Origin of the sequence: Azonexus sp. R2A61 (genome assembly GCF_021401135.1) — a bacterium.
In the GTDB taxonomy this organism is placed as follows: domain Bacteria; phylum Pseudomonadota; class Gammaproteobacteria; order Burkholderiales; family Rhodocyclaceae; genus Azonexus.
The window spans coordinates 341,415-399,085 of record NZ_JACBFO010000001.1; the positions used below are offsets into that span (position 1 = coordinate 341,415).

Annotated in this window: 46 protein-coding genes (2 of these 46 cut by a window edge); 23 read left to right on the forward strand and 23 right to left on the reverse strand. The window is 63.8% G+C overall.

The features are described 5' to 3' along the window. Nucleotides 1–169 carry the 3' end of an HAD family hydrolase gene (locus L0962_RS01685; protein ID WP_234083101.1) on the forward strand. 488 nt of this gene lie to the left of the window's left edge, so 169 of the gene's 657 nt are visible here — the last part of the coding sequence; the start codon falls outside the window, past its left edge; it ends in the stop codon at nt 167–169. Nucleotides 170–179: 10 nt separating this feature from the next. Further along, complete coding sequence (gene murB / locus L0962_RS01690) at nt 180–1,187, forward strand: UDP-N-acetylmuramate dehydrogenase (protein ID WP_234083105.1); 1,008 nt, start codon at nt 180–182, stop codon at nt 1,185–1,187. Between the two features lie 4 nt (nt 1,188–1,191). Here the strand turns inward: murB and L0962_RS01695 are convergent, their stop codons facing one another. Further along, a complete protein-coding gene (locus tag L0962_RS01695) occupies nt 1,192–1,914 on the reverse strand; it encodes an N-acetylmuramoyl-L-alanine amidase (RefSeq protein ID WP_234083108.1) in 723 nt (240 codons plus the stop codon). 65 nt (nt 1,915–1,979) lie between these two features. Here L0962_RS01695 and L0962_RS01700 point away from each other — a divergent pair, with 65 nt between their 5' ends. Further along, complete coding sequence (locus L0962_RS01700) at nt 1,980–2,342, forward strand: cupin domain-containing protein (RefSeq protein ID WP_234083111.1); 363 nt, start codon at nt 1,980–1,982, stop codon at nt 2,340–2,342. A 41-nt stretch (nt 2,343–2,383) separates the two neighbouring features. Further along, nucleotides 2,384–2,953, forward strand: coding sequence for a hypothetical protein (locus tag L0962_RS01705; RefSeq protein ID WP_234083113.1), 570 nt, complete (start codon nt 2,384–2,386; stop codon nt 2,951–2,953). Nucleotides 2,954–3,030: 77 nt separating this feature from the next. Here the strand turns inward: L0962_RS01705 and L0962_RS01710 are convergent, their stop codons facing one another. Beyond that, nucleotides 3,031–3,360 carry a DUF1840 domain-containing protein gene (locus tag L0962_RS01710; RefSeq protein WP_234083115.1) on the reverse strand — a complete coding sequence of 110 codons (330 nt, stop codon included), beginning with the start codon at nt 3,358–3,360 and terminating at the stop codon, nt 3,031–3,033. A 66-nt stretch (nt 3,361–3,426) separates the two neighbouring features. On the opposite strand from L0962_RS01710, the gene L0962_RS01715 reads away from it, so the two are divergent. From L0962_RS01715 to L0962_RS01725, 3 genes are read left to right on the forward strand one after another with little or no spacing between them, the layout of a single operon-like run. Further along, nucleotides 3,427–4,074 (forward strand): class I SAM-dependent methyltransferase, encoded by a 648-nt coding sequence (locus L0962_RS01715; protein ID WP_234083117.1) that lies wholly within the window; start codon nt 3,427–3,429, stop codon nt 4,072–4,074. After that, entirely contained in the window at nt 4,074–4,958 is an 885-nt protein-coding gene (locus L0962_RS01720) for an ROK family protein (RefSeq protein WP_234083119.1), read from the forward strand. The genes L0962_RS01715 and L0962_RS01720 overlap by 1 nt, the downstream gene beginning before the upstream one ends. 42 nt (nt 4,959–5,000) lie before the next feature. Then, entirely contained in the window at nt 5,001–6,209 is a 1,209-nt protein-coding gene (locus L0962_RS01725) for an MFS transporter (protein ID WP_234083121.1), read from the forward strand. A gap of 30 nt (nt 6,210–6,239) precedes the next feature. On the opposite strand, the gene L0962_RS01730 is transcribed toward L0962_RS01725, so the two are convergent. The 9 genes from L0962_RS01730 to rsmB all read right to left on the reverse strand — a co-directional run bounded on the left by L0962_RS01730 (nt 6,240) and on the right by rsmB (nt 18,828). Next, on the reverse strand, nt 6,240–7,190 hold the full coding sequence (locus L0962_RS01730) for a hypothetical protein (protein WP_234083123.1): 951 nt from the start codon (nt 7,188–7,190) through the stop codon (nt 6,240–6,242). 60 nt (nt 7,191–7,250) lie between these two features. Continuing rightward, a complete protein-coding gene (locus L0962_RS01735) occupies nt 7,251–9,233 on the reverse strand; it encodes a primosomal protein N' (protein WP_234083125.1) in 1,983 nt (660 codons plus the stop codon). Between the two features lie 242 nt (nt 9,234–9,475). Beyond that, entirely contained in the window at nt 9,476–10,543 is a 1,068-nt protein-coding gene (hemE, locus tag L0962_RS01740; protein WP_234083127.1) for a uroporphyrinogen decarboxylase, read from the reverse strand. 148 nt (nt 10,544–10,691) lie between these two features. Next, entirely contained in the window at nt 10,692–12,146 is a 1,455-nt protein-coding gene (locus tag L0962_RS01745) for a TrkH family potassium uptake protein (RefSeq protein ID WP_234083128.1), read from the reverse strand. A 10-nt stretch (nt 12,147–12,156) separates the two neighbouring features. Continuing rightward, the gene (trkA, locus tag L0962_RS01750) at nt 12,157–13,590 is read right to left on the reverse strand and encodes a Trk system potassium transporter TrkA (protein ID WP_234083130.1); all 1,434 of its coding nucleotides are present in this window, start codon (nt 13,588–13,590) and stop codon (nt 12,157–12,159) included. Nucleotides 13,591–13,613: 23 nt separating this feature from the next. Beyond that, a complete protein-coding gene (locus L0962_RS01755; protein WP_234083132.1) occupies nt 13,614–14,879 on the reverse strand; it encodes a sigma-54 dependent transcriptional regulator in 1,266 nt (421 codons plus the stop codon). Then, complete coding sequence (locus L0962_RS01760) at nt 14,857–17,010, reverse strand: ATP-binding protein (protein ID WP_367398004.1); 2,154 nt, start codon at nt 17,008–17,010, stop codon at nt 14,857–14,859. The genes L0962_RS01755 and L0962_RS01760 overlap by 23 nt, the downstream gene beginning before the upstream one ends. Then, nucleotides 17,007–17,576 (reverse strand): DUF4390 domain-containing protein, encoded by a 570-nt coding sequence (locus L0962_RS01765; protein ID WP_234083134.1) that lies wholly within the window; start codon nt 17,574–17,576, stop codon nt 17,007–17,009. Before L0962_RS01765 ends, L0962_RS01760 begins: the two co-directional genes overlap by 4 nt. Then, on the reverse strand, nt 17,569–18,828 hold the full coding sequence (rsmB, locus tag L0962_RS01770; protein WP_234083135.1) for a 16S rRNA (cytosine(967)-C(5))-methyltransferase RsmB: 1,260 nt from the start codon (nt 18,826–18,828) through the stop codon (nt 17,569–17,571). The genes L0962_RS01765 and rsmB overlap by 8 nt, the downstream gene beginning before the upstream one ends. Before the next feature lie 44 nt (nt 18,829–18,872). Between rsmB and L0962_RS01775 the strand changes: the two genes are divergently transcribed. Both L0962_RS01775 and speD read left to right on the forward strand, forming a co-directional pair. Continuing rightward, the gene (locus L0962_RS01775) at nt 18,873–19,757 is read left to right on the forward strand and encodes a S1/P1 nuclease (RefSeq protein ID WP_234083137.1); all 885 of its coding nucleotides are present in this window, start codon (nt 18,873–18,875) and stop codon (nt 19,755–19,757) included. Beyond that, the gene (speD, locus tag L0962_RS01780) at nt 19,754–20,134 is read left to right on the forward strand and encodes an adenosylmethionine decarboxylase (protein ID WP_234083140.1); all 381 of its coding nucleotides are present in this window, start codon (nt 19,754–19,756) and stop codon (nt 20,132–20,134) included. Before L0962_RS01775 ends, speD begins: the two co-directional genes overlap by 4 nt. On the opposite strand, the gene fmt is transcribed toward speD, so the two are convergent. Further along, complete coding sequence (gene fmt, locus L0962_RS01785; RefSeq protein ID WP_234083142.1) at nt 20,135–21,058, reverse strand: methionyl-tRNA formyltransferase; 924 nt, start codon at nt 21,056–21,058, stop codon at nt 20,135–20,137. Next, nucleotides 21,055–21,558 carry a peptide deformylase gene (gene def / locus L0962_RS01790; RefSeq protein ID WP_234083144.1) on the reverse strand — a complete coding sequence of 168 codons (504 nt, stop codon included), beginning with the start codon at nt 21,556–21,558 and terminating at the stop codon, nt 21,055–21,057. Before def ends, fmt begins: the two co-directional genes overlap by 4 nt. Nucleotides 21,559–21,699: 141 nt before the next feature. Here def and L0962_RS01795 point away from each other — a divergent pair, with 141 nt between their 5' ends. The 3 genes from L0962_RS01795 to L0962_RS01805 all read left to right on the forward strand — a co-directional run bounded on the left by L0962_RS01795 (nt 21,700) and on the right by L0962_RS01805 (nt 26,402). Further along, entirely contained in the window at nt 21,700–22,728 is a 1,029-nt protein-coding gene (locus L0962_RS01795; RefSeq protein WP_234083146.1) for a LysM peptidoglycan-binding domain-containing protein, read from the forward strand. Continuing rightward, nucleotides 22,725–23,801: a DNA-processing protein DprA gene (dprA, locus tag L0962_RS01800; RefSeq protein WP_234083148.1), complete on the forward strand. Its 1,077-nt coding sequence runs from the start codon at nt 22,725–22,727 to the stop codon at nt 23,799–23,801. Before L0962_RS01795 ends, dprA begins: the two co-directional genes overlap by 4 nt. A gap of 75 nt (nt 23,802–23,876) precedes the next feature. Then, the gene (locus L0962_RS01805) at nt 23,877–26,402 is read left to right on the forward strand and encodes a DNA topoisomerase III (protein WP_234083151.1); all 2,526 of its coding nucleotides are present in this window, start codon (nt 23,877–23,879) and stop codon (nt 26,400–26,402) included. Here the strand turns inward: L0962_RS01805 and L0962_RS01810 are convergent, their stop codons facing one another. The 3 genes from L0962_RS01810 to L0962_RS01820 are packed head-to-tail and all read right to left on the reverse strand — an operon-like array spanning nt 26,403 to nt 30,495. Further along, complete coding sequence (locus L0962_RS01810) at nt 26,403–28,868, reverse strand: transporter substrate-binding domain-containing protein (protein WP_234083153.1); 2,466 nt, start codon at nt 28,866–28,868, stop codon at nt 26,403–26,405. An 8-nt stretch (nt 28,869–28,876) separates the two neighbouring features. Beyond that, entirely contained in the window at nt 28,877–29,791 is a 915-nt protein-coding gene (locus L0962_RS01815; RefSeq protein ID WP_234083155.1) for a hydrogen peroxide-inducible genes activator, read from the reverse strand. Beyond that, a complete protein-coding gene (locus L0962_RS01820; protein WP_234083157.1) occupies nt 29,788–30,495 on the reverse strand; it encodes a 16S rRNA pseudouridine(516) synthase in 708 nt (235 codons plus the stop codon). The genes L0962_RS01815 and L0962_RS01820 overlap by 4 nt, the downstream gene beginning before the upstream one ends. Here L0962_RS01820 and L0962_RS01825 point away from each other — a divergent pair. From L0962_RS01825 to L0962_RS01835, 3 genes are all read left to right on the forward strand, one after another. Beyond that, nucleotides 30,494–30,988 (forward strand): SRPBCC family protein, encoded by a 495-nt coding sequence (locus L0962_RS01825; protein WP_367398005.1) that lies wholly within the window; start codon nt 30,494–30,496, stop codon nt 30,986–30,988. The two genes, L0962_RS01820 and L0962_RS01825, sit on opposite strands and share 2 nt — an antisense overlap. Before the next feature lie 21 nt (nt 30,989–31,009). Next, nucleotides 31,010–33,727 (forward strand): cation-transporting P-type ATPase, encoded by a 2,718-nt coding sequence (locus tag L0962_RS01830; protein ID WP_234083159.1) that lies wholly within the window; start codon nt 31,010–31,012, stop codon nt 33,725–33,727. Nucleotides 33,728–33,821: 94 nt separating this feature from the next. Next, nucleotides 33,822–34,190: an HPF/RaiA family ribosome-associated protein gene (locus tag L0962_RS01835; RefSeq protein ID WP_234083162.1), complete on the forward strand. Its 369-nt coding sequence runs from the start codon at nt 33,822–33,824 to the stop codon at nt 34,188–34,190. 80 nt (nt 34,191–34,270) lie between these two features. On the opposite strand, the gene L0962_RS01840 is transcribed toward L0962_RS01835, so the two are convergent. Further along, nucleotides 34,271–35,893, reverse strand: a complete 1,623-nt coding sequence (locus L0962_RS01840) for an ABC-F family ATPase (protein ID WP_234083165.1) — start codon at nt 35,891–35,893, stop codon at nt 34,271–34,273. 136 nt (nt 35,894–36,029) lie between these two features. Here L0962_RS01840 and gshA point away from each other — a divergent pair, with 136 nt between their 5' ends. The 6 genes from gshA to L0962_RS01870 all read left to right on the forward strand — a co-directional run bounded on the left by gshA (nt 36,030) and on the right by L0962_RS01870 (nt 46,211). Next, nucleotides 36,030–37,337 (forward strand): glutamate--cysteine ligase, encoded by a 1,308-nt coding sequence (gene gshA / locus L0962_RS01845; RefSeq protein WP_234083168.1) that lies wholly within the window; start codon nt 36,030–36,032, stop codon nt 37,335–37,337. 5 nt (nt 37,338–37,342) lie between these two features. Further along, on the forward strand, nt 37,343–38,362 hold the full coding sequence (gshB, locus tag L0962_RS01850; RefSeq protein WP_234083172.1) for a glutathione synthase: 1,020 nt from the start codon (nt 37,343–37,345) through the stop codon (nt 38,360–38,362). Then, entirely contained in the window at nt 38,347–39,387 is a 1,041-nt protein-coding gene (locus L0962_RS01855; RefSeq protein WP_234083186.1) for an FAD:protein FMN transferase, read from the forward strand. The genes gshB and L0962_RS01855 overlap by 16 nt, the downstream gene beginning before the upstream one ends. Nucleotides 39,388–39,524: 137 nt before the next feature. Continuing rightward, nucleotides 39,525–40,985, forward strand: coding sequence for a mechanosensitive ion channel (locus tag L0962_RS01860; RefSeq protein WP_234083190.1), 1,461 nt, complete (start codon nt 39,525–39,527; stop codon nt 40,983–40,985). A 181-nt stretch (nt 40,986–41,166) separates the two neighbouring features. Beyond that, nucleotides 41,167–45,075, forward strand: a complete 3,909-nt coding sequence (locus L0962_RS01865; protein ID WP_234083193.1) for a response regulator — start codon at nt 41,167–41,169, stop codon at nt 45,073–45,075. After that, nucleotides 45,072–46,211, forward strand: a complete 1,140-nt coding sequence (locus L0962_RS01870; RefSeq protein ID WP_234083196.1) for an HD-GYP domain-containing protein — start codon at nt 45,072–45,074, stop codon at nt 46,209–46,211. The genes L0962_RS01865 and L0962_RS01870 overlap by 4 nt, the downstream gene beginning before the upstream one ends. Here L0962_RS01870 and dtd read toward each other — a convergent pair whose 3' ends face one another. Next, nucleotides 46,212–46,664, reverse strand: a complete 453-nt coding sequence (gene dtd, locus L0962_RS01875) for a D-aminoacyl-tRNA deacylase (RefSeq protein WP_234083211.1) — start codon at nt 46,662–46,664, stop codon at nt 46,212–46,214. Between the two features lie 3 nt (nt 46,665–46,667). Beyond that, on the reverse strand, nt 46,668–47,117 hold the full coding sequence (locus L0962_RS01880) for an HIT family protein (protein ID WP_234083214.1): 450 nt from the start codon (nt 47,115–47,117) through the stop codon (nt 46,668–46,670). 161 nt (nt 47,118–47,278) lie between these two features. Between L0962_RS01880 and L0962_RS01885 the strand changes: the two genes are divergently transcribed. Together L0962_RS01885 and L0962_RS01890 are read left to right on the forward strand one after the other, a co-directional pair. After that, nucleotides 47,279–48,889, forward strand: a complete 1,611-nt coding sequence (locus L0962_RS01885) for a methyl-accepting chemotaxis protein (RefSeq protein WP_234083216.1) — start codon at nt 47,279–47,281, stop codon at nt 48,887–48,889. Between the two features lie 111 nt (nt 48,890–49,000). Next, the gene (locus L0962_RS01890; protein WP_234083219.1) at nt 49,001–49,810 is read left to right on the forward strand and encodes a hypothetical protein; all 810 of its coding nucleotides are present in this window, start codon (nt 49,001–49,003) and stop codon (nt 49,808–49,810) included. A gap of 188 nt (nt 49,811–49,998) precedes the next feature. On the opposite strand, the gene L0962_RS01895 is transcribed toward L0962_RS01890, so the two are convergent. From L0962_RS01895 to dnaN, 4 genes are all read right to left on the reverse strand, one after another. Continuing rightward, the gene (locus tag L0962_RS01895) at nt 49,999–52,587 is read right to left on the reverse strand and encodes a DEAD/DEAH box helicase (protein ID WP_234083223.1); all 2,589 of its coding nucleotides are present in this window, start codon (nt 52,585–52,587) and stop codon (nt 49,999–50,001) included. A 3-nt stretch (nt 52,588–52,590) separates the two neighbouring features. After that, complete coding sequence (locus tag L0962_RS01900) at nt 52,591–54,714, reverse strand: DNA methyltransferase (RefSeq protein WP_234083236.1); 2,124 nt, start codon at nt 54,712–54,714, stop codon at nt 52,591–52,593. Between the two features lie 401 nt (nt 54,715–55,115). Next, nucleotides 55,116–57,593, reverse strand: a complete 2,478-nt coding sequence (gyrB, locus tag L0962_RS01905) for a DNA topoisomerase (ATP-hydrolyzing) subunit B (protein WP_234083239.1) — start codon at nt 57,591–57,593, stop codon at nt 55,116–55,118. Between the two features lie 70 nt (nt 57,594–57,663). Beyond that, nucleotides 57,664–57,671: the 3' portion of a DNA polymerase III subunit beta gene (gene dnaN, locus L0962_RS01910; protein WP_234083243.1), read on the reverse strand. It continues 1,099 nt past the right edge of the window; the window shows 8 of its 1,107 coding nt (coding positions 1,100–1,107); the start codon falls outside the window, past its right edge — the gene reads right to left on this strand; it ends in the stop codon at nt 57,664–57,666.

Sequence of the window (57,671 nt, forward strand, 5' to 3'; positions counted from 1 at the left end):
AATCTACATCGGCGACCGCAGCGAGGACGGCGAATCGGCCGACGCCAATGGCCTGCCCTTCATTGCCGTGACCTGGGGCTACGGCAGCCTGAACCGCAGCGAGATGCGCGCCGGCTGGCGTGCGGCAGCAACGCCCGAAGCCCTGGCCGGGCTGCTGCTGGCCGACTGAACGGTTCCCCATGCAACACGATATCGACCTCGCCCCCTTCAACACCCTCGCCCTGCCCGGCAAGGCGGCGCGCTACCGGCGCATCACCGAAGCCGTTCAACTGACCGATCCGGCGCTGGCCAGCGAACCACGCTTCGTCCTCGGCGGCGGCAGCAATCTGGTGCTGACCGGCGACGTGGAACGACTGGTGCTGCACATGGCCATCCCCGGCAGACGCCTGCTGCGCGAAGACGCCGACGCGGTCTATGTCGAAGCCGGTGCCGGCGAAAACTGGCACGACTTCGTGCAATGGACGCTGGCCCAGGGATGGCCCGGCCTGGAAAACCTGTCACTGATCCCCGGCACGGTCGGCGCCGCGCCGGTGCAGAACATCGGCGCCTACGGACTGGAAGTCGGCGAACGTTTATTTGCGGTCAACGCCTGGGATTTCGAAAAAAAGGCGTTTTTTGCGGTCGACCGCGAGAATTGCCGTTTTTCCTACCGTGACAGCCTGTTCAAGCAACAGGGCTGGCATCTCGACGGCCGGGTCGCCATCGCCTCGGTAGTCTTCCGCCTGCCCAGGGCCTGGCAGCCGAACGTCGCCTACGCCGACCTGCAGCAGGAACTCGCCGGCGCCGGCATCGCGGCGCCGACGCCACGCCAGATCGCCGACGCGGTCGTCGCCGTCCGTCGACGCAAGCTGCCCGATCCGGCGCAACTGCCGAACGCCGGCAGTTTTTTCCAGAATCCGCTGGTCGACCGCAACCGCGCCGAGGCGCTCAAGGCCCGCTATCCGGCGTTGCCCAGCTACGCGCAACCCGATGGCCGCGTCAAACTGGCCGCCGGCTGGCTGATCGAACAGGCCGGCTGGAAAGGCAAATCGCTCGGCCCGGTCGGCATGTACGAAAAGCAGGCGCTGGTGCTGGTCAATCGCGGCGGCGCCTGCGGCGTCGATGTCGAACGGACGATGGCCGCGGTGCAGGCAGCGGTTCGCGAGCGCTTTGCGGTCGACCTGGTCGCCGAGCCGGTTTTCCTCTAGCCCCTCACCCGCCGGCCGCGACGCGCGGCGGCACCGACAGGCAGGCGGCCAGCCCGGTGGCCAGCGCATCGGCCATGCGCGCCTGACGTTCCGGGTCGCGCAGTTCCAGTTCCTCGTCGCGGTGCTTGATCACCCCGGCTTCGAACAGCACCGCCGGCAGCGTCGTGCGATACAGCACGACCAGGTTGTCGTAATACCAGACGCCGTTATCGCGATCCGCCGCACGGTGCTTGCGGGCATGCCAGTCGCTGGCCGTGAAACCGGCCCGGCGCAGCATGGCGCCCATCGCCGAAGCGCAGCGCAGGCTGGTTTCCGGGTCCGGATTATTGGCCGACACGAACAGCCCGAAGCCGCGCTTGACCTCCGTATGCGTGCGCTCGACGCCTTCCCAGAGCCACGGCAGCAACCAGCGTTCGTCGATCGAATCGTGGTGGATGGAGAGGAAGAAATCGCTGCCGGCTGCCGCTTTCGGACGCGCCGTCAGGCTGCCGATGGCGCCATCGAAATTGACCCGGCGCACGCGTTCGCCGCGCGTTTCCAGTCGCTCGGCGAGGCGCTGCGCGAAATCGAGGTTGAACAGGAACTCGTCGCGGCCGCGCGCGCTGATCGCGCCGCCGTCCTTCGCCCCGTGGCCGACATCGATGGCGATCAACGGCAGCGGTGGCGGAAATTCGGCCGCCGCCGCGGTCGACCCCAGCAACAGGCAAAAAATCAGGAAAACCGGCATGCGGGGATTATCGCGGCAAATTAAGATACGCGCCCATCCGCCACTGCACTTTTCCGCCCGCCGCCATGCCCGAACTGACCGTCTTCTCCCGCCAGCAGATCGCACCGACCTTCGACCGCCCGCGTCCCGACCGCCTGGTCGAAGGTAATCCGGCACGCACCACCTGGGAACATTTCACCAGCCCGCGCGGCGACCTGTCGGCCGGCATCTGGGCCTGTGAAACGGGGGCCTGGAACATCGCCTTTCCGGCGGGCAAGGACGAGTTCTTCTGCGTCATCGAAGGACGCCTCCGGATCAGCGATCACGATGGCCATGCCGCCGAATTCGGGCCCGGCGACGCAGGCGTGATTCCGGCCGGGTTTACCGGCTGTTTCGCCGTACTGGTGCCGGTGCGCAAGCATTTCGTGGTGGTCGATCGGGGATCCTGAAATTGCGTTATAGTTTTTTGCAGACTCAAGAAAACGCCAACATGAACGACGAGACCAGACTGCCGCGGGGAACCTCCGCCCACATGCCCGACCTGAACTGGAGCCAGGTCCGCGAAACCGTCCTGATGCTCGAACTGGCCGCACTGCAGATCGAAGCGGCGATGAAGGACAGCAACGCCTCGGTCGAGGTGCTGACCCATTCGTTCACCGCCATGGCCGAAACGATGCAGCACATCTCGGCAACCGCCGAAACCCTGCCGGCGCAAGGCGAGGCCGGTCAGGCCCGGCAGCGGCTGCTGGATGCCGCGCAGCAGGTTTCCGGCAACATGCACCAGGCCATCATCGCCTTCCAGTTCTACGACAAGCTGGTCCAGCGCCTGGCCCACGTCGGCCTCAGCCTGGGCGACCTCAGCGATCTGGTCGCCGAACCGCGTCGCCTGTTCAATCCCGCCGAATGGGTCGGCCTGCAGGACAAGATCAAGGCAAAATATTCGACGCGCGAGGAAGTGGCGATGTTCGATGCGGTGATGCGCGGCATGCCGGTCCATGAAGCCATCGATCACTTCATGGCGGAAATGAAGGAAAAGAGCGACGACATCGAGCTGTTCTGACAGCCCCCGTCGCCCGTTCCCGATCGCTTCCCTTTCCCGGACAACGATCTCCGCCCGGCAGTTCGCTCCGCCGCCGATCAGAAGTCGGCAGCGGCTTCCCAGACGATATGCGCCTTGTCGCCGGCCCGGGCCGTGCGTTCGAGCATGTCCATCAACGGCCAGGCACGCTGGGACAGCCCGACCGGCGGCACCGGCGGCCGGTTCTCGTCGTCATCGTCTTCCGGCTCGACATTGCGCCGGGCCTCGGCGATTGCCGCCTTGAGCTTTTCGGCGGCAGGCAGCATTTCGGGCGGCGTGAATACGCCACGGGCCGTACACGCTTTGCCGACAATCTCCAGCAGCGTCCGCGCCGTTTCGGCAAACATCAGCAGTTCGCCGGTTTCACTCGATTCGAATCGAACGATCATCTGTTTTCCTTGTTCGGTTGTCGCCCGTCAGCCCTTGGGGCACAATGCCCGCGGGGGGAGACAAGGATGAGCATGGATACTAACGCCATTCCCTGGGAGACTGGAAACGACGAACTGGAGCGGCTGGCGCTGGAAGAATGCGTCAAGCGGCAGCGTATCGACCACCGGGTTTCGGTGCTGATCCTGCCGGCCGGCCGGTGTACGTTGGCTGCACGTTTCGCGCAACTGGGTGCGCAAGTGACTGTCGGCGACCAGCCCGAGCGGCGCCAGGAAGTCGAAGGCCGGATTCTGGCCACCGGTTTCGGCAGCAACATCGATTTCCTGCCCTGCGATTTTCCGCAGGTACCCGACCAGACCCACCGCCCGTTCGACATCGTCGTGCTGCGCCGCGGCCTGTGCTCGCAGCCCTACGCGCAAAGCAAGAAGGCGGTACGCCAGTTGCTCAGCCAGATGAAGATCGGCGGCAAGCTGTTCATTTCGATTCTCGGCCTGCATTCCGAACTGGGCGAAAGCTATCCCGGCGGCGAACAGTCGATCTACGAGCGCTTCGGCGCGCTGTCGCCGGCGATGGCCCGCAAATACGGCATCGAGGCCCCGGTCTGCCTGTATTCCGAACGCGACCTGTTCCTGCTGCTGCTCGAATCCGGCGCCAGCGTACTGCGCACGATGACCTCCACCTGGGGCAACGTGAAAGGCGTCGCCGGCCGCGTCTGATGCGTCTGGGGATCGACCTCGGCGGCAGCAAGATCGAGATCATCGCCCTGGCGGATGACGGTACGCCGCTGCTTCGTCGCCGCGTGTCCACACCGCAGGGCGACTATCCCGCCACACTGAACACCATCGTCGAACTGGTCCGCGACTGCGAAGCCGGCCTCGGCCGGCAAGGTAGCCTCGGGATCGGAATTCCCGGCGCCGAGTCGCTGGCCGACGGCCGGATCAAGAACGCCAACTCGACCTGCCTGATCGGCCAGCCGCTGCGCCAGGACCTGACGCGTCTGCTCGAGCGCGAAGTCCGGCTGGCCAACGACGCCAACTGCTTCGCGCTATCCGAAGCCGTGGACGGCGCCGGTCGCAATGCCCGTTGCGTGTTCGGCGTGATCCTTGGTACCGGCGTCGGCGGCGGGATCATCATCGACCGGCAAGTGCTGATTGGCGCCAATGCCATTGCCGGCGAGTGGGGGCACAATCCGCTGCCCGGCAACGAGACCGTCTCGCCCGCCTGCTACTGCGGCCGTCGAGGCTGCGTCGAAACCTGGCTATCCGGTCCCGGGCTGGCCGCCGACCATCGACGCCAGGGCGGCGCCGCGCTCGATGCCGCCGCCATTGCCAGCGCCGCCGATGCCGGTGACCCGGCCTGCAACGCCAGCCTGACCCGTTACATCGCACGACTGGCGCGTGCGCTGGCCGGCGTCATCAACCTGCTCGACCCGGAGGTGATCGTGCTGGGCGGCGGTTTGTCGCGCATCCGCCGGCTTTACGACGAGTTGCCGGCAGCCTGCCGGCCGCATGTCTTTTCCGATGCCTGCTACACCAGAATCCTGCCGCCCGTCCATGGGGATTCCTCGGGGGTGCGCGGTGCCGCCTGGCTGTGGGATTGATGGCAGAATCGACGCCCCGACGTTCCACGTGAAACGCGCGCCGTGAATTCCCCTTCGCTCTGGCTCCGGCTCTTCCTGCCGTTCGCTGCCGGCTATTTCTTGTCCTATCTGTACCGGACGGCCAATGCCGTGATCGGACCGCTGATTGCCGGTGAAATGCAGTTGCACGACAACGCGCTCGGCCTGCTGACCAGCACTTATTTCCTCGCCTTCGGCGCTGCCCAGTTGCCGCTGGGCATCCTGCTCGACCGTTACGGCCCGCGCCGTGTCGAAGCCGGATTGCTGACCGTCGCCGCGGCCGGTGCCGCGCTCTACGGACTGGCCGGCGGCCTCGGCGAACTGACCGTCGGCCGGGCGCTGATCGGTCTCGGCGTATCGGCTTGCCTGATGGCGTCGTTCAAGGCCTTTGCCCAGTGGTTCCCGCCGGAGCGGCTGGCCTCGATGACCGGCTGGATCATGGCCGCCGGCGGCCTGGGTGCGCTGGCCGCCGCCGGTCCGTTGAAGCTGGCGCTGGATATCGTCGGCTGGCGCGAGATCATGCTGGCGCTGGCCGCACTGACGCTGATCGTCGCCGTCGCCCTCTGGCGGTTCGTCCCGGACAAGCCGAGCCACGGCGAGCGCGCCGGTTTCGGCGAGCAACTGCGCGGCGTACGCGACATCCTCCGCCATCCGCATTTCTGGCGCTATGCGCCGATGGGCCTGTTTTTCACCGGCGGCTTCATGGCCGTGCAGGGCTTGTGGGCATCGCGCTGGATGAGCGTCATCGAGGCACTCGACGCCGCCGAAATCGCCGCCCGCCTGACCTGGATCGGCTCAGCCATGCTCGGCGGATTCCTGTTCATGGGTTTTTTTGCCACCCGGCTGGTTCACCGCGGCATGCCGCTCGAACGGATTTATCGCAGCGCAATGGCTACCGCCCTGGCCGCCTTCGCACTGCTGTGCGCCTTTCCGGCGCACGTCGGCAACTGGCTCTGGCCGGTGCTCGGCGCCTGTTTCTCACTGTCCAACATCGCCTATTCGCTGGTCGCCCAGGCCTTTCCGGAGCAATGGTCCGGCCGGGCCAACACGGCTTTCAACCTGTTCGTGTTCGTTGGCGCCTTCGGCCTGCAATGGGGCATCGGCGGGCTGGTCGATGTCCTGCAGGCCGGCGGCTACAGCGTGGCCCCGGCCTACCGGATCGCTTTCTGCACCTTGCTCGCTGCGCAGGCGCTGGCCTTCGGCTGGTTGCTGCTGCGCGGCCGGCAGCGCTAGACCGCACGGCAAGCCGCCAGCACGATAGGCTCAGACCGCCAGATCAACCTGCTGCATCAGGCCGGCCTGCCCGCTTTCGGCCAGATAGACGCCGGCCGCACGGATCTGGCCGAGCAGTTCGTTGTCGGCGGTTTTCAGTGAAAACGGTGCGTTGACCGCAGCAGTGTACAAAGCGCCGACACCGCGCTCGGCCAGAGTCTGGTAGGTGTCGCCGGACCACAACCCGAGTTGCGCCCAGGCCGCATCGGCCTCGTCGATCCAGCCATTGCCGTCATCGTCGAGTTTGGCCAGGTCGGCAAAACCGTTGCCGCTGGCGACGCCGAACAGTTCGCTGCCGTCGTCGGCCTGTCCGTTGCCGTTGCGATCCCAGACCAGGAAACAACTGTTGGTGCCGGGTTTCGGTATCCACTCGGCGCTGCCGTCGGCGTCGAGATCGAAGGACAGCCGTTCCTGGGTCAGCTCGCAGGCGGTGCCGGCGAAGGCCAGCATCAGCGGATCGCGCAACACGACGCTGCCGCTGCTTTCGCGCCAGCTTTCCTTTTCGTAGCTGCGCTGCATGTCGACCGCAAAATCGAAGGCAATCTCCCGGCCATCGCTGGTCTTGACCTTGCCCCGGCCGCAGACCGTGGTGCTTTCGGATTCGCTGACCCGCTCGCAAACGGTAGTCCGCCAGGTCAGTTCGCGGCCACCTGCGGTCGACGCCGGCAAAGCGGCATTTTTGCCGGCATCCGCCGTCAGCAGGTCGGCGGCGGCAGTTTTTTCCTCGCACGGGCGGCCATCGATTGCCGCCAGTATCTTCTCGATCAGCGATTCGAGCAGTTGACGCACCCGCTCCTGCAGACTTGCCGCCGGATCGTTGCTGTCCTCGGCAAAGCTGTCGAAGACCTGGCGAAAGCCCATCTCCGTGTTGATTTCGACGCTGCGCGTACGCGTTGCCTCGTGGCTGGCCGAAAGATTGACCTGGGATTCCTGGATTTTCATGATCGCTCCTTGCGGTGTTCGGGAGCGATTCACTGCAAGGGACGTGCCGTGTGCCCGGGATCAGAATTCGAGCGGATCGACTTCCAGGTGCCAGCGCAGTTTCGCCGGCGCCTTGAGTGCCTCGATCGCTTCCCGCCAACGCGGCAGGAAGGCCTGCAGGGCCGGCCGGGAAAACGATTCGGCCAGCAGTTGACCGCGCTCCAGGCTGGCCAGCCGGGCCATGCGCATCGGCACCGGGTCATAGAGCATCACCGCATCGTGTTCGCCGATCACCGGCAGCGCCGCGGCGGTTTCGAGGAAAGCGATCGCATCGGCCATCGCCGGCGCTTCGGCACGCAGCACGGCCTGGAAGGCATATGGCGGAAAGCCCGCCTGCTCCCGCTCCTTCAGTTGAACGGCAGCGAATCCCGGGTAATCCTGGGCGACCAGCGCGGCGAACAGCGGATGATCCGGATACTGCGTCTGGACAATCACCCGGCCCTTCAGTTCGGCCCGTCCGGCCCGCCCGGCGACCTGCATCAACTGGGCGAACAGGCGCTCCGGCGCGCGCCAGTCGGCGGCGAACAGCGCCGAATCGGCACCGAGTACGCCGACCAGCGTCAGTTTCGGGAAATCGTGTCCCTTGGCCAGCATCTGCGTGCCGATCAGGATGTCGGCCTCGCCGCCGTGGATGCGCTCCAGCACGGCTTCCCACTGCTTGCGGCTCTTCACCGAATCGCGATCGACGCGCAGGATGCGCGCCTCCGGGAATTCCTTCTGCAGCCACTCCTCGACGCGCTGTGTACCGCGGCCGAAGGGATGGATGTCCTGATTGCCGCAGGTCGGGCAGGCACGCGGTATGCGATGCTCGAAGCCGCAGTGATGGCAGCGCAGACGACGGTCGGCGGTGTGCAGCACCAGATTGGCGGCACAACGCTGGCAGCGCGACACCCAGCCGCAGGCCGGACAGGCCAGTACCGGCGCATAGCCGCGGCGATTGAGGAAGACCAGGCTCTGTTCGCCGCGCGCCAGCCGCTCGCGGATGGCGACCACCAGCGGATCGGCAACGCCTTCGCGCAAAATCAGCCGGCGCGTGTCGAGGATGTCGACCGCCGGCAGCGATGCCTCCCGGTTGGCACGCTCCTTCAGGGTCTGCAAGGCATAGCGGCCGGCCTGCGCATTGGCCCAGGTTTCCAGCGATGGCGTCGCCGAGCCGAGCAGTACCGGCACACCGCGCTGACGGGCGCGCACGACGGCCAGATCGCGTGCCGAATAGCGCATGCCGTCCTGCTGCTTGAACGACGCATCGTGCTCCTCGTCGACGACGATCAGGCCGAGCCGCGGCATCGGCGTAAACACCGCCAGCCGCGTGCCGAGCACGATGTCCGCCTCACCGGCGAAGGCGGCCCGCCAGTGGCGCTCGCGGGCCGCCTCGGCCAGTTCGCTGTGCAGCGCGACCACGTTGCGCGCCGGAAAGCGCGAACGGACACGCGCTTCGAGCTGCGGTGTCAGATTGATTTCGGGGACCAGCAGCAGTACCTGGCGGCCCAGGGTCAACGCCTTGTCGACCAGCCGCAGGTAAACCTCGGTCTTGCCACTGCCGGTCACGCCGAATAGAAGATTTGCCGAAAAACCGCCGTCGACCGCCAGTGCGTCGATCGCCGTCCGCTGCTCCGCCGTCAGTTCGGGCAAAGCGCCCGCCGCCTTGGCCTTGCTCGCCCGGCCGGCACGTCGATCCGGCGGATCGAGGCGCTTCAGGCCGGCCGGCAGCGCCGACAACAACACTTCGCCGAGCGGCGCCTGGTAGTAGCTGCTGGCGAAATCGGCCAGCGCAAAGAAATCCTGCGGCAGCGGCGGCAGATCGTCGAGCAGCGGACCGGCCGCTTTCAGTTGCTCGAGCGGCCAGTCACTGTGGCCGACCACCTCGACCACGATGCCGAGCTTCTCGCCCCGTCCGAATGGCACCCGCACGCGCCGCCCGACATCGGCCGGCGACGCCCCGTCCGAGCGGTAGTCGAACAGCCGGTGCAGCGGCAAATCGAGAGCGACGCGCAGGATGGCCATGGGGTCTCGGGCTTGTCCACAGAAGCTGTGGATAACTTTGTGGATTGCCCAGGGATAGCTGGGCTAAGTGGGCGTTTCGTAAGGCTTTTGTTACTTTGCCGAAATATTGGGCAAAGAAATAAACCATTAAAAATCAATAGCTTGAATTATCAAAACCCTGTCAAGCAGATTTCAGCACCGCCTGGACAACGGGAAACCGGACTCTGTGCATAAGTCAAGCCCCCGCAGCCATGAATGCATCCTTACTTTCGTAATAAACGGCTATGGGCATGGACGGTATCGACCAGCACCGACACGTTTTCCGGCGGTGTGTACTGCGAGATGCCGTGGCCCAGATTGAACACATGGCCGGTATTGCCTGGACCGAAACTGTCGAGCACTTTCTTCGCCTCGGCGGCCACCGTTTCCGGCGTACCGAACAGCACGTTCGGGTCGATGTTGCCCTGCAGGGTCACCTGGTCGCCGACCCGGCGCCGGGCTTCGCCGATATCGATCGTCCAGTCGAGGCCGACCGCGTCGCAGCCGATCGCCGCGATCTTCTCCAGCCACAGGCCGCCGTTCTTGGTGAACACGATGCTCGGGATGCGCTGACCGTCCTTTTCCTTCTTCAGGCCGGCGACGATGCGCTGCATGTAGGCCAGCGAGAACTCCTGGTAGGCTGCAGCCGACAGCGAGCCGCCCCAGGTATCGAAGATCATCACCGCCTGGGCGCCGCAGTCGATCTGTGCGTTCAGGTAGCTGGTCACCGCATCGGCGGTCACCGCCAGGATCTTGTGCAGCAGGTCGGGCCGGCTGTACATCATGCCCTTGATGTGGCGGAAGTCGGACGAGCCCTGTCCTTCGATCATGTAGCAGGCAAGCGTATACGGGCTGCCGGAGAAGCCGATCAGCGGCACCGAGTTGTCGAGTGCGCGACGGATTTCGGAGACGGCATCCATGACGTAGCCGAGATGCTCGTAGGGATCCGGCGCGCTCAGGTTGTTGATCGCCCATTCCTCGCGCAGCGGGCGCTCGAACTTCGGTCCCTCGCCTTCGGCGAAATACAGGCCGAGGCCCATCGCATCGGGCACGGTGAGGATGTCGGAAAACAGGATCGCAGCGTCGAGATCGTAGCGGGCGAGCGGCTGCAGCGTCACCTCGCAGGCCAGCGACGGGGTCTTGCACAGGTTCAGGAAGTTGCCGGCCCGCTTGCGGGTTTCGCAGTATTCGGGGAGATAACGACCGGCCTGACGCATCAGCCACAGCGGGGTGTAATCGGTGGGCTCCTTCAGCAGGGCACGCAGGAAGGTATCGTTCTTGGGTCGGCTCACGGTCAACTCCGCCAGAAATCGGAAAAGGGAGATTATCCGGGATTCCTCGGGGAAGGTCACGGCTGGGAAAGGGTTTTGCGGCGTTTTTCCGCTGGCACTTCACAACGGGTTCGGCCCCATGCGCCGAACCCGGCACGTCAAGTCCGGGTCATTTCCGCCAGAACGCCGGCGTCAGCACCACCAGCAAGGTGAATATCTCCAGACGCCCGAGCAGCATGGCAAAGATGCAGACCCAGGTCTGGAAATCCTCGAGCACCGAGTAGTTGGATGCCGGCCCGACCAGCCCCAGCCCCGGTCCGGTGTTGTTGATGCTGGCGACGACGGCCGAAAAGGCGGTGACGATGTCCAGCCCGGTGAAGGCCAGCAGCAGCGTCATGCTGACGATGGCAACCATGTAAACGAAACCGAAGGCCAGCACGGCAAACAGCACCGATTGCGGCGCCACGGCACCGCCCAGACGGACGTTATAGACGGCCGACGGGTGCATCGCACGGACCAGTTCGCGGTAAACCTGCTTGTAGAGCAGCAGCGCCCGCATCATCTTGATGCCGCCGCCGGTGGAACCGGCGCTGGTTGCGAAACTGCACAGGAAAAGCATCCACAGTGCGGCAAACATCGGCCACTGGCCATAGTCGGAAATCGAGTAGCCGGTGGTCGTCGCCACCGAGACGACGTTGAACATCGCGTGCCGGAAAGCGGTGTCCATATCGTCGAAACTGCCTTCCTTCCAGATGTAATTGGCGATCACGAAGCCGGAAACGAGCAGGATGCCGACAAACCAGCCGGCTTCCGGATCGCGGCCGTAGGGCAGCAGCGAACGGCCGGTCAGGGCGAGAAAGTGCGTCGCGTAGTTGATGCCGGAGAACAGCATGAAGGCGAAGCAGATCCATTCGATGGTCGGCGAAGCGAAGTAACCCAGGCTGGCATCGTGCGTCGAAAATCCACCGAGCGACACCGTGGTGAAGGCATGGCAGACGGCGTCGAACCCGCTCATGCCGGCCCAGTGGTAGGCCAATGCGCAGAGGCCGGTCATCGCCACGTAGATCAGCCACAACCCCTTGGCGGTCTGCGTCACGCGCGGCGTCAGCCGGTTGTCCTTCATCGGCCCGGGCACTTCGGTCTGCAGCATCTGCCGGCCGCCGATGCCAAGCATCGGCATGATGGCGACGGCGAGCACGATCAGCCCCATGCCGCCCATCCACTGCATCAGGCAACGCCACAGGTTGATCGACTTCGGCAGTTGATCGAGGCCGGCAATGATCGTCGCCCCGCTTGCGGTCAACGCCGATACCGCCTCGAAATAGGCGTCGGTATGCGTCATGCCGAGCTGGATCATGAACGGCAGCGCGGAAAACGCGGGCAGTACGGTCCACACCAGCACGACCAGCAAAAAGCCGTCGCGCACGTTCAGTTCGCGCCGGCAGTGACGGTAGCGGTACCACAGGAAAGTGCCGCTCAGCACGGTCAGCAGGAACACTTCGTCGTACACCCACTCCGCGCCATCGCTGGTCAGATGGGAGACGAGAATGGGCGCCGTCAGGGTCAGCCCGAACAGCATCAAAAGCAGGCCGAGCGCGCGGTAGACCGGAGCGAAGCGGGTCATCGCCGGTTTCTCAAAGGAAATGGAAGCCGACCTGGAACAGCTTCTCGACCTTCTTGACCAGTTTCTTGCGGGTACAGAAGATGATCACGTGGTCTTCCGGCTCGATCACCGTGTCGTGGTGGGCAATGACCACTTCGCCGTAGCGGGTGATCGCCGTCCAGTCATCGGTCTGCCCGACCACCATCGCCCGGTCGAAATTGCGCACCAGCGCGGCAACGGTGACGCCGTGCGGCCAATCGACCTCATCGATGCGCCGGCCGACCACCTTGGACGTGTTGCGGTCGCCGTGGGCGACGATTTCCAGCGCTTCGGCGGCACCGCGCCGCAGCGAATGGACTTCGGTGACATCGCCCTGACGGACATAAGCGAGCAGGGTGCCGATCGATACCTGGGCCGGCGAGATGCCGATGTCGATCGGGCCGCCTTCGATCATCTCGGCATAGGCCCGCCGGTTGATCAGCGCGACGACACGGTTGCAGCCCAGCCGCTTGGCCAGACTGCCGGCCATGATGTTGTCTTCATCGTCATTGGTCAGCGCCAGGAAGAGGTCCATTTCGGCGATGTTTTCCTGCTCGAGCAGTTCCTCGTCAGTGGCGTCGCCGAGCAGGACCAGCGTCTGATTCAGGGCGTTGGCGAGCAGTTCGGCGCGCTCGCGGCGACCTTCGATGAGCTTGATCTCGTAATGCTTCTCCAGCGCCGTGGCCAGGCGCAGGCCGATGTTGCCGCCGCCGGCGATCATGATCCGTTCGACGCGGTTCATCATCCGCCGCAACTGCCGCAATACCGGCCGGATATGTTCGGCCGCCGCCAGCAGGAACACTTCGTCGCCGGCCTCGACCACCGTCTCGCCATCGGGGAAAACCGGCTGGTTGCCGCGGAAGATCGCGGCAATGCGGGCATCGGTTTCCGGCGGCAGGAAATCGCGCATCTCGCGGATCGGCTTACCGACCAGCAAGCCGCCCTCGTAAGCGCGTACCGCCACCAGGCTGACCCGGCCGCGGGCGAAGTTGAGGACCTGCAAGGCCTCCGGGAACTCGATCAGGCGACTGATGTAATCGGTGATCACCTGCTCGGGGCACAGCGCGAAATCGACGGCGAACTGTTCCGGCGACAGCAGGCTTTCGTCTTCGAGAAAATCGCGCGAGCGCAACCGGGCGATACGCGTCGGGATATTGAACACACCGTGCGCCAGCTTGCAGGCCACCAGGTTGGACTGGTCGCTCTGGGTCAGCGCAATCACCATGTCGGCATCGTCGGCGCCGGCCCGGCGCAGGATCGACGGGGTCGCCGCATCGCCGACCACCGTGCGCAGATCGAGACGATCCTGCAGATGGGCCAGCCGCGCCGCGTCCTGATCGACGATGGTGATGTCGTTTTCCTCCGATACCAGCCCCTCGGCCACGCTGGCGCCCACCTGCCCGGCGCCCAGAATGATGACCTTCATTTCTCCCCCTTCCCGACGACCGTTCAGTCGTCGTTGCGCTTGCCGATCTTGATGTCGAGCTGCTTCAGCTTGCGGTACAGATGCGTCCGTTCAAGGCCGGAACGCTCGGCCAGGCGCGTCATGTTGCCAGACTCCAGCCGCAGGTGATGTTCGAAATAGAGCTTCTCGAACGCATCCCGGGCCTCGCGCAGCGGCTGGTCGAACAGCGGCAGCAGCGACTGGCCGACGCCGTCCATTTCACTGTCCGCCGGCATCACGCGGCTCACGTCGTCGCCGCCGATCTCCTCGTCCAGCGCGGTCAGCGCCAGATTGCGCACCAACGCGTGAAGCACGTTCCAAGCGCTGTCGGCGTGGTTTTTCCAGGGCAGCGTACGCAACGCGTTGAGCGCCGCCGTCGAGAAACGACGGACCGGGACTTCGCCGCGCTCGACGAAATTGCCGAGCAGCAAGCCGGCGATTTCCGGCAGATCGTCGACATGGGCGGCCAACGGCGGCATGCCGACCCAGATTTCCCCCAGCCGGCCCAGCAGCTTGCTGTCCCAGCCCTGCTCGGCGAGTGTCGACAAAGGCTGGGCGACGGCCGCCACCAGTTGCAGATTGAGCTTGTCGGCGCGGTCGACCGCAAAAGCCAGGTTCATTTGCTGCATCTTGCCGAGCGCCGCCAGGTCGGGCACGAACAGGATGCCGTTGCCGATTTTTTCCAGCGCTTCCTGGGTCAGCGCGCTGCTGGTCACCGACAGGTCCAGCCAGGGCGCGCGCGGCGGCAGCAAGGTCCGGGCGACGATTTCGGCCATGCCGCCGGTCGCTCCCTTGAGCAGGACCAGCGACGCCTTGGCCGCTGCCTGTTCGAGGCGGCGACGGAATTCCTTGATGAAGTTCAGCCGCGAAAAGGCCTCCAGCGTCAGCGGCGGCCGCTGCAGCGGCGTGTCGTGCTTGAGCGCCTTCTGCACCGTTGCCAGCAATTTCTGCAGTGCGATCGGCTTCTCGAGGAAATCGAAGGCACCGAAACGGGTGGCTTCGACCGCGGTGTCGATCGTGCCGTGCCCGGACATCATCACCACCGGCATCGTCAGATGGCCGCCGGCGTGCCACTCCTTGAGCAGCGAGATGCCATCGGTGTCCGGCATCCAGATGTCGAGCAGGACCAGATCGGGGCGCAGTTCCGCCCGCACCTTGCGGGCCGCCGCCGCGTGCTCGGCGAGACGGACGTCGTAACCCTCGTCGATCAGGATTTCCGACAGCAGTTCGCGAATGCCGACTTCGTCGTCAACGACCAGAATGATGGCCATGCCTGGGTTCCTCCTCCCTGACCAGGGGCAGGCGGATCTCGATCCAGGCGCCGCCCTCCGGTGCATTGCTGATTTCGATGCTGCCCTGATGTTCGTCGACGATCTTTTTGACGATGGGCAATCCCAGCCCGGTTCCCCGGGCCTTGGTAGTGACATAAGGTTCGAAGATGCGCGGCAGCAGATCGACCGGGAAACCCGGGCCATTATCGGCAATGCGCAGCCGCGCGTTGCGCCGGCCGGCTTCGGTCGTGATTTCGATCTGCCCGTCGTCGCGCCCGTCCAGCGCATCTTCGGCGTTGCGCAGCAGATTGTGGATGATCTGCCGCAACTGCGTCGCGTCGCCGACGACCGGCGGCAGGTGCTCGGCCAGCCGACAGTCGATCCGCGCCGTGGAACTTTCATACAGGCCGAGGACTTCGCCGACCAGTGCATTGAGGTCGAGCGGCGCCAGTTCGGGGACCGGCAGCCGCGCGTAGTCGCGGAAATCGTCGACCATGCGCTTCATCGCCTGCACCTGGTTGATGATGGTCTGCGTGCCGCGTGCCAGCATGTCGGCATCGCCATTGACCAGCTTGTCGGCCAGCTTGAACTGCAGCCGTTCGGCGGACAGCTGGATCGGCGTCAGCGGGTTCTTGATTTCGTGCGCCAGCCGGCGCGCCACCTCGCCCCAGGCTGCGCTGCGCTGGGCGGCGATCAGCCGGGTCACGTCGTCGAACACCACCACGTCGCCACCGCTCGCCTCCGGCAACCGGGATCCGCGCAACAGCAGGACCTGCGGCATGCCGTTCGCCCGCTCCAGTTCGAGTTGCGCCTGCCATTCGTTTTCGTCGGCAGCGGCGAAATGCTCGCGGATGAATTCGCCCAGCGCATGCTGGCGCGGCCAGGCCGCAGGGTCGACGCCGATCAGCCCGGAAAAATCGTCATCGAGGATGGTCAGCGCGCTTTCGTTGACCGTGCGCAACACGAAACGACGGTCGAAGACCAGCACCCCGGCCGACAGGTTGGCGAGAATCGACTCAAGATAACCACGCGCCGATTCGAGTTCGCTGCGGTGCCGCTCGGTCTCGCGGCGGGCATCGTCGAGTTGACGGGTCATCCGGTTGAAGGACTGGGTCAGGACACCGAGTTCGTCACCGCTGTAAACCGCCTGGCGCGGCGAGAAGTCGCCCTGCGCAACAGCCTGCGTCCCTTCGGCCAGGATGTAGAGCGGCGCCGCCAGCCGACGGGCCATCAGGTAGGCCAGCGCAAAGGCGCCGAACAGCGCGACCAGCACGGTCAACGTCAGCGTCAGCGCATAAATGCGGGTCAGTCCGTCGCGCGCCAGCTGGAGTTCCTGATAGTCGCGATAGACGTCCTGCACCGCATCGGCATCCGCCGCCAGGTTGCCGGGCACCGCCTGGGTGACGAGCAGGATGCGCGGCTCTTCGAACAACAGGCGCGAATTGACCGGTACCAGCACACGCAAGGTCAGGTGCTCGCCATCGCCGTCGATGCTGTTTACCCCCAGCGATGCCCTCGCCTGCCGCAATTCGCTCTGGGTCGGCAATTCGGGCAGGGGATTGCCAAGGTCACCGGTGGCACTGGTCAGCAACTGGCCACCGACCGAGAATAATGCCGCGCTCTGCACGCCCTTTTCCTCACGCAGCCGGAACAGCGCGGAGCGCCGTCCGGGATCGCCGACATCGGACAGTTCGATGGCCATGTCGCGGGCCTTTTCCGCCAGGTCTTCCTGCAGCGAATCGAGGACCGAACGACCCAGGTGCAAGCCCGACTCCAGCGCCTTTTCGACCCGCACGTCGAACCAGCTCTCGATCGATCGGGTGACGAACTGGACCGACACGCCATAGACCAGCGCGCCCGGCAGTACGGCGATGACACCGAACATCAGCATCAGGCGCAGCTTGAGCCGGGCACCGAAGACCTGGGCCCGGTAATCCCGCCACAGCGAGCGCAACTGCCAGCCGACCAATGCCAGCATGGCAATCGCCAGCCCGATGTTGAGCACGATCAGCAAGGGGTAATTGCGCGAGAAGACCACGGTATCCGCAGCCGTGGACATCAACAGCAGGAACCACAGGATGCCCCCGATGGTGGCAGCCAGCGCGCCCCCGGCAGCGACGAAACGCTTCACTTGGCCTCCGGCAGTGGCAAGTTCACCCGCCAGCGCTTCCAGTCGGACGACAGGTTCCACTCCTTGCTGCCCAACGCACTGATCTGGAATGGGCGCGGCAGCTGGGTGATGTCCAGGCGCAGCCGCAAGGCGGCGTCGTAGCCGTCGGCGGTCATGAGGCCGCGCTCGTTCTTGTCGATCACCGGCCAGCCGCGCAACCGCGACAGCATGCGCAAGGCTTCGCCCAGCGTGTCGAAGGACTGGTGCAGACCGCCGGTACTCAAGCGGTACTGGCGCGTCAATGCATGATAGGAAAGCCGGTAAGTCCGGCTGGTCGAAGCGATCTGCTGATCCAGCCAGTACCAGCGTTCGCGTTCGAGCACGAATTCGGCCACGAAGTACAGCGTGACCCCGCGATTGACCGCTTCTTCGAGGCGCGGACTGAGTTCGAAACGAAAATCGGCCGACAGCGCGTAGCCGTCGTCTGCTGCCTGAAGCTGCGGGTCGAGAATCTCGATTTCTGCGGTCCACGCCAGGCCCGGCAAGAAAACCAGCAGCACCAGCATTCGCCGTAGAAGATCAAGCATGCTTTTCGAGGAGACAGTAATAGAAGCCATCGTGGTCGACATCGGGCAGCAGCTGTTCCTCGTGCAGCCGGCGAGCTTGCAACTGCTCGGCGAGGAAGCGCCCGATCTGCAGTCCGTTTTCCTCCGGAAATACCGAACAGGTCGCGTAGAGCAGTTTACCGCCCGGCCGCAGGACCTGCCACAGGGCGTCGAGAATGCGCCGCTGGGCGCCGGCAAACGAGGCGATATCGGCTTCCCGGCGCAACCATTTGGCGTCCGGATTTCGCCGCACGACGCCGCTGGCGGTGCACGGCACATCGGCCAACACCGCGTCGAAGCTGCGTCCGTCCCACCAGTGGTCGAGACGCGTGCAATCGGCCGCCTTCACCTCCGCCGTCAGATGCAGACGAGCCAGACCATCGCTGATCCGGCGACAGCGCGCCGGTTTCAGATCGAGTGCCAGCAGATCGAGCGCGTTGCGCTCGAGCAGATGCGCCGTCTTGCCGCCGGGTGCTGCACAGGCATCGAGCACGCGACTGCCGGCGGCCGGGGCCAGCAACTCGGCGGCACGCTGCGCGCCCGGATCCTGCACCGACACGTCACCGGCGAAGAAGCCGGGGAGACGGTCGACCGGTACCGGCTGTCCCAGCGCCAGTCCGTCCTCACCTACGGCGCGGGCAACGATGCCGGCAGCGGCCAGTCGCTCGCCGTAAACATCGCGGGCCACTCGTTGGCGGTTAACCCGCAGCCCCATCGGCGGCGGCTGGTTACCGGCGGCCACGATGGCCGGCCATTGCGCCGGATAAGCTGCCTGCAAGCGCGAAAGCCACCAGGCCGGATGCTGTGCCGAAGCCACCGGATCGTCGGCCAGCGCGGCCAGCAGTTCGTCCTGGCGGCGCAGGAAGCTGCGCAGCACGCCATTGACCAGGCCGCGGAATTTTCCGCGCAGGATATCGCCGGCCGCCGACACCGCCTGGTCGACCACGGTATGCACGGCATCCGGCCGGGTTTCCAGGCGATACAACGCGACCAGAAGCAAGGCGCGCACCTCGTCGACCGCCAGCGGCCGCTCGAGCAGCCGCGACAGCAGGAAATCGCCACGACCGCAGGCGCGCAGGCTGCCATAGACCAGATCCTGAACGGCCGGCCGGGCGCCGCTGTCCACACGGCTCAACAAGCCGTCGGCCAGACTCTGGCCGGCGAACACGGCAGCATCGATGCGGGCCGCCTCGCGCAAAGCGTAGGCGAGTGAATTGGAAGGAAGACGCGACATGGGAAGGGATTATCGCACGGGGCATAATGCCGCCCATGTTTCGAATGCTGCTCGCACTCATCTTCCTGACTTCCGCGTTTCCGGCGCTCGCCTGGAATGCGGCCGGCCATCGGCTCAGCGCGGTGATCGCCTGGCAGTACATGGCGCCGGCCACCCGGGCCTTCGTCGCCGACAGCCTGCGTCTACACCCGGATCACGCCGAATGGGCCAACCGCGCCGGTGCCGCGGACACTGCGCTGATCCTGGCCGAAGCGTCGACCTGGCCCGACCGCATCCGCCACGACACCCGGTTCCACGACGAACGCCGCGAACCGCCTGCCCTGCCGGTGGCCGGCCTGTTCGACCAGGCGCGCCATGTCGACTGGCACTACGTCGACTTTCACGACGACGGCCGACGCGGCAAGGGCAATATCGACCGGGCGCTGGCCGGGCTCGTCGAAACCCTGCGGTCGACCGGGAATCCGGCCGAAATTGCCTGGGCCCTGCCCTGGCTCGTTCACCTGGTCGGCGACCTGCATCAGCCGATGCATGTCGGCCGTGCCGAGGACGCCGGTGGCAATGACGTGCTGGTCGAGGACAGCACGTCGCCGAAAAAGCCCTTCGTCAAACTGCACGCCTGGTGGGATGAACTGCCCGGCCGCAGCGACCTGCGCGGCAAACGCCTGAACAAGCGCGCTGGACAACTGCTGCTGTCGCAGACCGCGGCCAGCCCGGCGTTCGACATCGACCATTGGCGCGACGAGACGCACGCCCTGCTGGCTGGCGCCTATCCGCTGCAGCAAGGAAGTGTCAGCCTGCTGATCGATGCGGATTTCCGCCGCCGAGCCGAGTCGACCGCAGCAGAACGGATCGTCAGCGCCGGCCTACGGCTCGGCCGGTTGCTCGACGACATCGTGCGTCATCGCGTTTCACGTGGAACAGCGCCATGAACGGACTGCACCTGATCGCCGATCTGTACGACTGCCGTTGCCGGACCAGCTTCCTGCTCGACGCCGCCGGCCTGGAAAGCTATTGCGTCGATGCCAGCCGCCGCCACGGCCTGAGCGTGGTCGGTCGGCTGTTCCACGCCTTCACCGACGAAGCCGGACAAGCCGCCGGCGTCACCGGTACCGTCGTGCTGGCCGAATCGCACCTGGCGGTACACACCTGGCCAGAGCGCCAATCGGTCACCCTGGATGTTTACGTCTGCAATTTCAGCGACGACAACAGCCAACGCGCCGAAGCGCTGTTCGCCGAAGTCTGCGCGGCGTTCCAGCCGCAGCATCGGGAAATCCGCCGGGTGACGCGCGGCCTGCCCGGCGTCTGATCAGACGTCGAAACGCTGGCCGACCTGCAGCGGATGGCCGGCCAGGAACTGCTGCACCGGCAAACGCTTGCCGCCGGCCTTCTGCAGTTCACTGACGGCAAGCGCCCCGTCGCCGCAGCAAATCAGGATTTCCTTGCGGTCGACCGCAAGAATCTGCCCAATTTCTCCTGAGGTAGCGTCGGCAACCGGCCGGGCCGCCCACAGCTTGACCGTCTGCCCGCCAAACATCGCCTGAGCCCCGGGAAAAGGATTGAAGGCACGGATATGCCGATCGATCTCCGCCGCACTTTTCGACCAATCGATCAACGCTTCGGCCTTCTCGATCTTGTGCGCGTAAGTCACGCCATCGGCGGGCTGCACCTCGGCCGGCAGCGGAAGCCCGGCCAGCGCATCGACAATCAAGCGCGCGCCGCAGGCCGCCAGCTTGTCGTGCAGGCTGGCCGTGGTGTCGTCGCCGGCGATCGGAAAAGCCTCGCGCATCAGCACCGGCCCGGTATCCAGTCCGGCTTCCATCTGCATGATGCAGACACCAGTCTGCGCATCGCCGGCCAGCAAGGCCCGCTGGATCGGCGCCGCGCCTCGCCAGCGCGGCAACAGCGACGCATGAATGTTCAAGCAACCGAAAGCCGGCAGATCGAGCACCGCCTGCGGCAGGATCAGACCGTAAGCCGCCACCACCATCGCCTCGGCACCGATCGCAGCCAGACGGGCCTGCGCCTCGGGATCCTTCAGCGTCGTCGGCTGAAACACCTCGATTCCGTGCGCCAAAGCCACCTGCTTGACCGCCGACGGCTGCAGATTCATGCCGCGCCCGGCCGGGCGATCCGGCTGGGTCAGCACCAATGCCACTTCATGCCCGGCGGCGGCGATCGCCGCCAGCGCCTGTGCCGCAAACGCCGGCGTCCCCGCGAAGATCAGCTTCATGCGGTAACGCGCGCCTGCTTCGCCAGCTTGCTCTTGATCCGCCCCTGCTTCAGCTGCGACAGATGGTCGACAAACACCTTGCCGTTCAGATGATCGATTTCATGCTGGATGCAGACCGCCAGCAGGCCTTCGGCCTCGAGCACCTGCGCCCGGCCGTCGAGATCCAGATAGCGCACCGAAACACGCTCGGCCCGCTCGACCTTGTCGTAGATGCCGGGAACCGACAAGCATCCCTCTTCGCCGAGCGCGCTGCCGTCGCAAGCGACGATTTCCGGATTGACGAAAACACGCAGCTGGTTTTTCTCTTCCGACACATCGATCACCACCACGCGCCGATGCACATCGACCTGGGTCGCGGCCAGGCCGATACCCGGCGCCTCGTACATGGTTTCGGCCATGTCGGCGGCCAGGCGACGAATGCCGTCGTCAATTTTCGTCACCGGAGCGGCAACTTTCTTCAGACGCGGGTCGGGAAAACGCAAAATGGGTAACAGGGACATCGTGATAGCGGAATAAAAGCTTGCTTGCGCAAGTGATTACATGCAGAATCTAAAGCAGTTTTCGAGATGTAAACGCGCATTGCGGATGCCGATGTGACCATGAAAACCGCGGCGCGTTCCACCGGTACGTGAGGAATATCTATGGTCCGCATTATATCCGCGCTCATCCTGGCCGCCACGGCCGTTTGCGCGACAGCCGCCGAACCCCTGGAACTGGTGGACAATCCGCCCGAACGTCACGTGGTCGTCAAAGGCGACACACTCTGGGCAATTTCCGGAAAATTCCTGAAAAAACCCTGGCGCTGGCCGGAAATCTGGCAACTGAACAAGGACCAGATCAAGAATCCCCACCTGATCTACCCCGGCGACGTGGTCTGGCTCGACCTGTCGAGCGGCAATCCCCGACTGCGTCTGGGCAAACCGGTCGGCGGCGGTACCGTGAAGCTGCAACCCAAGATTTATGAATCGGTGTCCCGCGGCGCCGTTTCCAGCATTCCGGTCAACCTGATCGAACCCTTCATTTCCAACCCGCTGATCATCGAGGAAGGCGACGACCAGTCGGTGCGCATCGTGGCGACCCAGGAAGACCGCGTGATCTCCGGCAACGGCGACAACATCTTCGCAACCGGTATTTCAGGCACCCAGGTCGTGAACTGGCATGTCTTCCGTCCCGGCAAACCGCTGAAGGATCCGGAAACCGGCAAGATCGTCGCGCATGAAGCTTTCTTCCTGGGCAGTGCCCGCCTGATCGCTCCCGGCGATCCGGCAACCCTGACCGTCACCCAGGCGAAACAGGAAATCACCCGGGGCGACTGGCTCAAGCCGGCACCGGAGCCGGCCATCGTTGCCTACGTGCCACGCAAGCCCGACGGGCAGATCGACGCCCGCATCATGTCCATCTACGGCGGCGCCCATGAAGCCGGTGCCGGCTCGGTAGTCGCACTCAGCCGCGGCACCGCCGAAGGGGTCGAAAACGGCCATGTGCTGGCCATCTTCCGCAAGCGTGTCTCGAAGGACATCGACCTTAACCTGCGCCGCGTCGAGACCGAAATTCCGGAGGAGCGCTATGGCCTGGCGTTTGTCTTCCGTACTTTCGAACATGTCGCCTACGCACTGATCATGGAATCGTCCAAATCGGTCATCGTCGGCGACGCAACCCGCAATCCATGAACGGCGATCCGGGTCTGGCCGCCTGGCTGCGGCTGACCCTGCCCGCCGGCATCGGCGGCGAAACCCAACGCAAGCTGCTGACGGCTTTCGGTTTACCGGAAGCCGTTTTTTCTGCCGGCTACAGCGCGGTACGCAGCGTGATCGGCGCCAAGGCCGACCTGCTTTTCGATTTTTCCGATCCAGCCGCGGTCGACCGCAACATCGAATGGAGCCGACAGCCCGGCAATCGCATCCTGACGCTGGCCGACGCAGACTACCCGCCATCGCTGCTGGAAATCGCCGACCCGCCGCCCTTGCTCTACGTTCGCGGCAACCCGGCGCTGTTGCTGCAGCCGGGTCTGGCCATCGTCGGTAGCCGCAACGCAACCCCCCAGGGCAACCAGACTGCCGAGAGCTTCGCCCGCAAGCTCGCAGCAACAGGGCTGACCGTCGTCAGCGGCCTGGCACTGGGCATTGATGCCGCCGCCCATCGCGGCGCGCTGGCCGCCGCCAGAAACACCATTGCCGTGATCGGCACCGGCCCCGATCGCATCTACCCCGCCCGCAACCGGGAACTGGCACTGCAGATCGCCGAACGCGGCGCCATCGTCTCGGAGTTTCCGATTGGCACGCCTGCCCTTGCCGCCAATTTTCCCAAACGCAACCGCCTGATCGCCGGCCTGTCGCGCGGCGTCCTGGTCGTGGAGGCCGCGACCGAAAGCGGCTCGCTGATCACCGCCCGCCTGGCGGCCGAGCAGGGGCGCGAGGTATTTGCGATTCCCGGCTCGATACATTCACCGGTTGCCCGCGGCTGCCATCGCCTGATCAAGCAGGGCGCGAAGCTGGTCGAGACCGCGGCCGACGTGCTCGAGGAACTGACGATTTCCATCGCCTCTCCCAGCCCCGCTGCGCCCCGCCCCATCATCGACGAACATCCATTGCTCACCGCCCTCGGCCACGACCCGGCCAATCTGGACGAACTGGTCGCCCGCACCGGCCAGGCCGCCGACCAGTTGCTGATCGCCCTGCTCGAACTCGAGTTGTCAGGACAGATCGCACCGTTGCCGGGCAACCGATATCAGCGACTCGGCTGAACCCGGACTGCACCCTCTCCCTTGCCAGCGTCCGGACCTCCACATATCATGCCCGGCACCTGACAGGCAGACCCCATGAGCAAAAAACTGATCATCGCCGAGAAACCCTCCGTCGCCAGCGACATCGCCAAGGCGCTCGGTGGTTTCACCAAGCACGACGAATACTTCGAAAACGACGAATACGTCGTCTCGTCGGCCGTCGGCCATTTGCTCGAACTGGCCTGTCCGGAAGAATTCGAGGTCAAGCGCGGCAAGTGGTCCTTCGCCCATCTGCCGGTGATCCCGCCGCATTTCGCACTGAATCCGATCGAGAAGAGCGCGCCGCGACTGCGCGTGCTCAACAAGCTGATCAAGCGCAAGGATGTCACCGGCCTGATCAACGCCTGTGACGCGGGGCGCGAGGGTGAGCTGATCTTCAATTACATCGCCCAGCACGCCAAGGCCGGCAAACCGGTGCAGCGGCTGTGGCTGCAGTCGATGACGCCGCAGGCGATCCGCGACGGCTTCGCGCGCCTGCGCCCGGGCAGCGAAATGCAGGGGCTGGCCGATGCCGCCGTCTGTCGCTCCGAATCCGACTGGCTGGTCGGCATCAACGGCACCCGGGCGATGACTGCCTTCAACTCGAAGACCGGCGGTTTCCACCTGACCACGGTCGGCCGCGTGCAGACGCCGACGCTGGCCATCGTCGTCGAGCGCGAGCGCAAGATTCGCGACTTCGTGCCGCGCGATTACTGGGAAGTCGAGGCCGAATTCGCCGCCAAGGCTGGTGGCTATACCGGCAAATGGTTTGATGAAGGCTTCAAAGGCAAGCAGGACGACGAGCACGCCCGCGCCGACCGCCTCTGGGAAGTCGCCCGGGCCGAAGCAATCAAGGCGGCAACCTCGGGCAAGCCCGGCATCGTCAGCGAGGAAGCCAAGCCGGAAACCCGCCTGTCGCCCCTGCTCTTCGACCTGACCAGCCTGCAGCGCGAGGCCAACAGCCGTTTCGGCTTCTCGGCCAAGACCACGCTCGGCCTGGCCCAGGCACTCTACGAAAAGCACAAGGTGCTGACCTACCCGCGGACCGACTCGCGCTGCCTGCCCGAGGACTACCTCGCCACGGTCAAGGACACGATGCGCGTGCTCACCGGCGAAGGTGCCGGCAAGGGTCACGACGAGGTCCTGCTCGCCCGTTATTCGCCGTTCGCGCATCAGATCCTGGCGCGCAACTGGGTGTTGCCGAACAAGCGCATCTTCAACAACGCCAAGGTGAGCGATCACTTCGCCATCATCCCCACGCCGCAGGCGCCGAAGAACCTCAACGAAGCCGAACAGAAGCTCTACGACTTCGTCGTCCGCCGCTTCCTGTCGGTCTTCTTCCCGGCCGCCGAGTACCTGGTAACCACCCGCATCACCCGGGTCGAAGGCCATCCATTCAAGACCGAAGGCAAGGTTCTGGTCAATCCGGGCTGGTTGGCTGTCCATGGCAAGGAAGGCCAGACCGGCGACGAAGGCAACCTGGTTGCGGTCGACAAGGACGAAAAGGTTAAAACCGAGGAAGTCACGGTCAAGGCCAGCGCCACCAAGCCGCCGCCGCGCTATTCGGAAGCCACCCTGCTGTCGGCCATGGAAGGTGCCGGCAAGATGGTCGATGACGAGGAACTGAAGGCGGCGATGGCCGGCCGCGGCCTCGGCACGCCGGCGACGCGCGCCCAGATCATCGAAAACCTGATCGGCGAACAGTACATGCTGCGCGAAGGTCGCGAACTGATCCCGACCGCCAAGGCCTTCAACCTGATGACGCTGTTGAATGGTCTCGGCGTCAAGGAACTGACGCAGCCGGAACTGACCGGCGACTGGGAATGGAAACTCGGCCGCATCGAGAAGGGCGAATTCACGCGTGACGAATTCATGCGCGAGATCGCCGAGATGACCCGCCACATCGTCGAGCGCGCCAAGACCTACGACAGCGATACGATTCCCGGCGACTTCGGCATCCTCAGCGCCCCCTGCCCGAAGTGCGGCGGCCTGATCCGCGAAACCTACAAGAAATTCCAGTGCAGCGACTGCGACTATTCACTGTGGAAGATGGTCGCCGGCCGCCAGTACGAACCGGCCGAAATCGAGACGCTGCTGACCGAGGGCCAGGTCGGCCCGCTGACCGGCTTCCGCAACAAGATGGGCCGCAGTTTCGCTGCGGCAATCAAGCTGAATGCCGACAAGCAGCCGGAATTCGACTTCGGTCAGGACAAGGCCGACGACGGCGATGCCGAACCAGTCGATTTCTCCAGCCAGACCAGCCTGGGTAAATGCCCGAAATGCGGCAACTCGGTTTACGACAACGGAAACGCCTACGTTTGCGAAAAATCGGTCGGCCCGGAAAAATCCTGCGACTTCCGTTCCGGCAAGATCATCCTGCAGCAGCCGGTCGACGCTGCCCAGATGCAGAAAATGCTGGAAACCGGCAAGACCGACCTGCTCAAGGAATTCGTCTCGAACCGGACCAAGCGCAAGTTTTCGGCCTACCTGGTCGTTCAGGCCGGCAAGGTCGGCTTCGAATTCGAAAAAAAGGCACCGGCTGCCAAGAAGGGCAGCGCCCGGGCAAAAGCGGCCGAAAGCTGATCATCCCCCGTGCGGCCCCAGCCAGCGGGCCAAGGTGGCGAACAAGGCTTCCGGATCGACCGGCTTGGCGACGAAATCGACCATGCCGACTGCCAGGCAACGGGCTCTGTCCTCAGCAAAGGCGTTCGCCGTAAACGCGATGATCGGCGTCGAAAAACCCGCCAGGCTGCGCAAACGTTCCGCCGCCTCGACCCCGGTCATGCGCGGCATCTGCAAATCCATCAGGATCAAGGCGTAGGGTCGTTCCGCGTTTTCGACGCAAGCCACCGCCTCGACGCCATCGATCGCCTGCTCGACCTGTAGCCCAGCCCCCACCAATAGTTCGCAGGCCACTTCCCGATTGATCGGTTCATCTTCGACAAGCAGTATCCGGGCACCGGCAAAAGCCGCCAGCGGGGCCACCAGGTGATCCACTGGCCGCACAGTATCCTCAGCGCCTTGCACCGTGCAGCAACGCAAGCCGACGGTAAACCAGAAGTGACTGCCTTCGCCCAGCTTGCTTTCGACACCGGCATCGCCGCCCATCATCCGGGCAAGACGCCGGGTGATCGCCAAGCCCAGACCGGTTCCGCCAAAACGTCGCGCAGTGGACACCTCGGCCTGTTGAAACGGCATGAACAATTGATCGAGCGTCTCCTGCGCCATGCCGATGCCGGTATCGCGCACCGAAAACCGCAGCAGCGCGAAGTCTTCCCGATGCTCGATGCACTCGATCGCTATATCGACGCGCCCCCGCTCAGTAAACTTGATCGCATTGCCGGCAAGATTCAGCAGGCATTGCGCCAGGCGCCCCGGATCGCCCAGCAGGCCTGCCGGCAGGCTGCCCATCCGCCCCGCCAGCTGCACTCCCTTCGCATTTGCCGCATCGCCGAGCATGCTCAGGATGTTTTCCAGCAAAGCTGCGGGGTCGACCGCAACAGACTCCAGCTGCAAACGACCCGCCTCGATCTTCGAAAAATCGAGCAAATCGTTGATCAGTGCGAGCAGATGGTCGGCCGCCCCGGAAATCTTGTCCAGCTTGTCGATCAGCGCCGGCGCCTCGAGCTTGCGGCGCAAGACGTGCGACATGCCGATGATGGCATTCATCGGTGTCCGGATTTCATGGCTCATGTTCGCCAGGAAAGCGCTTTTTGCCCGATTGGCCGTTTCCGCCGCATCGCGGGCTTCCGCCAGCTGGCGGGTACGTTCGGCCACCTGCGTTTCAAGATCGTCCCGATAGCGGCGCAGCTCCTGCTCGATCTCCCGCCGCCGAGTGATATCGCGCGCCACGCCAAGCACGCCGATCAGCTGACCATCGGCCGCATACATCGGCGTTTTGACCGTTTCGAAAAGCCGATGCTCGCCGGTTTCGGCGAAATCCAGCCACTCCTCGTTGATCACCGGCCCGCCTGCCTCGACGGCACGAAGGTCGTGATCACGGAAAATCCCGGCCTGTGCCGCAGACACGAAGTCGGCATCGCGCCGCCCAACGATTTCCGCCTCGCCGGCGCCGTACAATTGCTCGAAACGGGCATTACAGGCGAGATATACGCCATCCACATCCTTCAGCCAGACCAGATCGGGGATCGCGCCAACCAGCGTGGCCAGCTGCGCACGCCGCATTTCGAGCTCGGCCGTACGTTGCCTGACCTGCCGTCGCAACTGGAAAACCCACAGCGCGAGCACACCGCCACCGCCGAGCAATCCGAGCACGACCAGGCCGACGTACCGCAGATAGGGCTCCAGACTGACCGGCCGCCCCATCCATTTATCGTGCAACTCCGCCCTTTCGGCCGGCGTGATCCTGGCCATCCCCGCCTCGACGTAAGCGAGCAGCTCACCCTCACCCTTGCGCACGGCACGATGGAATTCGCCCTCGTAAGCCCGGAATGCGACACGAAACGATTGCTGTACGCCGAGCCGGTAAAGGTAGAAAGCGGCCGGCTCCTCATCGAGGCAGAAGACCTTGATTTCCTCGTTCTGCGCAGCACGGATCATCGACGAATAGTCGCGATAGGTCTGCAGCGCGGTAATCCGGCGTCCGTTCAGGTATTCCACGCAGGCATCACCGGCCTGAACCCCGACCAGCAAGCCTTTCAGCGTCTCCGGGCCGCTCAGCCCGCTGATCGAGGCATGGCTGTAGATCGACACATGCTGTCGGGCATAGGGACGGGAGAATTCATACAAGGCCTCGCGCGCCGGCGTACGGAACAGCATGTCGATGACGTCCGCCCGCCCATCCCGGATACGCTGCTGCGCATCCGACCAGGCAGTTGCGGTCAACTCGACCCGGGTGCCGGTTTTCTGCTCCCAGAGTTTCCAGAGATCGACCAGATAGCCTTCGACTCGCCCTTCGACATCGCGGAACAGATACGGGGGATAGTTGTCGTCGCTGACGACCCGCAGCACGTCGGGTGCGCCGGCCGCGGGGGCGGAAATCGCCATCCAGAACGCCGGCAGCACGAGAAGGCAGGCCAGGCGTTTCACGTGAAACCTCAGCGTCGCGGCGAGGCGCCGGGCAACTGGCAGGACAGGATCGCCGCCCGAACGGCATCGATCGCCTGCGGTCGCGGATACGTCACCCGCCAGACCAGACCGACCGTTCGCGCCGGCGGTGTCCCGGCAAACGGCAACACGCGCACCATCGGCTCCTTTTCGATCAACGGGTCGGCTGCCGAACTCGGCATCACCGCGACGCCGGCACCGCTCGCCACCATGTAGCGGATGGTTTCGAGCGAACTGCCTTCCAGCGCGTGATCCAGCGCATCGGGCGCAGTCAGACGCGGGCAGGATTCGAGCACCTGATCGCGGAAACAGTTGCCCTGGCCGAGCAATAACAGGTTCTGGCCGTCCAGTTCGTCGGCATCGATGGCCTCGCGCCCGACCCACGCATGGGCGGCCGGTACGACGACACGGAACGGCTCTTCGTACACCGCCTGCGCCACCAGCCCGGGCTCGGCAAACGGCAAGGCGATGACGATCACGTCCAGCTCACCGGCCTTGAGTGCCGGAATCAGGTTGGCCGTGAAATCTTCCTTCAGGAACAGCGGCATCCGCGGTGCCTGCCTGGACAGCGCCGGAATCAGCTGCGGCAGCAGATAGGGCGCGATGGTGTAGATGATGCCGACGCGCAACTGGCCGCTCATCGGGTCGCCCGTCGCCTCGGCGATTTCCTCCAGCTTGACGGCTTCTTCCAGAACCCGTCGCGCCTGGTCGACGATGCGTTCGCCAAGGGCGGTGATCCGCACGTCGTTTGCCGTCCGTTCGAACAGCGCCGCCCCGATCTGTCCCTCGACCTTCTTCAGCGCAACGGACAAGGTCGGCTGGCTGACATGACAGGCTTCGGCCGCCCGGCCAAAGTGGCGTTCGCGGGCCAGCGCCACGATGTAGCGCATTTCGGTCAGGGTCATCGGGAAACTCCCAGGGTTTCGCGCTCGGCTGCGGTCAACCAGCGCCAATCGCCGATTTTCAGATCGGCCGGCAGCGCCAGTCCGCCAACCATCTCGCGATGCAGCGCCTCGACGCGATTGCCGACCGCCGCGACCATGCGCTTGACCTGATGGTACTTGCCCTCGGTCACGGTCAGCCGCAACAGCCGCTCGCCGATCGCCTCGGCCGCCGCCGCCGCAATCGGTTCGGGTTCGTCGTGCAGCAGAACGCCGGCCAGCAATTGTTCGATCTGAGCGGCGTCGACCGCATGCTTGGTCGTCGCCCGATACACCTTCGGCACCTTGCGCTTGCCGGATGACAGCTGATGATTGAGCTGGCCGTCATCGGTGATCAGCAACAGACCGGTGGTGTCCTCGTCGAGCCGGCCGATCGGCTGCACGCCCCGCTCGCGCAAGGCGGGCGGCAGCAATTCAAGCACCGACGGATGATGCTGCGGCTTGCGCGAGCATTCGTAGCCGGCCGGCTTGTGCAGCACCAGCGTGGCAAATTCGAGAAATGGCCAGTCGACGCCGTCGACCGCAAAAATCAGCCCATCGGTCGCCAGATCGACAAAAGGATCGTCCACCACCGCGCCGGCCACGGCCACCCGGCCAGCCCGGATCATCGCCCGGCAGCCCTTGCGTGTGCCGAAGCCGTGCATTTGCAGGATACGTTCGAGTTGCATGCACGGATGCTACCATCGGGCCATGAACTTCGAGCACCTGATCGCCATCAACGACCCCGGCAACCCGTTGGTCGCCTCGCTGAGCCGCGCGCAACTGTGGGAAGGCCTGCTGTTTCGCGTCGACAACCCCCTGCCTTTCCTGCCCGGTCTGGAAGCCTGCCGGATCATCGAACGCAGCCCGCAGCAAATACGCCGCGAACTCGATTTTGGCGCCGCCCGCATCGTCGACCGCGTCACCCTGCTCGACCAGCAATGGGTACGCTTCGAGATCGAGGCCAACGAACAGCACGCCGGCGGAACCCTGACCATCTCCATCGAAGAGCCGGAGCCGGAACGGCTGTTCCTGCGTTTCACCTACGTCACCACCTTTGGCGAAGCCAGCGGATCGGAAGATCGGGCCTATATCGAATACGTCAAATCCGCCTACCAGCAATCGGACATCGATTGCGTCCGCGTCATCCGCACACTGGCCGCCGGAGGCAGCATCCAGTAAATCCGCGAACGGGAGGAAACCGTGCCGTCGCAACCGCCGCTTCCCTTCGCTGTCAGCCAGCCGCACGCCCGCGAAGCCGGCGCCGTGCTCGACCAGCTGAACAGCTCGCCCGCCGGCCTGGACAGCGCGCAGGCCGAACAACGGCTGCGCCAGGCCGGTCCCAACAGCCTGCCGGCACCGCCACGCGACAGCCCGCTGAAACGTTTCCTGCTGCAGTTTCACGACACGCTGATCCACGTCCTGCTCGCCTCGGCGGCGATCACCGCGCTACTCGGCCACTGGGTGGACACGGCGGTCATCGCCGGCGTGGTCACGATCAACGCAATCATCGGTTTCCTGCAGGAAGGCAAGGCCGAAGCGGCACTGGAAGGCATCCGCCGGATGCTGTCGGTGCAGGCCCAGACCCTGCGCGACGGGGAATGGCGCAACATTGACGCAGGCACGCTGGTACCTGGCGACATCGTCCGCCTGCGTGCCGGTGACCGGGTACCGGCCGACCTGCGGCTGATCGAAACCACCGGCCTGCGGATCGAGGAATCCGCCCTGACCGGCGAATCGGTACCGGCCGACAAACAGCCGGCACCGGTTGCCGCCGACGCGCCGCTCGGCGACCGCAGCCCGCTCGCCTTTTCCGGCACCCTGGTCGCCGCCGGGCGGGCGATCGGCGTTGTCGTCGGTACCGGCACGGATACCGAAATCGGCCGCATCAACCGCTTGATCGCCAACGTCGAAACCCTGCAAACGCCGCTCACACGGCAGATGGCCCGCTTCGGCAAGGGCCTGTCGATGATCATCGTCGGCCTGGCATTGCTGATGCTGGGCATCGGCCTGGGCCTGCATGCCTTTCCGCTCGATGAACTCTTCCTGGCCGCGATCGGCTTTGCCGTCGCCGCGATTCCCGAAGGCCTGCCGGCCATCCTGACCATCACGCTGGCGCTCGGCGTGCAACGCATGGCCCGGCGCAACGCGATCACCCGCCGGCTGAGCGCGGTCGAAGCACTGGGCTCGGTCACCGTGATCTGCTCCGACAAGACCGGCACCCTGACCCGCAACGAAATGACCGCCCGCGAAATCGTCACGCGCGGCGGCCGCTACGCGGTCAGCGGCACCGGCTACCGGCCGGCCGGCGACATCACTCTCGACGGCGAACTGGTCGAGCTGGCCGAGCACGCCCACCTGAACGCGCTGATCGAAGTGGTTGCCATCGCCAACGACACCGAACTCGGCCAGGACGAAGACGGCGAATGGCGCATCGCCGGCGAACCGACCGAAGGCGCGCTGCGCGCCCTGGCCGGCAAAGCCGGTTTTTCCGGCGACGATCATGTCAGGCATGCGGCGATTCCCTTCGCCTCCGAGCACAAGTTCATGGCCACGCTGAACAGCACGCCGACCGGCCTGCGCCGCATCCTGCTCAAGGGCGCGCCGGACCGCCTGCTCGACCGCTGCCGGCGTGAACTGGACAGCGACGGGTTGCCGGAAATGCTGGACCGCAACTTCTGGGAAAGCGAAATCGAGCGCCTCGCCGGCCAGGGTCTGCGCGTACTCGCCGCCGCCGCACGCAGCGCCCCGGACGGGCAATCCACGCTGGCCATCGACGATCTCGACGACATGGTGTTTCTCGGCCTGATCGGCATCATCGACCCGCCGCGGCCGGAAGCGATCGCCGCCATCGCGTCCTGTCACGCGGCGGGAATCCGGGTCAAGATGATCACCGGCGACCACGCCATCACGGCCCGCGCGATCGGCATCGAAATGGGCCTGGGCGACGCAACCTCGCTGAAGGTCATCGACGGCCCCGCAATCGAAGCCGCCGACGACGATACGCTGCGCCGGCTGGCCCGCGACTGCGACATCTTCGCCCGTACCAGCCCGGAACATAAGCTGCGCCTGGTCATGGCACTGCAGGCCTCGGGCGAAGTCGTGGCGATGACCGGTGACGGCGTCAACGACGCACCGGCGCTGAAACGGGCCGACATCGGCGTGGCAATGGGCATCAAGGGGACCGAAGCCACCAAGGAAGCCGCCGACATCGTGCTCGCCGACGACAACTTCACCACCATCGAACACGCCATCGAGGAAGGCCGGACGATCTACGACAATCTGAAGAAAGCCATCCTGTTCACGCTGCCGACCAACGGCGCACAGGGCCTGGTGATGCTGGTCGCCGTGCTCTTCGGCCTGACCCTGCCGCTGACCCCGGTACAGATTCTGTGGGTGAACATGGTCGTCGCCGTCACGCTCGCGCTGGCGCTGGCCTTCGAACCGGCCGAGCCGGGCATCATGCAGCGACCGCCGCGCGCGCCCGGAAAACCCTTGCTCGGCGCCCTCTTCCTGGGGCGCCTGCTGTTCGTCTCGCTGCTCATCGGCGGCGCCACCATCGCCGTCTTCGAGGCCGAACTGGCCTACGGCCTGCCGCTGGATACGGCACGCACCAGCGCCGTCACCACGCTGGTCGTCGCCCAGGCCTTCTATCTGTTCAACGCGCGTTTCCTGAGCGCCGCCAGCCTTCGTCCCGACCTGGTGTTCACCAACCGCGCAGCCTGGATCGCCTTGGCCATCCTGTTGTTGCTGCAACTGGCCTTCGTCTACCTGCCGCCGCTGCAGACCGCCTTTGCGACCACTGCGCTGTCGGGCCGCCACTGGCTGCTGGCCACCGCCATCGGGCTGGCGGTCTTCCTGCTGATGGAAGGGGAAAAAACGCTGATCCGCCATCTGGAACGAAAGCGGGTGGACGAATAAATCGAACAGTCGGGACGAAAAACCCTGCTTCTCACGGTCGACCGCGAGGATTAAGGTAAAACTTCCCTTGAACAGGAGACAAAGGAGTCCAATCGTGCAGATTCAAATTCAAACCTCTGATCTGGAAACTCCCACCGGCTGGCGCGAACAGGTCGAAAAGCGCGTCCGCTTCGTGTTGCGCCGCCTGCGCCACGGCATCCGGCATGCGCGTGTCAGCCTGCGCGACGTCAATGGTCCGCGCGGCGGCGTGGACAAGGAATGCCGGGTGACGCTCAAGCGCGACGGCGAAGGCGAAGTCGTCGTCCGCATCCAGGCTCGGACCGCGCAGAACGCACTGATCGCCGCGCTGCACCAGGCAGCCCGCCGGCTGGTGCGCAGCCAGCAACGGCAACGCGGTTCGCGCCGCGCCCAGCGTGCGCTCCCCGGCGAAAGCCTGGCCGACGAGGCCCTGGCAACCGCCTGAACCGGAATCCGGCAAATACCGACCGCAGCTGCGGTCGACCGCCCGGCGGATAGAAAAACCGCCGGGCCGGCCTGGCCGGTTTACTGGACGCCCTGGCTGGCCAGGTAGTCCTCGTAACCGCCGAGGTAATCGACGATGCGGCCGTCGCCCTTCACTTCGAAAACGCGCGTCGCCAGCGACGACACGAACTCGCGGTCGTGCGAGACGAAAACCAGCGTGCCGGGGAATTTCTCCAGGCCGGCGTTGAGCGCTTCGATCGATTCCATATCCAGGTGGTTGGTCGGTTCGTCGAGGATCAGCACGTTCGGCTTCTGCAGCATCAGCTTGCCGAACAGCATGCGGCCCTGTTCGCCGCCGGAAATCACGTTGACCGGCTTCTTCTGCTCGTCGCCGGAGAACAGCAGGCGGCCGAGCGTGCCGCGGATCAGCGTTTCCAGGTCGCCGCCGTCCTCGATGGTGGCGCGGGCGTAGCCGGCGATCCAGTCGGTCAGGCTTTCGCCGTTGGCGAACTCGGCGCTGTGATCCTGCGCGTAGTAGCCGGGCTTGGCCTTCTCGGCCCACTTCAGCGTGCCGTACTGCGGTTGCAGCTCACCCATCAGCAGCTTCAGGAAGGTCGTCTTGCCGACGCCGTTCTCGCCGATCACGGCGATCTTCTCGCCGCCGTTGATGGTCAGCGTCAGGTTGTCGAAGATCTTGCGCTCGCCGCCTTCGTAGGCGAAGGTCAGGTTCTCGATCTCGACGGCCTGGCGGTGCAGTTTCTGTTTTTCGTCGAAGTCGAAACGGATCCACGGGTACTGGCGCGACGACGGCTTGACGTCTTCCGGCTTGAGCTTGTCGATCAGCTTCAGGCGGGAGGTCGCCTGCTTGGCCTTGGAGGCGTTGGCCGAGAAGCGGCGGACGAAGGTCTGCAGTTCGGCGATGCGTTCCTTGGCCTTGGCGTTGGCCTGCGACTGGCGTTCGCGGGCCTGCTGCGCGGCTTCCATGAAGTCGTCGTAGTTGCCGGCGTAGGTGGTGATCTTGCCGTAGTCCAGGTCGGCCATGTGGGTGCACACCTGGTTCAGGAAGTGGCGGTCGTGGGAGATGATGATCATCGTCGAGTCACGACCGTTCAACACGTCTTCCAGCCAGCGGATGGTGTTGATGTCGAGGTTGTTGGTCGGTTCGTCGAGCAGCAGGATGTCCGGATTGGCGAACAGGGCCTGGCAGAGCAGCACACGCAGCTTCCAGCCGGGTGCGACTTCGCTCATCGGGCCGTTGTGCTGTTCGGTCGGGATGCCGACGCCGAGCAGCAGCTCACCGGCGCGCGATTCGGCGGTGTAGCCGTCATATTCGCCGACCTTGCCTTCCAGCTCGGCAGCGCGCATGTAGTCGTCCTCGCTCGCTTCCGGATTGGCGTAGATGGCATCGCGTTCCTGGATGGCGTTCCACAGTTCCTCGTGGCCCATCATCACCACGTCGAGGACGCGCATGTCTTCGTAGGCGAACTGGTCCTGCTTCAGGTAGGCCATGCGTTCATGCACGTCCTTGGAGACGTTGCCGGCCGACGGTTCGAGCGCGCCGCACAAGATCTTCATGAAGGTCGATTTGCCGGCGCCGTTGGCGCCGATGAGGCCGTAGCGATAGCCCTCGCCGAACTTGACGTTGACGTTCTCGAACAGGGGTTTGACCCCGAATTGCATGGTGATGTTGGCGGCGACGAGCACAGCGAATCCGATACAAAAGCAAAACGCGGAATTTTACTCGCTATTCAAGGGGTTGACCGCAGAAAGCCGGCATTGCACTGCGCCGGGGTGTAAGATTTGCGCCCACGATAAAAATCCACGGGATGTAGAGACAGCAATGGTCCCCCACCTGAAGACCGCCCTGACCGGCCCCCTGCTCGAACTGGAAAAGCGTTTCCTCGACGCCAGTCCGCAGATCGAACAATGGCTGCGCGGCCAGTGGCTGGAACACACGCCGCCCTTCTATTCGTCGGTCGACCTGCGCAACGCCGGCTTCAAGCTGGCGCCGGTCGATACCAACCTGTTCCCCGGCGGCTTCAACAACCTCAACCCGGCCTTCCTGCCGCTCTGCGTGCAGGCGGCAATGAGCGCGATCGAGAAGTTCTGCCCGGAAGCCCGCCGCCTGCTGCTGATCCCCGAGAACCACACGCGCAACCAGTTCTACCTGCAGAACGTCGCCCAGATCGCCGCCGTGCTCAAGCAGACCGGCCTCGAAGTGCGCATCGGCTCGCTGATCCCCGACCTCGCCGGACCGACTGCGGTCGACCTGCCGAACGGGCAAAAATTGCTGCTCGAACCACTGCGCCGCCAGGGCAACCGGATCGGCGTCGACGGCTTCGAGCCCTGCGCGATCCTGCTCAACAACGACCTGTCGGCCGGCATTCCCGACATCCTCGGCAATCTCGACGAACAGTACGTGCTGCCGCCGCTGCATGCCGGCTGGGCGGTACGCCGCAAGTCCAACCATTTCGCCGCCTACGACCAGGTCGCCAACGATTTCGCCAAGGCCATCGGCATCGATCCCTGGCGCATCAACCCGGCCTTCTCGGTCTGCCGCTCGATCAACTTCCACGAACGCCAGGGCGAGGAATGCCTGGTCGCCAACGTCAGCGCAGTGCTCGATCTGGTGCGCGAGAAGTACAAGGAATACGGCATCGCCGAAACGCCCTACGTCGTCGTCAAGGCCGACGCCGGCACCTACGGCATGGGCGTGATGACGGTGCGCGACGCCGACGAGCTGATCGCCCTTAACCGCAAGCAACGCAACAAGATGAGCGTGGTCAAGGAAGGCCTGGAAGTGTCCGAAGTGCTGATCCAGGAAGGCGTGCATTCGTTCGAGACGGTCAACGACGCGGTCGCCGAGCCGGTGATCTACATGATCGACCGCTACGTCGTCGGCGGCTTCTACCGCGTGCATACCGGTCGCGGCAAGGACGAGAACCTGAACGCCCCGGGCATGCACTTCGAGCCGCTCGCCTTCGAAACCGGCTGCAACCTGCCCGACTACCGCTGCGGCAATCCCGACTCGCCGCCCAACCGCTTCTACGCCTACGGCGTGGTCGGCCGCCTGGCCTGCCTGGCCGCTGCCGTCGAACTGGAAAGGACGGCCGACGCACTCGAGCAGCCGGCCGCGCTGGTCGCCTGAGCCCCGTGGCGCAACAACTGCATTTCGAACGACACCTGCTGGGCGGCAGCGAACGTTCGCTGCGCCTGGTCTTCGTGCTCGACCCGCTGGACAGCCTGAAAGCCTGGAAGGATTCGTCGGTGGCGATGATGCGCGCCGCGCAGAGCCACGGCCACGACGTATTCGCCATCGATGCGCGCACGCTGGCCTGGCGTAAGCCGGAAAACGGTCATCCCGGCGGCGTGCATGCCGAAGTCGTCCATCTCCACCTGCGCCCGGACGATCACGACTGGTATCGCGAAACCGGTCGCGAATGGCAGCGCCTGGCCGGTTTCGACGCCGTGGTGATGCGTAAGGACCCGCCCTTCGACAGCGAATACGTTGCCGCCACCTGGCTGCTCGAACGCGCCGAAGCCGAAGGCGTGCGCGTGTTCAACCGGCCGCGGGCCCTGCGCGACCATTCGGAAAAACTGGCGATCCTGGAATTTCCGCAATTCATCCCGTCGACCGCAGTCAGCCGGAATATCGACAGGCTGCAGCACTTCATCGACGAACAGCGCGATGTGATCCTCAAGCCGCTCGACGGCATGGGCGGCGCCGGCATCTTCCGCGTGCATCGCAACGACCCGAACCGCAACGTGATCCTCGAAACGCTGACCGGCGAAGGCCAGCGGACGATCATGGCGCAGCAATACCTGCCCGCCATCGCCCAGGGTGACAAGCGCATCCTGCTGATCGCCGGCAAGCCGGTCCCCTATTGCCTGGCGCGCATCCCGAAGGCCGGCGAGACGCGCGGCAACCTGGCGGCCGGCGGGACCGGCGTCGCCCAGGAGCTGTCGGCGCGCGACCGCGAGATCGCCGAAGCGCTCGGTCCGATCCTGATCAAGCGCGGCCTGCTGCTGGTCGGCATCGACGTGATCGGCGAACGACTGACCGAAATCAACGTCACCAGCCCGACCTGCATGGTCGAGATCCGGCAGCAGACGGGTTTCGATGCCGCCGGTGCCCTGATCACCGCCATCGAGCACGCATGCGGGCTGTCCTGAAGACCTGCCTGGCGCTGGCCGCCGCCCTGCTGCTCGCCGCCTGCGGCCGCACCCCCTTGCAGGAACAGCAATCGTACGTTTTCGGCACGCGCGTCGAAGTGATCGTCGTCAGCGCCGACCCGGAACAAGGGCGCAAGGCGATCGCCGCCGTGCTGCGCGAATTCGACCGCATGCACCGCGCCTACCACGCCTGGGAGCCGTCCGAACTGACCGAGGTGAATTCGGCCATCGCCGCCGGTCGACCGCAGCAGGTGACGCCGGAAATGGCCGACTTCATGCGCGAAGCGCAGGCGCTGTCGGCACAGGGCGAACACCTGTTCGATCCGGGCATCGGCAAGCTGATCGAACTGTGGGGTTTCCACGCCGACGAGTTCGTCGCCCGGCTGCCCGACCGGAAAACGCTCGACGCCTTGGTCGCCGCCCATCCGTCGGTGGCCGACCTGGTCATTGACGGGACCACGGTATCCAGCCGCAACAAGGCACTGGCCCTGGATTTCGGCGGCTACCTGAAGGGCGTCGCGCTCGACCGGGCCGCGGCCATCCTGCGCCAGCAAGGCATCCACGATGCGCTGATCAACATCGGCGGCAACGTCATGGCGCTCGGCAACAAGGAAGGCCGGAAATGGCGAGTCGGCATCCAGCACCCGCGCCAGCCCGGCCCGCTGGCCACCGTGTCGCTGGAGGATGGCGAAGCGATCGGCACGTCCGGCGACTACCAGCGCTACTTCGAAGTCGACGGCAAGCGTTACTCGCACCTGATCGATCCGCGCAGCGGCTGGCCGGTCGACCACACGCAGGCGGTCACCGTGCTGGTACCGGCCGGACCGAAGGCCGGTACGCTGTCCGATGCCACCTCGAAGCCGATCTTCATCGCCGGTCCGGACGGCTGGCGGGCCATGGCCCGGCGCATGGAAATGCCCTACGTCCTGCGCGTCGACAGCGCGCAGCACATCCAGGTCACGGCAGCGCTGCACCAGCGACTCGAATACATCGGCCAGCCGCCGGCCATCGAGGTCATTCCCTGAAAGGCAGGCCTCTGGCGGGATTCCGCCGTACCCGACCCCGTTCATTTACATTGTTTCTCAATATTATTTGAGACATCGCTGCGAACGCGTGCGACTATCCCCCCTCCTGTTGAACATTACTATGGGGGATAAGCTCAATGGACATGAATACGCTCTGGGAATCGCTACAGAACGCGCTTGGCGGCCAGATACCGCACTTGCTCGGCGCCCTCGGCATCTTCGTCATCGGCTGGCTGATCGCCGTATCCGTGCGGGCCGGCACCCGTCGCGGACTGGCGGCCGTCGGCATGAATCGCCACTTCAATATATTGACTGGCAATATCATCGATCTGGAACGCCTGATCGCCGTTGCGCTGTTCTGGGTCGTGCTGCTGCTGACCCTGATCGCGGTCTTCAACTCGCTCGACCTGGCCGTCGTCTCCGGCCCCTTCGCCGCGTTCACCACGGAAATCTTCACCTACGCCCCGAAACTGCTCAGCGCGCTGGTACTCGGTCTGATCGCCTGGGTTCTCGCCAGCGTCGCGCGGACGCTGACCGTCAAGCTGCTCGACAAGACCACGCTCGATGAAAAGCTCGCCGAACACGCCGAAATGGCGCCGATCGCCGATAACCTGTCGCAAGCCCTGTTCTGGCTGATCGTGCTGCTCTTCGTGCCGGCCATTCTCGGCGCCCTCGATCTCGATGGCCTGCTCGACCCGCTGCGTGCCATGGTCGGCCGGGTGCTCGACATGCTGCCCAACGCCGTTGCCGCGCTGATCATCGGCAGCGTCGGCTGGATCGTCGCCACGGTGCTGCGCAACATCACGGTCAACCTGACGCGCAGCGCCGGTCTCGACCAGTTCGGCCAGAAAGCCGGTCTCGGCGATTCGACGTCGCTGACGCGCATCGCCGGCCTGCTGGTGTTCCTGGTCGTATTCGTGCCGTCGCTGATCTCGGCGCTCGATGCGCTGCGCATCGAAGCCATCTCGCGCCCCGCCACCGACATGCTGGCGCTGATGCTGCAGGCCGTTCCCAAGCTGATCGCCGCAGCGCTGATCCTCACCGTCACCTGGCTGGTCGCCGGCTTCGCCTCGCGTCTGCTGAGCAGTCTGCTGGCCGCCATCGGCTTCGACAAACTGCCCGAACGCATCAACCTCGCCCATGCCTTCGGAAACAGTACCGCCTCGACGTTTGCCGGCCGCGTCGCGTTCTTCTTCGCAATGCTGTTCGCCGGTGTCGAAGCCGCCGCCCAGTTGGGCTTCAGCCAGGTCAGCGACATCGTCGCCACCTTCATCCGCTTCGGCGGCGACATCCTGCTCGGCAGCACCATCCTGGTCGTCGGTTTCTGGCTGGCCAACATCGCCTATGCTGCGGTCGACCGCGCCAGCGGTGAAAATACCCGCGGACTGGCGCGCATCGCGCGCTACGCGATCCTGGCCCTGGTCACCGCCATGGGCCTGCGTGCCATGGGCATCGCCGACGACATCGTCAACCTGGCCTTCGGCCTGACGCTCGGCTCGATCGCCGTCGCCGTCGCCCTGTCCTTCGGCCTCGGCGGACGCGAAGCCGCCGGCAAGCTGATGGAGCACTGGCTGGCCAGACTGCGCCGCGAGGACTGATTCGCCGCCGCGCAAAAAGTGTAGCCCGGCAGCGCTTGCTGCCGGACTACACCGTCAGTTCGGCCATAAACCTGCGTCCTTTTCTTAACAGGCGCCCCGGCTTCGTATAAAGTCGCCCAAGCTTCCAGCATAAGGAAGCTTTACCCCGACGAACCCGCAGGTACGCAGAGAAGAGGCCCTCTTGGCTGGCATTCCATTCCGCAGACCGAGTTTCGCCAACAGCCTGGTGCTGCGCATCGGTCTGCTGATCCTGCTTTCCCTGGCCGCCTTTTCGGTCGGATTCGTCCAGTTGCTCGGTCTGCCCACGGTTCAACGCCTGGCCGAATCCCAGTTGAAGCTGGCCGCCGAACAGGTCGAATCGCGTTACGGTCGACTGCTCGATTCGGTCGAAATCACCTTGCGCAGCAGTCAGAGCTGGGCCCGCAACGGTCAACTCGACCAGGGCCAGCTGCTGCGCTTCAACGACCTGTTCTTCCCCATCCTGGCCAACAACCGGGAAATCAATTCGGTGATCTTCGCGCACGAATCGGGACGCGAGATCTTCCTGCTGCTCGGCGCCAACGGCGGCTGGGTCAACCGGATCAGCAATCCGGCGGAATGGGGACGCCAGACCTACTGGATTTACTGGACCCCCGATCGCCGCATCGACCGCGTGGAAATGCAGGAGCGCGATTACGACGCGCGCCAGCGCCCCTGGTTCACGGGTGCCATCGCCCTCGAACGCGACGAACAGATCCACTGGACACAACCCTACGTATTTTTCACCTCCGGACAGCCGGGCATCACCGCATCGATGCGCTGGCAAGCGGCCGATGGTTCGAAATACGTCATCGCGCACGACGTCCGGCTCAGCGACATGGCCAGCTTCACCAGCCAGCTGGCGCTTGGCGAACAGGGTCAGGCCGCCTTGCTGCTCGACGATGGCAGAGTGATCGCGCCACCTCGCGATGCCCGCTTTGCCGATCCGGAAGCGATGCGCAAGGCCCTGCTCAAGACCCCCGAAGCGCTGGCCCTGCCGGAACTCGGTGCCGCCCTGCAGCGCTGGCGGGACGACCCGGCACCGGTCGGCGGCATGCATCTGCACGATCGTCCGGACGGCATCTGGTTCAGCCTGTTCCGCCACATCGAGCCGCAGCGCAGCAATCTGTGGGTCGGCGTGACCGCCCCGCGTGCCGAATACATCCCGATCCGCGGCGGCGACCTCGGCCTGCTGGGACTCATCCTGCTGCTTGCCCTCGGGCTGGGCACGGCCGTCGCGGTACGCATCGCCCGCCGCTTCGGGCGGCCGCTCGCCGCGCTCGGCGAGGAAAGCCAGCGCATCGGCCGGCTCGAACTCGACGCACCGGTCATCGTCGATGCTCCATGGCACGAAGTCGCCCGCCTGGCCGAAGCCATCGAGGCCATGCGCCAGCAACTGCAGTTTTCGCAGCAGGCACTGCAGAACATCAACGCCGATCTCGAGCAGACCGTTGCCCTGCGCACGCGAGCCCTGCGCCAGAGCCAGGAAGACCTGCAAAAACGCGAAGGCCTGCTGCGCGCCTTGCTCGACACCCTGCCCAATCCGATTTTCTACAAAGGTGCCGATACCCGTTTCCTGGGCTGCAACCGCGCCTACGAGGAATTCTTCGGCATCGACCGCAACGCTTTCGTCGGCAAGCGCGTGCTCGACCTCGACTACCTGCCGCTCGACGAGCGCCAAGCCTATCAAGCCGAGGACGAAAGGATCATCGGCGAAGCCGGCTGCATCGTCCGCGAGATGCTGATGCCGAATGCCGACGGCAGCCTGCGCGACACGCTCTACTCGGTGAACGGCTTCCTCGCCCCCGACGGCACGCCGGGCGGGCTGATCGGCGTGATCGTCGACATCACGCCGCAGAAGAACGCCGAACGCGATGCCGGCCGGGCCCGCGCCGCCGCCGAGGCGGCAGCCGCCGCCAAATCGGATTTCCTGGCCAACATGAGCCACGAAATCCGGACGCCGATGAACGCCATCATCGGCATGAACCATCTGGCGCTGCAGACCGAGCTGACGGCCAAGCAGCGCAATTACCTGAACAAGGTCGATGTCGCGGCCAAGGGCCTGCTCGGCATCATCAACGACATCCTCGACCTGTCGAAAATCGAAGCCGGCATGATGCGCTTCGAACGCACCCCCTTCAGTCTCGATGCCACCCTGCGCCACCTCGGCGACCTCAATGCGCAGAAAGCGCGCGAGCGCGGCCTCGAACTCCTGTTCGACCTGGGTGCCGACGTGCCGGACCGCCTGATCGGCGACCCCCTGCGCCTCGGCCAGGTCCTGCTCAACCTGGTCGGCAACGCGATCAAATTCACCGAGCAAGGCGAAATCACCGTCACCGTCGATCTCGTCGAACGCCGCGAACGCGATCTGCGCTTGCGCTTCGTCGTCAGCGATACCGGCATCGGCATGAACCCCGAACAGGTGGCCAACCTGTTCACCGCTTTCACCCAGGCCGACAGTTCGACCACCCGCAAATACGGCGGTACCGGACTCGGCCTGTCGATCTGCAAGCGCATCGTCGACCTGCTCGGCGGCAGCATCGAAGCGACCAGCGAACCCGGCGCCGGCAGCCGCTTCACTTTCGAACTTGACTTCCCGGTTGCCGAAGGCGACGCCGAGGCACCGCGCCGCCTCGGCCTGCCCGACCGCCTGCGTACCCTGGTTGTCGATGACAATACCGGCGCCCGCGAAGTCTTCGCCCATATGCTGGCCACGCTCGGCATCGATTGCCGGGTCGCCGCCAGCGGCAGCGAAGCGCTGGTCGAGATCGCCAGCGCCCAACGGGCCGGCGAAGACTACGGACTGCTGCTGGTGGACTGGAAAATGCCGGTGATGGACGGGGTCGAACTGCTCGCCGCGATCCGGCGGGAAACCGCCCAGCCGCCGGCAATCATCATGACCACCGCGCACGACCACGAAGAACTGCGCGATGCGCTCGGCGAACTGCCGGTCAACGCCATCCTCGGCAAACCGGCGACGCCTTCCACGCTGTTCGACGCCATCATGGTCGCCCTGCACCGCGCCCCGGCGCCGGTCGGCGCCAGCCACCAGACGACGCGGCCGTGGTTCGCCGGCAACCGCCGGGTGCTGCTGGTCGAGGACAATGCGGTCAACCGCGAACTGGCCGAAGAAATGCTGTCGGCCACCGGCCTGCTCGTCGCCACCGCCGAAAACGGCGCTCTTGCGGTCGACCAGGTGCGCAACGGAAATTTCGACCTGGTACTGATGGACTGCCAGATGCCGGTGATGGACGGTTACGAGGCAACCCGCCAGATCCGCGACGAACTCGAACGCTTCGACCTGCCGATCGTCGCCATGACCGCCAACGCGCTGCCCGCCGACCGCGACCGCTGCCTGGCCGTCGGCATGAACGACCACATCGCCAAACCGATCGACGTCGGCATGCTCTACGCCACGCTGCAGCGCTGGCTGGGCGAAGCCGCGGCGACAGCGCCGGTACCGCCAACGCCCGAACCGCGCAACGAGCGCCTGAACCGCACTGCCGCGCTGGCCCGCGTCGGCGGCAAGGCCGACTTCTACGCCAAACTGCTGAAACGTTTCGCCACCGACCAGGCCGACCTGCCGGCGCGTCTCGATCGCGCCCTGGCCACCGGCGCCGGCGACGAACTGATCCGTCTGGCCCACACGCTGCGCGGGCTGGCCGGCAACATCGGGGCCGAACGGCTTGCCGCCCTGGCCGGCGAACTGGAAAAAGCCATGCGCGAGGAGTCGACCGCAGCCGCCATCCAGCCGCGGATCGACCGACTGGCCGAGGAACACCGCGCACTGCTCGCGCAGATCGCGGCCGACGGCAGCGACCGCGCACCGCCACCGGCCCCGGGCAACCCGGCCACCCCGGAAGCCCTGGCCCGCCTGCAACTGCTGCTCGACAACGACGACGCCTCGGCCGTCCGCCAGTTCGACACGCTCGCCGACGGCTTGCGGCAGCAGACGGAGACCGCTACGGTCGACCGGCTCGAACGCCTGATTTACCAATACGATTTCGAAGACGCCAGCGCGCTGCTGCGCGAAATCCTCGCCCCTCTTTCGCCCCGCCCGAAAACGCCATGACCAGCCTGCTCCCCAAGCAAAGCATCCTCGTTGTCGACGACACGCCCGAGAACATCGACCTGCTCAGTGAAATCCTGTGTGGCGACTACCGCGTACGAGCCGCCATCTCGGGCGAAAAAGCGCTCAAGATCGTCTATTCCGACGAACCGCCCGATCTGATCCTGCTCGACATCATGATGCCCGGGCTGTCCGGCCTGGAAATCTGCCGCCGCATCAAGGCCAACCCGGACCGCCGACACATCCCGATCATCTTCGTCACCGCGATGACCGCCACCGCCGACGAGGAACTCGGCCTGGCCACCGGCGCCGTCGACTACATCATGAAGCCGATCAGTCCGCCCATCGTGCGGGCCCGCGTGCGCACCCACCTGGCGCTCTACGACCAGTCGCGCGAACTCGAGCGCATGGTCCGCCAGCGCACCCACGAACTGATGACGACACGCCAGCAGATCATCCGCCGGCTTGGCCGGGCCGCCGAATTCAAGGACAACGAAACCGGCAACCACGTGCTGCGCATGAGCCACTACGCCCGGCTGATCGCCGAAGCGCACGGCCTGGGCGCCGAAACCGCCGGCATCATCTTCAATACCGCGCCGATGCACGATGTCGGCAAGATCGGCATTCCCGACGCCATCCTGCTCAAACCGGGCAAGCTCACGCCGGAAGAGTGGAAAGTCATGTACCAGCACCCGATCATGGGCGCCGAAATCATTGGCAAGCACGACAACGAACTGCTGGAAACCGCCCGCATCATCGCCCTCAGCCACCACGAAAAATGGGATGGCAGCGGCTATCCGCAAGGGCTCAAGGGCGAAGCCATTCCGCTCGAAGGACGCATCGTCGCCATCGCCGACGTCTTCGACGCGCTGGTTTCCGTCCGCCCCTACAAACCGGCGATCGGGCTCGAACAGGCGCTGGCAATGATGGACGAACAGATCGGCAAGCACTTCGATCCGGCGCTGATGGCCGCCTTCCACCGCGCCCTGCCGGAAATCCTGCGCATCCGCGAAATCTACGCCGACGAGCACGGCGCGCTGACCGACCTCGAATTCCAGATCAAGGAAATCTACGAGCACGCCCAGGAACCGACCGGCTACCCCGCCGTGCTCACCAACCCGAAGGATTGCGACTGCTGATCACGCCGGCTGCCGGGAGTCGACAATCAGCGTCACCGGCCCGTCGTTGACCAGCGCCACCTGCATGTCGGCGCCGAACACGCCGCTCGGCACCGGCCGTCCCAGTTCGGCCGACAGCAGCGCGACAAAGCGGTCGAACAGCGGCGCCGACACTTCACCGCGCGCCGCCCGGCTCCACGACGGCCGGTTGCCTTTCCTGACCGAGGCGAACAGCGTGAACTGGGAAACCGCCAGCACCTCGCCGGCAATCTCCTGAACGTTGAGGTTCATCGCGCCCGACGGGTCGGCAAACAAGCGCAAACGGGCAATCTTGCCGACCGTCCAGACCAGATCGCGCTCGTCGTCTGCCGCTTCGAAGCCGGCCAGCACCAGCAAGCCCGGCCCGATTTTTCCGACGATTTCGCCGTCGACCGCAACCGACGCCTGGCGCACCCGCTGGATCACCGCCCGCATCGATCAGTCCTGGCCGGCCAACGCCTCGCGCAGCAAGGCTGCGCGCTCGGCCAGCACATCGCGGCCCGGTTCCTGGCGCGGCCAGATCAGGCCGACACCATCGTCGGCATGGCGCGGCAGTACGTGAATGTGGAAATGCCCGACCGTCTGCCAGCCCGCCTCGCGATTGCATTGCAGCAGATTCAGGCCGGCCGGCTGGAAAGTCGCCTGAATGGCCTGTGCGACGCGGTGCGCGGTACGCATTGCCGCGGCCGCCTCGTCGGCCGTCAGGTCGAACAAGGTCTCGGCATGGCGCTTGACGATGACCAGCGTGTGGCCCGGCGTCACCTGCCCGATATCGAGGAAAGCCAGCGTCTGCTCATCTTCGTAAATGCGGGCGGCGGGAATTTCCCCGGCGAGCAGGCGGCAGAAAATGCAGCTGCCGACGGCAGAGGTATCGACGAATTCAGGCATCTCGTTTCCTGGGTCTTGTTTGAAGAACCGCTATTCTGACCATATTCCCGAAATATTCATCCCTGCCGTGCGGCGGGCAATATAATTTCCCGGGCATTCCGTTGGCTTGACGAAGGCTTTCGGCGGCCGCCAGAAATCACTTTTACAGGGAGTCCTGCGCAATGAAGATTTCCGCCAAGCTTTACCTGCTCACCGCATCGCTGCTCTGCGTCGCCATGGCGATGGGCGGGCTCGGCCTCTACGGCATGAGTATCGCCGTCGGCGGCCTGGAAACCGTTTACAACGACCGCGTCGTGCCGCTCAAGCAGATCAAGGAGATTGCCGACGCCTACGCGGTAAACATCGTCGACACCACGCACAAGGTCCGCAACGGCAGCCTGACCACCGCCCAGGGCCTGGCCTCGCTCGACGAGGCGGAGCAGAAAATCCGCAGCAACTGGCAAGCTTACGTTGCCACCCGCCTGGTCCCGCAGGAAGAAGCCCTGGTCAAGGAAATCGAGCCGCAAATCAAACAAGCCGATCAAGCCACCGCCAAACTGCGCGCGCTGCTGCAGCGCGGCGACAATGCCGAAATCGCCGCATTCTCGGCACAAGCCCTCTATCCCGCCATCGATCCGGTCTCCGACTCCTTCAGCCGTCTGGTCAGCCTGCAGCTCGACGTGGCCAAACAGACCTACGACGACGAGATCCGACACTACCAGGAACTGCGCACCACCAATCTGCTCATCCTGCTGATCGCCCTGGTCATCGGGATCGGCGTATCGATGTTCGTCGTCCGGCGTTCGGTCGAGGCCCCCATCGCACAAGCTCGCCAGGCCGCGGCAGCGATCGCCGCCGGCAACCTCGGCGAAGGCATCGATGCCAGCCGCAACGACGAAATGGGCGCTCTGCTCAAATCGCTGGAAGACATGCGGCAGCAGTTGCGTCAGCTGGTCGCCCATCTGAAGGAAAACGCGGCCGGCGTCTCCGGCGCCTCGGCACAACTGTCCACGGCATCGGGCGAAGTCGCCAAAGCCATCGCGCTGCAGTCGGAATCCGCCGCCTCGATGGCCGCCGCCGTCGAACAGATGACCGTTTCCGTCAATCACGTCGGCGACAGTGCCGTCGAAGCCCGGCAGATCACCCAGGAAACCGGCGAACAATCGGCCACCGGCAATCGCGTCATCCAGGAAACGGTGGCCGAAATGCAGAACATCTCGCAGGTCGTCGCCGAGGCATCGCGCACCATCCAGTCGATGGATGCGAACTCGCAAAATATCGGCGGTATCGTCCAAGTCATCCGCGAAGTCGCCGAACAGACCAACCTGCTCGCCCTCAACGCCGCCATCGAAGCCGCACGCGCCGGCGAACAGGGCCGCGGCTTTGCCGTCGTTGCCGATGAAGTCCGCAAGCTGGCCGAACGGACGGCCCAGGCCACCACGCAGATCGGCAACATGATCGGCGACCTGCAGGCCTCGGCCCAGGCGGCGGTCGGCACCATGGCACAAGTCGTCGGCAAGGTCGAAACCGGCGTCGTGCTGGCCAACCGCACCAGCGAATCGATGCTCGGCATCAACGAGCGGGCGCAACAGGTCGTCGCCGTGGTCAACGAGATTTCCGAAGCCTTGCGCGAACAAGGCGTGGCGAGCAACGACATCGCCATCAACGTCGAACGCATCGCCCAGATGTCGGAAGAAAACAGCTCGGCCACCCGCTCCGTCGCAGACACCGCGCGTCAGCTGGAAACCCTCGCCGCCGATACCGAACGCAGCGTCGCCATCTTCCGGATCTGAACGATCACCCGCCGCCGGCAGGCACGCCGCCGGGTTTCACGTGAAACCAGCGGCGGCGGCCGGCGTATCATGCGCAGCGCCCCCAACATCGACGACTGACGAGACACGCGCATGATCTACACCTACCGCTACACCTTCCTGGAAAACGCGGGACGCATCAGGACCGACAGCGAAAAGATCGACGCCGATCAATGGCTGACCTACCTGCAGGCCAACGCAGCGCGTTACGGCAATCTGCACGACTACGTCGTCGCTTCGTTAAAGGCCATCCAGGAAGACGATCCGCTGATCGCCGCCGCCGTCGTCGCCGAGATCGACGAAACCTATCGCGACGGCGAACCGACAGCTGCGTTCCAGTTCCTGATGTATTGCTGGACGGCCTTCAAGGCCGGCGAAATCTCGGCCGCCGCCTGGGCTGCCGCACTGGCCAGCGCCTGGCAATCGGGTCAGCGATCGCTGCCGGATGGCGTTGCGCTGGCCGAAAACCTGCTGCTCAGGATGTTCCGCTCAGCGGACCGCGAAGCCCTTTTCCAGGTCGGCGCCGGCCGTAAGGATTGGGACGCCTACCTGGCAGCACTGCCGGAACGTGTCGAAATCTATCGGGGAATTTCCAGCGGCAGCAAGTTCCAGGAAAACGGCCTGAGCTGGACCACCAGCCCGGAAGAAGCCAAGAAATTTGCCGCCAGACAAGTGTCGACCGCAACCCAGATCCCCGGCGTGATCCGCGCCCTGGTCCCCGGATCGGCCATCCTGGCCGTGTTCGATTTTGCCCAGGAAGTCGTGGTCGACCCCACGATTCCCAAGGAAGACCTCAGCACCAACTTCCTCAACGGCAGCGGTCTGACGAAATTCCGTCAGAACTGGAAGAAACTTCAGGCGGAAGAAACCCGAAAAATCCGAGAAGCCCGTCGGGGCGGCTGAGCAAGGTTTTCTGTTCCAGGGTGCATCACGGCAATTCTTCGCATGCCCCTTACGCCAACCGTACGGCATACGCTCTGACTTCCGGGGAATATTTGTTGATCCTGATTAAGGCCCCATTCACTCAGGTAATGGAACCCCTTCAATTTCCGGGGTGATTCAATGACGACAGTGCGCCGATTTCCTGCCGTTCAGTCATAGTCGCTGGCCCAAGTGCCCTCATAAAGCATCTTCGCACCTGTCGCTTCCTTGATAGCTTGGCGTACATCAGAGCGTTTCAAATCCAGCACGCGCAACTTGCCGCACGCTTCTGCAATAGACTCGATACGCCGGTAGGCGTTGCCGTAGGATTCAGCATAGATTGCCAGTCCCTTCAGCTTGGGAAGGGCATCAGCCAAGTACAAGCCATGAGGATCGACCAAATCCACCACTACCTTGCCGTCCTGCTCAGCAAAGAAGATAAAGTCGGGGCGAACGATTTTGTATTGCTCATCATCCACGTAGGCGATGCCTAGAGATGACTGCCCTGGCTGTTGCGGGTTGCGATACCAGAACCGGAAGCCGGTGCGCTTCATCTCGGCATCAATAACTGCGAGCTCCCAGCTACTCTTAAACTCAGCCGGATATTTCCCGTCCTTGTCACAAAGCAGATGGCTTTTCCAAGTCGGGAAGATAATGTCCTTGTCGTTCTCGCGTGCTTTGGTTGCCTCGTAGCGGGATTCGGGTTTGGCCAAATCGACTCTCTGCGGCTCGGTGCTCATCTCGATGATTTGCCGATAGGATTCTTTCCGGTCGTCACTGAGCACCTTGATCTGTGGGGCATAAGTCGTCAGCCACGCCTTGGCCAGCTTGTCAGCCTCTGCGTCAAAGTAAGCCTGTACCTCTGTAACCAGGCCGAGGCCGGCTACGGTGACACGGGCCTCCACGATGGCCTCCAGGAATTCCTCCGGATCGTCGTCAACGCTGGCAACTTTCTTCGCCAGATGTTCGACGTAGGTGCGAGCAATGTCCGGGCTGAAAATGCGTGCTGCACGCCTAAAGGCATCGTCAATCACCGCCACATCGGCATCTTCCCAGAATTCATCAAAGCTCTTTGCCTTACCCTTCATGTCGGCGATCACCGTTTTGCCATCCACGGTCATCACCGATTTTCGCTTTGCCTCAATCTTCTCTTTCTGGCTTTCCTGGAACGCATCTAACGCTTTGTGCATCTCCGCATGAGCCAGCCTGCCTGCGCGGGTCACGATGTCGTCGGACGCCAATTCATGCGCCAGCGCAGTCAATCGTTTGGCCGGCTTCGCACCACGCTGTGGGCGGGTCTGTGATGGCAGAGATTCGAAGGCATCCCAAACTGCTGCCGATGCTTCTGGGTTGGGTTTCACCTCAACATAGTCGATGAGAATGCGCCCCGAAGGCGGTGCCGAGTCGTCGCCCGTCATCAAAGCATCAACAACTTCCTCCACCGTCTTGCGACTGAACTTCGGCAATAGGCAATCCACGGCATTCAATCGATCATTGCCGGGGATACGGCGTGCCAGCGGTGAACGCACCATGCGCCCCAACAACTGGGTAATGTGTGTGCGATCGCTGGCAGCTCTGAAGGACACCATCACTTCAGCACGAGGGCAATCCCAGCCGGTGCTAATTGCATCCTTTGCAATTAGAATCCGAACCCAAGTCGACTCCTGCACACGTTGGGGTTCGATGTAAGGCACGTCGCGGTTGCCGAAGCGCTGTGTCGTATGTTCGCCAAACACATGGGCCACACTGGTGGAGGGCAACTCGGGATAACGCTCGAAGATGGTATCCAGCGCGCGACCTATCTCGTACGGGTCGGGTGTATTGGGAACCTGCAACACCATCAGCGGAACAACAACGTGCGCCTCTTCTTGCTGCTTGGCGTACTCCGCCCAAGCGGTGCTTGATTCCTTTAATTTGTCAGTCGCACGCCGTACCAGTACGGTATCGAAATCACCGACTTCATCTGGAATATCCAGCAAGATCGTGTCCTTGATGAGGCCCGATTCCTGAACCTTGGCCGCATCCACCACGACGTTGGGTAGTTTGATATGCTTACCAGCGAACTCAATGGCTTTGTTGAAACGTTCGACTGTTGCCGAGATTCCCCAAACTGCGGGGATGCCAGGCACACCGCCAGATCCATTGATAAGACGCTGAACGATGGTCCCTTTTTCATTAGGTATTGCATTGCCCATGCCACGATGCGCTTCGTCTAGCACTAGATAAAGCGTCAACTCCGGGTCTTCGATGGTGTTCTTGATTGTGTCCCAAATGGTGTAGGCCCGCAGATCGGGGCGGGTGTCCGGTAGTAGGCTGCCTGCTTTTGTTTCCAGTTCCTCTTGGTCGAAGCCTCGCACCAGTAGACTGTTCTTGCCCAGCTTCTGCGTGTTGAGGAAATAGATTTTTCCGGCCTCGAATCTGGGACGATTGAAGGTGTTTTCCACCACAACCATATCGGTGTGATTGATACGGTCGCTGGCCTCCATCAGGCGAAAACGGGTCTGTTCGTTCAAAGATGGGTCGTCGCTGAACCAGATCACCACGGCGCCAGGATCGGCATCAAAGTCAAATTCATCATCGCCATGGAACAAGGCTTCAAATGCGGCAGCCGCCATAACGGTTTTACCCGCACCCGTAACGGCGGTGAGGGAAAACGCGGTTTTGTCGGATTCGCCCTGCCAGAGACGACGGGCTTTTCTTAGATTGGACAAGGCATCGCGCACTGCGTCGCGTTGATAGTCCTTGAGGGTGAACTTCATGCCTTACTCCCCATTGGTGAAGCTGAAATTGGTCAGATAGGACTCATACAGACGCACGGGCTCCACACCATCAGGCAATCGCTTGGTAATGGCCTGGAAGCGGCGGTCGTCGTCAGTCACGATGTAGGCAACGCGCAGTCCTGCTTTGCTCATGGCTTGAATAAAGGGCGTGGCCTGATCTACTTCGGTCAGTAAGCCGTAGTTGTCAGCCACTTCCCAGCCCTCGGCAGGCAGTTTGTCGATACGCCGACCTTGGGCCCCCGCCCGCAGCCACAACAAAGGCGCAATTCGAGCATAGGCCAGATTGTGATTGACTGCGCTCCTGGCCTCGTAGGTCAGCGTGAAGAACTCGGCGTTCTCCTCGAACCCGTCGGCTATAGGAAATTCATCAATGAACTTGTATTCCCCGTTAATGGGGTCACCATTTGGTGTTTTTCCTGTAATCGCGGCGGCCACTCTAGGCTTGGTAATGTAGTCGCAGATACCGTACTTCTCCCACTCGACGTCACCAGGACGTAGCCCACGTTCGCGTAATACCTTTTGCTCTTCAGCCGCCACTTCGTTATTTGTAACGGAAATACACTGACGACTACCATCATCTTGATGGTTCAGACGCATCACAGCATGTGCCGTTGTTCCTGAACCAGCAAAGAAATCCAAAATGACGGCTTCAGGTTTCTTCGACAGAAAAAACTTAAGTGCGTCCTCAACCGCATACAACGCTTTGGGGAATGGGAATTTCCTCTTCGGCAGCATTTCTGCCAACAGTTTGCTGCCGTACTCGCCCGCATTGTGAGAAGGCATTTTCCAAACAGTTTTCGGCTGCGTAACCTTTGTGTTCTCTGGGTAGCGAACAACCAAGGTGCCATCCGGTTTTTTGCCGATGGTTTCTATTTCGCCAGATTCAACCTTACCCATAATCCCAGACGACAGGTATGACATAGGAAATTTTCGAATATCTGGGTTGATTTTCCCAAGTCGTAATGCCCCTTTTGAAAGAAGCTCCCTCGCTTTGTCTGGCCCGATTCCCCAGCGCCCTTCGACCCCACTAGGGTGATTCGGAGGCCAAACCGCGACTGTGCCTTTGGGGGGAACTACAGACTCTTTGGACTCATCCCACGGCAAAGCTTCTCCGAAGGAGTGAATTCGCGAACTCTCACAGTCAATGAATACAGGGTAGAAGGCGCCAGGGCTATCTGTTCTCACACCTTGAGCACCTCCACGAATTAAACTCGACCACTTGACGTTCTGGCTTGCTGCTGCATTCTTACTTTCATCCAGCATGTCACGTACTTCGGCAACTACGCGTGCACCGAAATAAATTACAAATAAATGTTCTTCGACCCTCGAGAAATCTCCGCCAAGCGAGGCACCTTTTGGGTTAATTACCGTAGTAATCATTTGAATGCGGCTGCCAGAAAAAATTTGCTCTAATAAGAGCGCCAGTCTATGGACTTCGTCTTCGTCTATAGAGCAAATAAGGATGGAATCAAACGGCTTGAGTAGTTCTTTGGCTACTAGCAGTCGGCGCTCCATCATGGCTAGCCATTTGCTGTGCCGATACAAGTCGTCGGCCTCAACGTAGTCGTTGTTGTACTTCCAGTCCTTTGCACCCGTGTTGTAAGGCGGGTCGATGTAGATGGCATCTACCTTGCCTCGGTGCGTATAGGTCAGCGCCTTCAGCACGTGGTAATTCTCGCCATTGATGATCGTGTGAAATGGCTTGTCGCCTCCTTGTTCCACCTTACCTGTACTGACTAGTCCTGGATAAATAGTGTCTCGGAACTCAGCCACAACAACCAGATCATCAAGTGCGACGGATTGCGTTTCTACTTCCGCTGAGTCCAGCAGTTCCAGATCGGCTAGGTTTTTAGCCTTGTGAATGGCTTTGACTTGCCATAGGCGCTGATCGCCCTTCTTGGTCACGCCACGTTCGGGTAGCACGCGAACCTTGTCGCCCTTACGAATGGGGCGTAGCGGCAGTTCAACCGCTTCCGGGCTGTGGCGCTCAAAGTTAAGGCCGAAAGGCAGTCGTGAAGACAGGGCTTTAAACTCCCGTTCCAGGTCGGAACCTAGTTGTGCGTCCTTGGCTTTCGTTCGAGCCAGCAGGTCAGTAAGTCGAGACACGGCGGTTCCCTGTTTATTGCATGAAATGATTAAGGGTGGGGAGATGCAGCATCAGAGCTCCCCTTGCTTTGTTTTATTTTCGATACTTGCGGCAATCCAGTGATCCAGTTCGTCGCGTCGAATGCACCATGTCACGCCGAACTTGAGCGCTGGTACTGCCAGAACTTGCCAATTTTCCCACATCGTTCCGGAATGTTGATCCTTAAAGCAAGGAATATTGCATTTGTCATTGGGCGTGAAATTGCTGCCCAATTCACAGCGAGAGACCAAAAGCAGCAATGTTCGACACTTGTGGTGCAAAAAATGAAAAGGCTCCTTTCGGAGCCTTTTCACTATCTATGTCAGCAGTTTTTCACTAACTTGGCACAGCTTTCACTTTCTGTGTCACCCAACAAATTTCTTCAAATATCGATCCGCGCATTCAAAGCATTGTTTTCAATGAATTCACGCCGCGGTTCCACGTTTTCCCCCATCAGCGTGGTGAAGATCTCGTCGGCGGCAATCGCGTCGTCGATCTGCACGCGCAGCAGGCGGCGGACAGTCGGGTCCATGGTGGTTTCCCACAGCTGCTCGGGGTTCATTTCGCCGAGGCCTTTGTAGCGCTGTTTGCTGATGCCGCGTTCGACTTCGTTGAGCAGCCACTTCATGGCTTCGCCGAAGTTGGTGATCAGCTGCTTCTTCTCGCCTCGGGCAATGTAGGCGCCGGCACCGAACAGGTCGGCCAGGGTTTCGGCAGTGCGCTTGAGTTGCAGGAAATCGCCGGATAGCAGCAGATCCTCGTCGATCAGACCGACCTTGAGGTTGCCGTGGTGCATGCGTTCGACACGCAGGATCCAGCGTTCCTGGATGTCATCGAACTTCGGTACCAGTTGGGTGCCGGCCGGAACGTGGGCGCCGATCAGTTCGGCGCTGGCGCGGGTTTTTTCCTCGCTGGACAGGTCGACCGCAAGATTGTGGCGAACGATGGCGTGCAGCACGTCCGGATTGATCAGGTGCGCCAGGCGTTCGATGACGGCCTCGGTGGCCAGCCAGTTGCGGGCCAGGGCTTCCAGCGCCGGGCCGGTGATCGGTTCGGCATCGGCGCGGGGCGTCAGCACGGATTCGGACAGCGCCGAGTTGAGCAGGAACTGGTTGTATTCTTGGTCATCCTTCAGATAACGCTCGGTCTTGCCGTGCTTGACCTTGTACAGCGGCGGCTGGGCGATATAGACGTAGCCGCGCTCGACCAGCTCGGGCATCTGGCGATAAAGCAGCGTCAGCAGCAGCGTGCGGATGTGGGCGCCGTCGACGTCCGCGTCGGTCATGATGATGATGCGGTGGTAGCGCAGCTTTTCGACGTTGAAGTCGTCCTTGCCGATGCCGGTGCCGAGCGCGGTGATCAGCGTGACGATCTGTTCGGACGAGATCAGCTTGTCGAAGCGCGCCTTCTCGACGTTCAAGACCTTGCCGCGTAGCGGCAGGATCGCCTGGAACTTGCGGTCGCGGCCCTGCTTGGCGGAACCGCCGGCGGAGTCACCCTCGACGATGTAGATTTCGCACAGCGCCGGGTCCTTTTCCTGGCAGTCGGCCAGTTTGCCGGGCAGGCCGACGCCGTCCAGCACGCCCTTGCGCCGCGTCATTTCGCGGGCCTTGCGGGCCGCTTCGCGGGCGCGGGAGGCTTCGACGATCTTGCCGCAGATGGTCTTGGCGTCGATCGGATTCTCGAGCAGGAAGTCGGCGAGCTTCTGGGCGACGACTTCTTCGACGGCCGGCCGTGCTTCGCTGGAGACCAGTTTCATCTTGGTCTGCGAGGCGAACTTGGGATCGGGCATCTTCACCGACAACACGCAGGCCAGGCCTTCGCGCATGTCGTCACCGGCAATCTCGACCTTGGCCTTCTTGGCAATCTCGTTTTCGTCGATATATTTGTTGATGACGCGGGTCATCGCGGCGCGCAGGCCGGTCAGGTGGGTGCCGCCGTCGGACTGCGGGATGTTGTTGGTAAAGCAGAGCACCTGTTCCTGGTAGGAATCGTTCCACTGCATCGCCACTTCGACGCCAATCGTCACGCCGTCGCCACCGACCTTGGCTTCGCCGGTCGAGTAGAAAATTTTCGGGTGCAGCACGGTCTTGGTGCGATTGACGTACTCGACGAAGCTCTGCACGCCGCCGGCGAAAGCGAACAGCTCTTCCTTGCCGGAACGTTGGTCGACCAGCTTGATGCTGACGCCGTTGTTCAGGAAAGACAGCTCGCGCAGGCGCTTGGCCAGGATTTCGTAGTGAAATTCGACGTGGCCGAAGATTTCCTCGTCAGCCAGGAAGTGCACTTCGGTGCCGCGCTTTTCGGTATCGCCAAGAACCTTCAGCGGCGAGATTTCAAAGCCGTCGCGCGTCTCGATCACGCGGTCGACCGGCACACCACGGCAAAATTCCATGAAATGCTTCTTGCCGTCGCGGCGGATGGTCAGGCGCAGGAACTTCGACAGCGCATTGACGCAGGAAACGCCGACGCCGTGCAAACCGCCGGAAACCTTGTACGAGTTCTGGTTGAACTTGCCGCCGGCGTGCAGCTCGGTCAGCGCGATTTCGGCGGCCGAGCGCTTGGGTTCGTGCTTGTCGTCCATTTTGACGCCGGTCGGGATGCCGCGGCCGTTGTCGATGACCGAAATCGAGTTGTCGGTGTGGATGGTGACGATGATGTCGTCGCAATGCCCGGCCAGCGCTTCGTCGATCGAGTTGTCGACGACTTCGAAAACCAGGTGATGCAGGCCAGTGCCGTCGGACGTATCGCCGATGTACATGCCGGGCCGCTTGCGCACGGCCTCCAGGCCTTCGAGGATCTGGATGCTGGATTCACCGTAAGCCGGTGCGGCGCCTTGCGGGACGTTCTCTTCACTCATTGTTCTGCTTCCACTTGAAACGATGAGGCCAGCCGGGCGGCTGGCCTGGGTGACGTCAACGACGCCCGGATCAGATGC

Bases quoted from the DNA above. Each gene is read 5' to 3' on its own strand.
- murB (WP_234083105.1), top strand. From the start codon at position 180: ATGCAACACGATATCGACCTCGCCCCCTTCAACACCCTCGCCCTGCCC.
- L0962_RS01695 (WP_234083108.1), bottom strand. From the start codon at position 1,914: ATGCCGGTTTTCCTGATTTTTTGCCTGTTGCTGGGGTCGACCGCGGCG.
- L0962_RS01700 (WP_234083111.1), top strand. From the start codon at position 1,980: ATGCCCGAACTGACCGTCTTCTCCCGCCAGCAGATCGCACCGACCTTC.
- L0962_RS01705 (WP_234083113.1), top strand. From the start codon at position 2,384: ATGAACGACGAGACCAGACTGCCGCGGGGAACCTCCGCCCACATGCCC.
- L0962_RS01710 (WP_234083115.1), bottom strand. From the start codon at position 3,360: ATGATCGTTCGATTCGAATCGAGTGAAACCGGCGAACTGCTGATGTTT.
- L0962_RS01715 (WP_234083117.1), top strand. From the start codon at position 3,427: ATGAGCATGGATACTAACGCCATTCCCTGGGAGACTGGAAACGACGAA.
- L0962_RS01720 (WP_234083119.1), top strand. From the start codon at position 4,074: ATGCGTCTGGGGATCGACCTCGGCGGCAGCAAGATCGAGATCATCGCC.
- L0962_RS01730 (WP_234083123.1), bottom strand. From the start codon at position 7,190: ATGAAAATCCAGGAATCCCAGGTCAATCTTTCGGCCAGCCACGAGGCA.
- L0962_RS01735 (WP_234083125.1), bottom strand. From the start codon at position 9,233: ATGGCCATCCTGCGCGTCGCTCTCGATTTGCCGCTGCACCGGCTGTTC.
- L0962_RS01745 (WP_234083128.1), bottom strand. From the start codon at position 12,146: ATGACCCGCTTCGCTCCGGTCTACCGCGCGCTCGGCCTGCTTTTGATG.
- trkA (WP_234083130.1), bottom strand. From the start codon at position 13,590: ATGAAGGTCATCATTCTGGGCGCCGGGCAGGTGGGCGCCAGCGTGGCC.
- L0962_RS01755 (WP_234083132.1), bottom strand. From the start codon at position 14,879: ATGGCCATCATTCTGGTCGTTGACGACGAAGTCGGCATTCGCGAACTG.
- L0962_RS01765 (WP_234083134.1), bottom strand. From the start codon at position 17,576: ATGCTTGATCTTCTACGGCGAATGCTGGTGCTGCTGGTTTTCTTGCCG.
- rsmB (WP_234083135.1), bottom strand. From the start codon at position 18,828: ATGTCGCGTCTTCCTTCCAATTCACTCGCCTACGCTTTGCGCGAGGCG.
- L0962_RS01775 (WP_234083137.1), top strand. From the start codon at position 18,873: ATGCTGCTCGCACTCATCTTCCTGACTTCCGCGTTTCCGGCGCTCGCC.
- speD (WP_234083140.1), top strand. From the start codon at position 19,754: ATGAACGGACTGCACCTGATCGCCGATCTGTACGACTGCCGTTGCCGG.
- fmt (WP_234083142.1), bottom strand. From the start codon at position 21,058: ATGAAGCTGATCTTCGCGGGGACGCCGGCGTTTGCGGCACAGGCGCTG.
- def (WP_234083144.1), bottom strand. From the start codon at position 21,558: ATGTCCCTGTTACCCATTTTGCGTTTTCCCGACCCGCGTCTGAAGAAA.
- L0962_RS01795 (WP_234083146.1), top strand. From the start codon at position 21,700: ATGGTCCGCATTATATCCGCGCTCATCCTGGCCGCCACGGCCGTTTGC.
- dprA (WP_234083148.1), top strand. From the start codon at position 22,725: ATGAACGGCGATCCGGGTCTGGCCGCCTGGCTGCGGCTGACCCTGCCC.
- L0962_RS01805 (WP_234083151.1), top strand. From the start codon at position 23,877: ATGAGCAAAAAACTGATCATCGCCGAGAAACCCTCCGTCGCCAGCGAC.
- L0962_RS01815 (WP_234083155.1), bottom strand. From the start codon at position 29,791: ATGACCCTGACCGAAATGCGCTACATCGTGGCGCTGGCCCGCGAACGC.
- L0962_RS01825 (WP_367398005.1), top strand. From the start codon at position 30,494: ATGCACGGATGCTACCATCGGGCCATGAACTTCGAGCACCTGATCGCC.
- L0962_RS01820 (WP_234083157.1), bottom strand. From the start codon at position 30,495: ATGCAACTCGAACGTATCCTGCAAATGCACGGCTTCGGCACACGCAAG.
- gshA (WP_234083168.1), top strand. From the start codon at position 36,030: ATGGTCCCCCACCTGAAGACCGCCCTGACCGGCCCCCTGCTCGAACTG.
- L0962_RS01855 (WP_234083186.1), top strand. From the start codon at position 38,347: ATGCGGGCTGTCCTGAAGACCTGCCTGGCGCTGGCCGCCGCCCTGCTG.
- L0962_RS01860 (WP_234083190.1), top strand. From the start codon at position 39,525: ATGGACATGAATACGCTCTGGGAATCGCTACAGAACGCGCTTGGCGGC.
- L0962_RS01870 (WP_234083196.1), top strand. From the start codon at position 45,072: ATGACCAGCCTGCTCCCCAAGCAAAGCATCCTCGTTGTCGACGACACG.
- dtd (WP_234083211.1), bottom strand. From the start codon at position 46,664: ATGCGGGCGGTGATCCAGCGGGTGCGCCAGGCGTCGGTTGCGGTCGAC.
- L0962_RS01880 (WP_234083214.1), bottom strand. From the start codon at position 47,117: ATGCCTGAATTCGTCGATACCTCTGCCGTCGGCAGCTGCATTTTCTGC.
- L0962_RS01885 (WP_234083216.1), top strand. From the start codon at position 47,279: ATGAAGATTTCCGCCAAGCTTTACCTGCTCACCGCATCGCTGCTCTGC.
- L0962_RS01890 (WP_234083219.1), top strand. From the start codon at position 49,001: ATGATCTACACCTACCGCTACACCTTCCTGGAAAACGCGGGACGCATC.
- L0962_RS01895 (WP_234083223.1), bottom strand. From the start codon at position 52,587: ATGAAGTTCACCCTCAAGGACTATCAACGCGACGCAGTGCGCGATGCC.
- gyrB (WP_234083239.1), bottom strand. From the start codon at position 57,593: ATGAGTGAAGAGAACGTCCCGCAAGGCGCCGCACCGGCTTACGGTGAA.